General features: G+C 34.2%; 36 protein-coding genes and 1 riboswitch. All 36 genes read right to left on the bottom strand.

Annotated features, from left to right (window positions below; all coding sequences use genetic code 11):
* Positions 1-369 (bottom strand): hypothetical protein (locus V7056_RS03645; RefSeq protein WP_499699388.1); only part of this gene is annotated, 369 nt, incomplete at its 3' end.
* Between the two features lie 104 nt (positions 370-473).
* Positions 474-1,340, bottom strand: a complete 867-nt coding sequence (locus V7056_RS03650; protein WP_499699390.1) for a 2-oxoacid:ferredoxin oxidoreductase subunit beta — start codon at positions 1,338-1,340, stop codon at positions 474-476.
* The gene (locus tag V7056_RS03655; RefSeq protein ID WP_499699392.1) at positions 1,327-3,084 is read right to left on the bottom strand and encodes a 2-oxoacid:acceptor oxidoreductase subunit alpha; all 1,758 of its coding nucleotides are present in this window, start codon (positions 3,082-3,084) and stop codon (positions 1,327-1,329) included. Before V7056_RS03655 ends, V7056_RS03650 begins: the two co-directional genes overlap by 14 nt.
* A gap of 230 nt (positions 3,085-3,314) precedes the next feature.
* Complete coding sequence (locus tag V7056_RS03660) at positions 3,315-4,241, bottom strand: dipeptidase (protein ID WP_499699394.1); 927 nt, start codon at positions 4,239-4,241, stop codon at positions 3,315-3,317.
* Positions 4,242-4,368: 127 nt separating this feature from the next.
* Positions 4,369-4,629: a stage V sporulation protein SpoVS gene (gene spoVS, locus V7056_RS03665; protein WP_088041153.1), complete on the bottom strand. Its 261-nt coding sequence runs from the start codon at positions 4,627-4,629 to the stop codon at positions 4,369-4,371.
* A gap of 122 nt (positions 4,630-4,751) precedes the next feature.
* Positions 4,752-5,549 carry a TIGR00282 family metallophosphoesterase gene (locus V7056_RS03670; RefSeq protein WP_499699397.1) on the bottom strand — a complete coding sequence of 266 codons (798 nt, stop codon included), beginning with the start codon at positions 5,547-5,549 and terminating at the stop codon, positions 4,752-4,754.
* Positions 5,550-5,741: 192 nt separating this feature from the next.
* Positions 5,742-7,313 (bottom strand): ribonuclease Y, encoded by a 1,572-nt coding sequence (rny, locus tag V7056_RS03675; RefSeq protein ID WP_499699398.1) that lies wholly within the window; start codon positions 7,311-7,313, stop codon positions 5,742-5,744.
* 540 nt (positions 7,314-7,853) lie between these two features.
* Positions 7,854-8,894: a recombinase RecA gene (gene recA / locus V7056_RS03680; RefSeq protein ID WP_499699400.1), complete on the bottom strand. Its 1,041-nt coding sequence runs from the start codon at positions 8,892-8,894 to the stop codon at positions 7,854-7,856.
* 256 nt (positions 8,895-9,150) lie between these two features.
* Positions 9,151-10,401: a competence/damage-inducible protein A gene (locus V7056_RS03685; protein WP_499699402.1), complete on the bottom strand. Its 1,251-nt coding sequence runs from the start codon at positions 10,399-10,401 to the stop codon at positions 9,151-9,153.
* Positions 10,402-10,425: 24 nt separating this feature from the next.
* On the bottom strand, positions 10,426-11,004 hold the full coding sequence (gene pgsA, locus V7056_RS03690; protein WP_499699404.1) for a CDP-diacylglycerol--glycerol-3-phosphate 3-phosphatidyltransferase: 579 nt from the start codon (positions 11,002-11,004) through the stop codon (positions 10,426-10,428).
* A 74-nt stretch (positions 11,005-11,078) separates the two neighbouring features.
* Positions 11,079-11,993, bottom strand: a complete 915-nt coding sequence (locus V7056_RS03695) for a helix-turn-helix domain-containing protein (protein ID WP_499699406.1) — start codon at positions 11,991-11,993, stop codon at positions 11,079-11,081.
* 20 nt (positions 11,994-12,013) lie between these two features.
* Positions 12,014-12,802: a DUF3388 domain-containing protein gene (locus tag V7056_RS03700; protein ID WP_499699407.1), complete on the bottom strand. Its 789-nt coding sequence runs from the start codon at positions 12,800-12,802 to the stop codon at positions 12,014-12,016.
* 112 nt (positions 12,803-12,914) lie between these two features.
* Positions 12,915-13,649 carry an elongation factor P 5-aminopentanone reductase gene (ymfI, locus tag V7056_RS03705; RefSeq protein ID WP_499699409.1) on the bottom strand — a complete coding sequence of 245 codons (735 nt, stop codon included), beginning with the start codon at positions 13,647-13,649 and terminating at the stop codon, positions 12,915-12,917.
* A 174-nt stretch (positions 13,650-13,823) separates the two neighbouring features.
* Positions 13,824-15,107, bottom strand: coding sequence for an EF-P 5-aminopentanol modification-associated protein YfmH (gene yfmH, locus V7056_RS03710; protein ID WP_499699411.1), 1,284 nt, complete (start codon positions 15,105-15,107; stop codon positions 13,824-13,826).
* Positions 15,107-16,384 carry an EF-P 5-aminopentanol modification-associated protein YfmF gene (gene yfmF, locus V7056_RS03715; protein ID WP_499699413.1) on the bottom strand — a complete coding sequence of 426 codons (1,278 nt, stop codon included), beginning with the start codon at positions 16,382-16,384 and terminating at the stop codon, positions 15,107-15,109. The genes yfmH and yfmF overlap by 1 nt, the downstream gene beginning before the upstream one ends.
* 279 nt (positions 16,385-16,663) lie before the next feature.
* Positions 16,664-17,611: an ABC transporter permease gene (locus V7056_RS03720; RefSeq protein ID WP_499699415.1), complete on the bottom strand. Its 948-nt coding sequence runs from the start codon at positions 17,609-17,611 to the stop codon at positions 16,664-16,666.
* A 4-nt stretch (positions 17,612-17,615) separates the two neighbouring features.
* Positions 17,616-18,695 (bottom strand): ABC transporter permease, encoded by a 1,080-nt coding sequence (locus V7056_RS03725; RefSeq protein WP_499699417.1) that lies wholly within the window; start codon positions 18,693-18,695, stop codon positions 17,616-17,618.
* On the bottom strand, positions 18,692-20,215 hold the full coding sequence (locus V7056_RS03730) for an ABC transporter ATP-binding protein (RefSeq protein WP_499699419.1): 1,524 nt from the start codon (positions 20,213-20,215) through the stop codon (positions 18,692-18,694). Before V7056_RS03730 ends, V7056_RS03725 begins: the two co-directional genes overlap by 4 nt.
* 274 nt (positions 20,216-20,489) lie before the next feature.
* Positions 20,490-21,587, bottom strand: a complete 1,098-nt coding sequence (locus V7056_RS03735) for a BMP family lipoprotein (protein ID WP_499699421.1) — start codon at positions 21,585-21,587, stop codon at positions 20,490-20,492.
* A gap of 158 nt (positions 21,588-21,745) precedes the next feature.
* Positions 21,746-22,471 (bottom strand): GntR family transcriptional regulator, encoded by a 726-nt coding sequence (locus tag V7056_RS03740; RefSeq protein ID WP_087998492.1) that lies wholly within the window; start codon positions 22,469-22,471, stop codon positions 21,746-21,748.
* Positions 22,472-22,728: 257 nt separating this feature from the next.
* Positions 22,729-22,830, bottom strand: a riboswitch (purine riboswitch).
* A 59-nt stretch (positions 22,831-22,889) separates the two neighbouring features.
* Positions 22,890-25,268, bottom strand: coding sequence for a DNA translocase FtsK (locus tag V7056_RS03745; RefSeq protein ID WP_499699423.1), 2,379 nt, complete (start codon positions 25,266-25,268; stop codon positions 22,890-22,892).
* Positions 25,269-25,391: 123 nt separating this feature from the next.
* Positions 25,392-25,604, bottom strand: coding sequence for a YlzJ-like family protein (locus V7056_RS03750; protein WP_464958691.1), 213 nt, complete (start codon positions 25,602-25,604; stop codon positions 25,392-25,394).
* Positions 25,601-26,284, bottom strand: a complete 684-nt coding sequence (locus V7056_RS03755; protein WP_499699518.1) for a ClpP family protease — start codon at positions 26,282-26,284, stop codon at positions 25,601-25,603. The genes V7056_RS03750 and V7056_RS03755 overlap by 4 nt, the downstream gene beginning before the upstream one ends.
* Positions 26,285-26,470: 186 nt before the next feature.
* Positions 26,471-28,141, bottom strand: a complete 1,671-nt coding sequence (locus V7056_RS03760) for a ribonuclease J (RefSeq protein ID WP_499699425.1) — start codon at positions 28,139-28,141, stop codon at positions 26,471-26,473.
* A 240-nt stretch (positions 28,142-28,381) separates the two neighbouring features.
* Positions 28,382-29,272, bottom strand: a complete 891-nt coding sequence (gene dapA / locus V7056_RS03765; RefSeq protein ID WP_499699426.1) for a 4-hydroxy-tetrahydrodipicolinate synthase — start codon at positions 29,270-29,272, stop codon at positions 28,382-28,384.
* A 21-nt stretch (positions 29,273-29,293) separates the two neighbouring features.
* Positions 29,294-30,523, bottom strand: coding sequence for an aspartate kinase (gene dapG / locus V7056_RS03770; RefSeq protein ID WP_499699427.1), 1,230 nt, complete (start codon positions 30,521-30,523; stop codon positions 29,294-29,296).
* Between the two features lie 26 nt (positions 30,524-30,549).
* Positions 30,550-31,593 (bottom strand): aspartate-semialdehyde dehydrogenase, encoded by a 1,044-nt coding sequence (gene asd / locus V7056_RS03775; protein ID WP_499699429.1) that lies wholly within the window; start codon positions 31,591-31,593, stop codon positions 30,550-30,552.
* A 181-nt stretch (positions 31,594-31,774) separates the two neighbouring features.
* Positions 31,775-32,374, bottom strand: coding sequence for a dipicolinate synthase subunit B (gene dpaB / locus V7056_RS03780; protein ID WP_499699430.1), 600 nt, complete (start codon positions 32,372-32,374; stop codon positions 31,775-31,777).
* The gene (gene dpaA / locus V7056_RS03785; RefSeq protein WP_499699432.1) at positions 32,374-33,273 is read right to left on the bottom strand and encodes a dipicolinic acid synthetase subunit A; all 900 of its coding nucleotides are present in this window, start codon (positions 33,271-33,273) and stop codon (positions 32,374-32,376) included. The genes dpaB and dpaA overlap by 1 nt, the downstream gene beginning before the upstream one ends.
* Before the next feature lie 465 nt (positions 33,274-33,738).
* Positions 33,739-34,977 (bottom strand): M16 family metallopeptidase, encoded by a 1,239-nt coding sequence (locus V7056_RS03790; protein WP_499699434.1) that lies wholly within the window; start codon positions 34,975-34,977, stop codon positions 33,739-33,741.
* Between the two features lie 97 nt (positions 34,978-35,074).
* The gene (locus tag V7056_RS03795) at positions 35,075-36,055 is read right to left on the bottom strand and encodes a polysaccharide deacetylase family protein (RefSeq protein WP_499699436.1); all 981 of its coding nucleotides are present in this window, start codon (positions 36,053-36,055) and stop codon (positions 35,075-35,077) included.
* 331 nt (positions 36,056-36,386) lie between these two features.
* Positions 36,387-38,501 (bottom strand): polyribonucleotide nucleotidyltransferase, encoded by a 2,115-nt coding sequence (gene pnp, locus V7056_RS03800; protein WP_499699438.1) that lies wholly within the window; start codon positions 38,499-38,501, stop codon positions 36,387-36,389.
* Between the two features lie 212 nt (positions 38,502-38,713).
* Entirely contained in the window at positions 38,714-38,983 is a 270-nt protein-coding gene (rpsO, locus tag V7056_RS03805) for a 30S ribosomal protein S15 (protein WP_087998503.1), read from the bottom strand.
* A gap of 132 nt (positions 38,984-39,115) precedes the next feature.
* Complete coding sequence (gene ribF, locus V7056_RS03810) at positions 39,116-40,063, bottom strand: bifunctional riboflavin kinase/FAD synthetase (protein ID WP_499699440.1); 948 nt, start codon at positions 40,061-40,063, stop codon at positions 39,116-39,118.
* Positions 40,064-40,133: 70 nt separating this feature from the next.
* Complete coding sequence (truB, locus tag V7056_RS03815; protein ID WP_499699442.1) at positions 40,134-41,045, bottom strand: tRNA pseudouridine(55) synthase TruB; 912 nt, start codon at positions 41,043-41,045, stop codon at positions 40,134-40,136.
* A gap of 81 nt (positions 41,046-41,126) precedes the next feature.
* Complete coding sequence (gene rbfA, locus V7056_RS03820) at positions 41,127-41,474, bottom strand: 30S ribosome-binding factor RbfA (RefSeq protein WP_499699444.1); 348 nt, start codon at positions 41,472-41,474, stop codon at positions 41,127-41,129.
* Positions 41,475-41,629 lie beyond the last annotated feature (155 nt).

Here is a 41,629-nt window from a genome sequence, read left to right on the forward strand (position 1 = left end):
TTCTTGATTATTTAGCATTTGACATCCATAACATACTTTAGGTTTCATATGATATTTACCTTGACGATTTAGTGTAAATCTATAATGAACTCCTCCAAACTGATTATCTGATATAAATGTATGAAATCTTGATGAGGAGGTATGTAATGAATCAAAAGAACCTTTGTAAGTAATAAAAGTCTCCAAACTAATTTCAGTACCAATTACATATTCACGAAAATCTACAGACCAGAAAGTATTTTCTCCTTTAAATTGAATCGTTTTAGGACTAACAACTTGCTTACTATGATCTGCACTTGATGTCAAAGTAAAAGTTAAAAAGAAGAAATAGAAAAAGAGAAAAGCAAAACTGAATTGTTTAATTTTCATCTGAATAACTCCTGTTTTTCATACTATGTAACGAATCTTAAATCCGTATACAATACATTCTATATCAAAACAAAAAAACTCCTCAAAAATGAGGAGTTTTTTTATTACATAAATTCAGCAACTAATTTTTCGAATTGATCTTTTTCTAATTGAAGGTCAGATTCCACTAGTGGATTTTCACTGTACCCAGAAATTAATTCTTGGTAAGATTTTTGTTCCTTATTTTGGTAGATAAGACCAGTTACTAAACCTTTATTTTGCATTAATGTTTGCATTGCCATTTCTTTATTTGATGGATCATATCCTTCAATGTCAGAAAGTTTCACTAGGTTTTCTTTAAACCAATCATAAGTGTTTACTTTATTGTAAGTAACACATGGACTAAATACGTTGATTAATGAAAATCCTTTATGATTGATACCTTGCTCGATTAATGAAGTTAATTCTTTTAAGTCACTTGAGAAACTTTGTGCAACGAAAGTTCCACCAGCTGTTAGCGCCATTTCCATTACAGAAAGTGCTGATTCTACTGAACCTTGTGGCGTACTCTTCGTTTTGAAGCCTACATCACTACGAGGTGAAGTTTGACCTTTTGTTAATCCGTAAATTTGGTTATCCATTACGATATAAGTAATGTCGATGTTACGACGAATTGCATGGATAGTATGACCTAAACCGATAGCGAATCCATCTCCGTCACCACCAGAAGCGATAACAGTTAGATCACGGTTAGCCATTTTTACACCTTGTGCAATTGGAAGTGAACGACCATGGATACCATGTAAACCGTAAGAGTTGATATATCCAGAGATACGACCAGAACATCCGATACCAGAAATTACTGCAAGATTATCAGGTTCTAAACCAACATTAGCTGCTGCACGTTGAATTGATGCTTGAACTGAGAAATCTCCACATCCAGGACACCAGTTTGGTTTGATATTATTACGAAATTCTTTAAATGTTGCCATTTAGAACAACTCCTTCCTTGCAAGTGTTGTAAATTTCTTTTGGTAAGAAAGGATTTCCATCATATTTTAAGAAGCTTGAAATCTTTTCAGCATGACCACAATTCATTTTTATAATGCTTGCTAATTGACCAGTAGCATTATTCTCAACAACGATTACACGTTTAGCTTTTTTAAGCTCTGGTAAAAGCTCAGCAGTTGGGAATGGGTGAATTAAGCGAATGTGAGCATGATTTACTTTAATGCCTTCTTGCTCTAAACGAACCATTGCCTCTTCAATCGCACCACGAGTTGAGTTAAAACCAACTAATAATACATCTGCATCATCATATTTAGAATTAACTAACACTGAATTTGGGAAACGTAGGTTGTTTAACTTACGCATACGTTTATCCATTTGCTGGTTACGGTTAATCGGTGACTCAGATGGTTTACCCATTTCATCATGTTCAACACCAGTAACGTGGTGAATTCCACCTTTCATACCTGGTACTACACGTGGAGATACTCCGTCTTCAGTCACTTCATAACGCTTGAAGTACTCTTTATTTTCTGGAACAGGTAACTCTTGTTTATAATCAAACTTACCACGACGAATTTGAACATTCTCAAATTGAAGAGGTTCTACAGTTTGTTTACCAAGAGATAACTGTAAGTCTGTAATTAGGATAACAGGAACTTGATATTCTTCAGCTACGTTAAACGCTTCCACCATATCGTAGAATGCTTCTTCTACTGTACTTGGAGCGATTACTACTTTAGGAATCTCACCGTGAGTACCATAGATCATAGCCATTAAATCAGATTGTTCTTGTTTTGTAGGAAGACCAGTACTTGGACCACCACGTTGTGTATCAACGATTACTAGAGGAACTTCAGTAATACCTGACAGACCGATTGCTTCCATCATTAATGATAATCCAGGGCCAGCTGAAGCTGTTAATGTACGTACACCAGCGTAGTTTGCACCAATCGCCATTGTACATGCAGCAATCTCGTCCTCAGTTTGGATAACTGCTCCACCAAACTTAGGTAATTTTTGAATTAAGTATTCCATAATTTCAGATGCCGGAGTAATTGGATACGCTGCCATAAAACGAGAACCACCAGCTAGTGCACCCATTGCGATTGCATCATTACCGATTAAGAACATACGTTTTTTGCCATCAGCACCTGCTAATTGCATTTTATTTACATTCACGCCAAGCATTTCTCTCATTTCTTCTGCTCCACGTGCAATTGCTTCTATGTTTTTCTCAACAATTTGTTGACCTTTTTTACCAAATATTTCATCTACAACTTCTCTGAAAACTTCAATTGAAAGACCTAAAATTGCACTTGAAGCTCCAACTGCAACCATGTTTTTCATTAATGAAGTACCAAGCTCAGTTGCTAAATCTGTAAATGGAATTGAATAAAGCGTTACATCAGTTGAATCTGGAATTGTCGGATTAAATTTAGCATCAGCGATTACAATACCGCCTTTGCGTAATTCATAAAAGTTCACATCGATCGTTTCTTGGTCAAAGGCTACTAAAATATCTAAGTCATCTGAAATTGCGCGAACTTCAGTTGTACTTACACGAATTTTATTATTTGTGTGACCACCTTTAATACGTGAAGAGAAATGTCGGTAACCGTATAAATAATAACCTAAACGGTTTAACGCAATTGCAAATATTTCTCCTGTACTTTCGATACCTTCACCCTGTTGTCCTCCAACTTTCCATGAAAGTTGTTCTATCATTTCCTACACCCCTTTGAATGCCCTCATTCGTAGTAAATTAAAAATTAAAATATTGCATATTTGCATATCATTCATTTTTTTATAAAAAGAATGAAAGCGATTTAAAACATATCTTTTGATATGAGTTAATTCGCTTTCAATTCTAGACCTTATATTCAAAAAAATCAATGATTTTAGCACAAATTATTCCTATAATTTTTATATTTTTATTATTCTGAACAAATAACCTGTTATTTAAAATGTATATAGGATGAATAATTGTTGTACATAAAGCCTTTTACTTGTTCTTCAGTATAAAATTTAAGGAGTTCATTTGTAAGATTTTGATATTGTCCAACGTGATGTAAATTCGTTGGATGATTTTCGATTCCATCAAAATCAGAGCCCATCGCGATACATTTTTCGCCACCAAGAGCACACATATGATCAATATGTTTAATCAAATCAGAAATTGTTGCAGCACCTTCATCTACTACAAATGGAGGATAAAAATTAATACCTACTATTGCATTTCGACTAAACATTGCTTTTAATTGCTCGTCATTTAAGTTTCGCGGGTTTTTGCAAATTGATTTTGCATTTGAATGTGTAGCAGTAGGATATTTCGCTTGATGAAATGCGTCCCAAAAAGCTGCTTCACTACAATGAGAAAGATCACACCACATATTATGCTCATTTAAGTAATGAACTACACTTCTACCAAAATTCGTTAGACCACCATTTCGTTCCTCAAGAATACCATCAGCTGCCTCATTCGCAAAATTCCATACTAAACCGACGCTACGCACGCCTAGACGGTGAAGAATTTTTAAACGATTAATATCACCTAATAATGCGTCACAACCTTCAAGCGTTAAAATTGCACCCATTTCATGTGATTGTAATGTCGTCTCATCTTCTTTTCTCCGAATTACTTTAATATTATTCTCAGATGTAGCAATTTTTTCATAAAATAGAGTAACACATTGCAATGCCGCATCAAATTTGATTAATTTATGTATACTTTCAGGAATATAAATTGCATAGCATTGTACTTTGCTATTTCCTTGTTTTAATTTTTCTACTGAAACTTGCAGGGTCTCACCATTGTGAAAATTGATTGAAGGCTTTTCTAATAGTTTCATCAATACGTCACAATGTGCATCAAATATTTTCATATCGTAACTTCCTTCCGATTTATTAGACTATTTACATTATTCTATCATATTCTTCCTATCATGTATGTTTATTATAAAAGTGCAAAATAAAACAACCTGCTCGCATGTTGCTAACAGGTTGTTATTATTAACGAGGTTCAACGATTAATTTGATCGCTGTTCGCTCTTCCCCATCGATTTGAATGTCTGTAAATGCAGGGATACAAATTAAATCCACTCCGCTTGGTGCAACAAATCCTCTTGCAATTGCAACTGCTTTCACTGCTTGGTTTAATGCACCAGCGCCGATTGCTTGAATCTCTGCAGTGCCACGCTCTCTTAATACACCTGCAAGTGCTCCTGCTACAGAATTAGGGTTTGATTTTGCTGAAACTTTTAATATTTCCATTCCTAGATCCTCCTTGTTACTAAAAAAGCTATTATTGTGTACAATAAAAACTATTCTTGATAACAAGAAGATATTCCTGCTAAATTTTTAAAGTTTTTTAAAAATTTTTACTATTCTTTTAATTAAGATAGTAAGGCTTGATGATCGTCATTAATTTGGATACGTTTTATTGATTTCGCTCTTCCAGAATTCTTGTCTAATTCAATGATTACACCACTTAGCTGGCCTCTTCCTTCATCCACTTCAAAGCGTACTGGAAGATTCGTTAAGAATTTTTTTAAGACTGCTTCCTTTGTAACGCCAAGCACTCCATCATATGGACCAGTCATTCCAACATCAGTTATGAATGCAGTCCCCTCAGGTAACACTCTTTCATCTGCAGTTTGAACATGTGTATGCGTACCTACAACCGCTGTTACACGACCATCTAAATACCATCCCATTGCAATTTTCTCACTTGTAGCTTCCGCGTGGAAATCGACAAAAATGATATTTGTTCTTTTCTTAGCTAGTTTAATTAACTCATCTGCTTTTTTAAACGGACAATCAATCGCTGGTAGGAATGTTCTCCCTTGTAGATTAATCACGGCAATCTCTATATCATTGAAGTTTAAAAATACCAAACCATTTCCTGGCGTTCCTTCTGGGTAATTTGCTGGCCTTACCAGATACTTTGCGTGATCGATAAATTCAAATATTTCTTTTTTATCCCATGCATGGTTACCAAGTGTGACTGCCTGAGCACCTAACTCTAAAAATTCACGATAGATTTTCTCAGTAATCCCTTTACCATGTGCTGCATTTTCCCCATTTATAATCGTTACTGAAGGACTAAAATTTCTTTTTAAAGATTGTAAATGTGTCTTTACCATATCTCTACCATTTGAACCTACTACATCACCAATAAACAAAATTCTCATCTTCTTACATCCTTCCAAATTTGCATATTCTTCTTATAGAACATACAAATATCTTACCTACTATATTACCCAAAAATATGAAAAGCTCCTTTACTAGTACAATCAAAATCTTTCATCCATGAGAAAGATCAGATTGTTTAGTTGGAGCTCCAATTATTTCACATAAAAGAAAATAAAGTGGCAATTGCCACTTTATTTTGCATACTCAACAGCGCGAGTTTCACGAATAACCGTAACTTTGATATGCCCTGGATAATCCAGTTCATCTTCTATACGTTTTCTTATATCTCTTGCTAATCTATGAGCTTGTAAATCATCAATCGTATCTGGTTTCACCATGATTCGTACTTCTCGGCCTGCTTGAATAGCGAATGACTTTTCAACACCCTCATACGATTCAGAAATTTCTTCTAGTTTTTCTAATCGACGAATGTAGTTTTCTAATGTTTCGCTTCTTGCACCTGGTCTAGCTGCAGATAATGCATCAGCAGCTGCTACTAATACAGCAATAATTGATGTAGGAGCAGTATCACCGTGGTGTGACGCGATACTATTAATAACTACTGGATGTTCTTTATACTTAGTCGCTAGTTCAACACCGATTTCAACGTGGCTACCTTCAACTTCATGGTCAATTGCTTTACCAATATCATGAAGTAATCCTGCGCGTTTAGCTAACTTTACATCTTCGCCAAGCTCAGCTGCCATTAGACCCGCTAGATTTGCTACTTCCATTGAGTGTTTTAACACATTTTGACCATAACTAGTTCTAAATTTCAGACGACCTAATATTTTAATTAAGTCTGGGTGAATTCCATGAACGCCAACCTCAAAAGTAGTTTGTTCACCGACTTCACGTATGTACTCATCTACTTCACGTCTTGATTTTTCAACCATTTCTTCAATTCTAGCTGGATGGATTCGACCATCTTGTACTAACTTATCTAATGCAATTCTCGCAGTTTCACGACGAATTGGATCAAAACCTGATAAAATAACAGCTTCAGGCGTATCATCAATAATTAAATCAATACCTGTTAATGTTTCTAAAGTACGTATGTTTCGACCTTCTCGACCGATAATACGGCCTTTCATTTCATCATTTGGAAGATTTACAACAGATACTGTTGTCTCAGCAACATGATCTGCAGCACAACGCTGGATTGCTAATGATAAGATATCCTTAGCTTTCTTATCAGCCTCTTCTTTTGCACGAGCTTCTGTTTCTTTTACTAAAATTGCTGTTTCATGGGATAGCTCATTTTCGACTTTAGAAAGAATTAACTGTCTTGCTTCTTCACGATTTAAGCTAGAAATACGTTCTAACTCTTCTTGCTGAGCAGCAATTAATGCCTCTATCTTGCTTTCCAGTTCTTCTATCTGCTGTTGTTTTAAAACAAGAGAATCCTCTTTTCTTTCAAGTAAAGACTCACGTTTAGCAAGTCCATCATCTTTACGGTCAAGATTCTCTTCTTTTTGCATCAAACGATTTTCTTGCTTTTGTATTTCACTACGACGATCTCGAATTTCGTTTTCTGCATCTGTACGAATTGTGTAAATTTCGTCCTTTGCTTCTAACAAAGCTTCTTTTTTAATTGATTCTGAATCACGTTTAGCATCTTCAATAATTTGATTTGCATGATTAGTTGCGCCATTAATTTTAGCTTCTGCAATGGACTTACGAACAAAAAATCCAACAACGTAACCGACTCCGAAAGTGGCAAGCAATACGAAGATGATCCAAATTATATCTTGTGCACCCATGATTTCACCTCCTCTTGCTATTTAATTAGTTTCATTTTTGTCGGCTTGTATATTGTATTAATAAATTGCATCAACATACAGCACATTAAAATTCAATTTTCATTTCAAAGTAATATTTTTTTAGAATATACACTTAAATATTAAATCTCTTACCAAATGATGTCAAGCCTTGTAACCTGCTTACTTGCTTGATTTATCAATATTTATTACATTTTTACTAGATTTCATACATAGAATGTAAAATTTTATACTATAAAAGAAAAATATATTGAAAAATACTCGTCTTTATTTATTCAATTTTATTTATAAATCTATCCTAAAATTTGATAGTTTGAGTTCAATAAATTCTTTTATCGAGTCTTCTATTCTGAATTACGGACTTTAAAATCAAATGATCTACTTAGTTTCAATTCCAAATGCAATTATTCTTAACTATTAAAAAAAGCGAGTGCTGATTGGTAGCACCCGCTTTTTACTAAATAAAGCTATTAACTATTTAGATAAACAATTACTAAGTAGTTAATTCATCATTTCAAAAGCTTACTCCTCTAATAAAGAAAATTGATCTTCATCTTCATCAGGTACAGTTACAGTCTTATCTAAACTATAGTGCTCACGAATAGATGCTTTAACAGTATCACGTATATCTTTATTTTCTTTTAAGAATTGCTTAGCATTTTCACGACCTTGTCCAAGACGCTCTTCATTGTATGAATACCAAGCACCGCTCTTAAGAACGATATCTAAATCAGAACCAATATCTAGGATTTCTCCTTCTTTAGAGATTCCTTCTCCGTACATAATATCCACTTCTGCTTGTCTGAACGGAGGCGCTACTTTATTTTTAACAACTTTAATCTTCGTTTTATTACCAACAATATCATTACCTTGTTTTAATTGTTCAGCACGACGCACTTCTAAACGTACAGATGAATAGAATTTTAACGCACGTCCACCTGGTGTTGTTTCAGGGTTACCAAACATTACCCCTACTTTTTCACGAATTTGGTTAATAAAGATTGTAATTGTTTTTGATTTATTGATTGCACCAGAAAGCTTACGTAATGCTTGTGACATTAATCGAGCTTGTAAACCAACGTGAGCATCTCCCATATCTCCTTCAATTTCGGCTTTTGGAACTAAAGCTGCAACTGAATCGACAACAATAATATCAATTGCACCACTTCGAACTAATGCTTCTGCAATTTCAAGTGCTTGTTCCCCTGTATCCGGTTGAGATAATAATAATTCATCGATATTTACGCCTAACTTTTGAGCATAAATAGGATCTAATGCATGCTCAGCATCAATAAACGCTGCTTGTCCACCTTGAGCTTGAACCTCTGCAATAGCATGTAGTGCTACAGTTGTTTTACCTGAACTCTCAGGTCCATAAACTTCGACAATACGGCCTCTTGGATAACCACCTACACCTAATGCTATATCTAGCGCTAACGATCCACTAGAAATAGTTGAAATCTGGCGATCAGTTTGCTCACCAAGCTTCATAATTGAACCTTTACCAAATTGTTTTTCTATTTGTTTTAAAGCCATTTCTAAAGCAGCTTGACGATCACTCATTTATTTTCCTCCTCAAATTACAATCCATTTATATATCTTATATTTACATCATAACTGTTTTTTGTTCGTTTGCCAACAAAAAAATAGAACGTTTATTCGATATTTTTTGTATTCAAAGTAGAATTCCCCAGAATAGAAACGTTTGTTTCGTATTTTATCCTCTATAAAACTAAAAAACTATTAAATTAAGTATATGAAAATTAAAAAACTCGGTAATTTAACCGAGCTTTCTAATTATAAAATATGAAGTTATAATTTATAAGTCTTGACTTTCATTAATTAATTTCACTAATAGACTTGCTCCGTTTTTCACGCTAGAAAGCCTAATTTGTTCTCTACTTCCGCTAAATTGGAATTCTTTAACAACAGCTGGAGATTCACCAATTTTAATACCGATAAAAACCTTACCTACAGGTACTTCCTCAGTTGCAATTGGTCCAGCTTCTCCCGTAAAGCTAATTGAGACATCACTCCGTGTGATTCTTTGAATGTTTTCAACTAACGACTTAGCACACTCAATACTCACAGCGCCTTCTTTTTCAAGTAATTCTTTTGGAACATTTAATAGATTTTGTTTCACTTCATTTGAATAACAAACAATACTTCCTTTAAAGATCGACGAATTACCAGGAATATCTGTCACTCGTTTACTAAATAATCCACCTGTTAAGCTTTCAGCAGCTGATAATGATAGATTGTGTTCTTTTAAATTTTTTGAAAGTACGCTGAACAAATTATCGCCATTTGAGCCATATATATATTGTCCTACACGCTCTCGGATTTGATGTTCAGCTTGCGCAATTAATTTATTAGCAGTTACTTCATTCTCAGCACTTGCAGTAACTCTAAGCATAACCTCACCTTCACTCGCTAAGGGAGCAATGGTTGGGTTCGACTGATTTTCAAGTAAATCGATAATCTTCGTTTCTAAAATAGACTCGCCAATTCCAAAAAACTTAAGTTCCTTTGATACAATTGTGCTTGTTTCCTTACCTTTTAAGAAATAAGGAATTAATTCATTTTCTACCATTGGAATCATTTCTTTTGGGGGACCTGGTAACAATACAAATTGTTTATTTTCACCTTCGTAAACCATCCCTGGAGCCATTCCATTATGATTGATTAAAACATGTGCGTCATGAATAACTAAAGCTTGTTTTTTATTATTCTCAGTCATCGGTCGGTTAACTTTTAAGAAATATTGTTCGATAAATTGTAATGAAGGTTCATGAATGACCAATGTTTCATTTAAAAATTCAGCGACAACTTCTTTTGTTAAATCATCTTTAGTTGGTCCAAGCCCACCTGTTAATATGATTAGATCGCTGCGTGTTGTGGCAACCTCTAATACATGCTTCAATCGTTCTGCATTATCTCCTACAACAGTTTGGAAATGATGGTGATAACCAAGTGTAGACAAGTGTTTAGCTAAAAATTGAGCATTGGTATTCGCAATTTGACCTAATAGAAGTTCGGTTCCAACCGCAATAATTTCAGCCTTTTTCATATCATTTCCTCCCATTAATACAAGTTACATTGATTTAATAAGAACTTCTCTATTTTTATAGAAGTAATCCCAACCAGAATACACAGTATAGAAAAGTGCAACCCATAGAGATACGTCAGCAATTGAAAACGGTAAGAAGTTAAATGGGAAATCATGTAAGAAGTAAGCAGAAATTGCAACAATTTGAGCCCATGTCTTAATTTTCCCTAACATTGCTGCCGCATGAACTTCACCAGATCCAGCTAAAATCATTCTTAATCCAGTTACGGCAAATTCTCTACTAATTATCACAATTGTGATCCATGCTGGTACGTAATGAAAATCAGTTAAAATAATTAAAGCAGAAGAAACTAGTAACTTATCTGCAAGTGGGTCTAAAAACTTCCCAAAGTTTGTTACTAAGTTATACTTGCGTGCAAAATGACCATCTATAAAATCAGTAACGGATGCTATGATAAAGATAGCCGCCCCTACGAGATGATTAACGGGTATGGAGTCACCAAGTAATGTAACATTCCCCCATCCGAAGTCAATTAACACAACAATCATAAATAGTGGTATTAAGCATACCCTTGATACTGTAATCTTATTTGGTAAATTCATGGTAAAAACCTCCAAAACTTTCTAAAAAATGAAGCTAATTTATGAGAAATGAATAAAAGCCATCTTGAAGATGACTATTGATTCATTTTTAAATTTTTAATCGTAATATATTGGTGTACTGAATCCATTGGACTAACAGGGAACTCAAATACTTCATCATTGATTCTTAATTCAACAGCTTGTGTTGCACCAATATTTAATGTTACTTCTTCTTCATCAGTAAAATCAAAAGTCTGATTTTTAGATTCATTGATCATACCTGCAAACAGTGACGATCCAGCTTTATTTTTAATTCCAAGATACACATCACCAGTAGCGCCAATTACTTCTAGTTTAAATTCATCAGTCCCAGTTAATGACACAGTTGTATATTTGCCTTCAGCAGAATCTACAGTAATTTTTTGTGTTGTTTCTTCAGTTTGATTTTCTTCATCCTGAGTAACATCATCTTTCGTATCTTCGTTTGTTGCTTGATCATCTTTATTTGTTTCATCTAAAGCATTATTGTCAGGTTTTTCAATTTCTGAATTTGCATTAGATTGATTTGTATTTGCAGAATTATTATGATCTTTTGTTGGGAACATCACGTAAATTAGAATACAAATGCCAATAATGAGAATGGCAATTAATATTTTTGGTAAATAATCCATTACGCGTGATGACTTCACATTCACACCTAATGGTTCTTTAAGCTTTGAAGAACGTGTAGGCATTTCCTCATGTTTAACTTCTTCTACTTGAATTGAACCTTCTTCAGCGTCTTCTACTGTTGGCTTTTCAACTAAGAAATTCGAGACATCAACATTTACTGTTTCTGCATATTGACGTATAAAAGCACGCACATAAAACTGTCCAGGTAAAATTTCATAGTTACCTTCTTCAATCGCTTCTAAATAGCGTTTCTGTATCTTTGTTAATTCTTGCACATCATCGATCGATAAACCTTTAGCTTCTCTAGCTTCTCGTAATATTTTTCCTAATTCTGTCACAATTTACACCCCAACTAACTTTAAAAATCAAACATTGAGAACGAGTTGTGTCCATCTTTATTTTGGTCTACTAGTTCATATTTAATTTCTTCGTTTTCATCATTTCTTAGTTCTATTATGTAATCAAAATCTTCTAATGAGTATTCAGTCTGTTGTACAAATACGTCAGGATGCTCTACTACTTTTACAGAAGGCATTGCCATGATTTCACGAACCAGTTGCCAATGTTGCTCATTTGCTCTTCTATGAGATAGTATGCCATCTATAATAAATACATTTTCTGAATTATACTCATCTTCTATTAATTGACTTCTTAAAGTTTGCTTTATTAACGTTGAAGATACGAATAACCAACGCTTATTTGCACAAACGCTTGCCGCTACAATTGATTCTGTTTTCCCAACACGAGGCATTCCTCTAATTCCGATTAGCTTATGTCCTGGCATCTTAAATAACTCAGCCATAAAATCAACTAACATACCTAGGTCATCGCGAACGAATCTAAATGTTTTTTTATCATCTTCATCGCGTTGAATATATGAACCATGCCTAACAGCTAAACGATCTCTAAGTGTCGGTTTTCTTAGTTTAATTATTGTTATATTGTCCATTGTATTTAAAATTGATTCAAATCTAGTAATTTGATCATCATTATCACAACCAAGTAGCATTCCACGTTTCATCGTAGCAACACCGTTAATCGTTAATATATTAATCCCTAACATACCAATAAGTGAAGCAATATCTCCAAGTAGCCCAGGGCGATTTTTATGTATTTCATACTCAAAGTACCATTCAACTAACTGCATACTTATACCCCCTTAATATAACTACTTTTACTCTACCTTTTATAATAAACGATTTTACCCTAATAGAAAAGGTAAAATATGTGAATTAGCAAACTTTCAAGGCTTTAATTTACTAGGCAGTGTGCCATCCACCATTTACTCCTAGAATCTGACCAGTTATATAGGAAGATTGTTCGGAAATAAGAAATAGAGCGGAATTGGCTATTTCGTTTGGAGTAGCTAATCTATTTAATGGAATTTCGTCTGCAATACTTTGTAATTCTTCCTCACTAAATGTCTGTAACATATTCGTTTTTACAGCACCAGGTGCAACAGCGTTCACACGAATCCCACTTGGTCCTAGCTCTTTTGCTAATGCCATTACATAAGCATTTTGAGCACCTTTTGTAGTAGAATATAAAACTTCACACGATGCGCCAATTTGTCCCCAAATAGAAGAAATAACTACAATACTACCTGTTTTTTTTGAAACCATTTCTGGAATAAAATGATTAACTAGTTTAATCAAGCTTTTAATATGTAATTGCGTCATTTTATCAATTTCATCATCGCTAGCATCGGTTATTAACCCAAAAATAGATTGGCCGGACGCATAAATAATTGAATCTATTTTTGAGTGACTATCTATTTTTGATAGCAAATCACTAACACCTAGTTCACTTGATAAATCCGCTTGGACAATTTGACAATCAACTTCATTCTCTTTTGCTAGTTCTACTAACATTTTGACACTTTGATCATTCCGATTGTAATGTGCAATCAAATCGTAATTTTCTTCAATACATTTTTGAGATATCGCTAGTCCTATATCTCCACTTGCCCCAACAACCAAAATTCTTTTTCTCATTTTATATTCTCCAATTGTAAGACTTCTATAAATTGAATACCAATAGGGACATATGAACTTATTGTTTTACTACCAAAAGCTCATTGTAAATCAAACTCAAAGGCAAAAACCACCTTTTGAACAGTCGCCTCCGCTTTTCAAATAAAAGGCATCCTATAAAGGATGCCTTCTAGTTTAATGAGGAAGTACGAAGAATTCACTCATATAGTCTTCATTTATTAAATGACTAACACTTGATTTTAAGTCCTCTACTGTAATAGATTGTAGCACACTTACGATCTCAAATAAATTCATATCTAAGAATGCATATCTTGTAAATTGATTTGCGATATATTCTGGTGAATTGAGTGAACGTAAAAAGCCACCTATTTTCTTTTTCACAACTCGATCTACGATTTCTTTTTCCCATTGAAGTGTATTTGCGTCTAATAGGACTTCTTTAATTTTTGCTGATAGTTTTTCTGGTGAGGTTGAATCACCACCGATGATGGCAAATGCAAATCCATTCTCTGCAGAGTAATCATATGAGAACGTGTCATCTATTAGGCCTTCTTCATACATTTCTTGATACGTATTTGATCCTTTTCCGAATAAATAATCGAGTAATAGAGAAACAGTCAACTCATGTTTCAATAGTTCTGAACCTTTTTTCGGTGCATGAAAATCCTTTACCCCAACTAATACTTTAGAAGATTGAACATTCATATGTAACACTTTCTTCTTTTCTGCTGAACTTGCTGTTTCTTCTGGGAAGAACCTTTTTATTTCATTTGCATCTTTAAATGTTTTTTTGTTTTGGTTTTCTTTAATGAGTATCATTGTTTTTTCAGGATCAACAGGTCCTACGACGAAAAATAGCATATTACTTGGATGGTAGAACGTTTCATAGCAAGTGTATAATAATTCTTTTGTAATGTTAGAAATAGATTCTACAGTTCCGGCAATGTCTGTTCTAACCGGATGTTTTCCGTATAGAGAAGCAATCATTCCAAAGTATTGTCTCCAGTCTGGATTATCTTCGTACATTTTAATTTCCTGACCAATGATGCCTTTTTCTTTTTCAACGCTTTGATCGGAGAAATATGGATCTTGCACAAAGTCTAATAAAGTAATTAAATTTTGGTCAACATTATTCGTTGCTGAAAATAAATATGCAGTTCTTGTAAAGCTTGTAAATGCATTAGAAGATGCCCCTTGTTTACTAAAAACTTGGAAAACGTCTCCATCTTTTTTCTCGAAAAGCTTATGCTCTAAAAAATGAGCAATTCCGTCTGGAACAACTAACTTCTCATCTTTACCAAGTGGGATAAATTCAGAATCAATTGAACCATACTTGGTCGTAAAGGTAGCATAAGTTTTGTTATACCCTTCTTTAGGGAGAATATAGACTTTTAATCCATTGCCCATCTCCTCAAAATATAGAGTTTCATTTAGTTGTTCAAAATATTGCTTTTCCATTATGCTCCCTCCTGACCTTTTAAGAAATATGTTGTATGAAGTTTGATTTTATTTGCAACTTGAATGATTTCTTCTTTTGTAACTTTTTCAATAGCAGGTATCCATTCTTCTATTGCACGTTCATTACCGCCTGCGTGATCATTAAATAGTGTTTCGATAATTCCATAAGCAGTATCCATACCTTCTAATAGACTATTTTTTATGACTAATTTTGTTTGTGCAATTTCATCCTCTGTGAAATTACCTTTTCGCATTTCCTCTAGCTGCTCGGCAATAATCGTCGTTGCTTTTTCGTAATTTTCATTCGCAATACCTGACATCACCATTAAAATTGATTTATGGCTCTCAAATCGTGATGCTGCATAATAAGCTAAGCTATTTTTTTCACGAACATTAATAAATAACTTAGAATGCGAATATCCACCAAATAATCCGTTAAATACTTGCAGAGCAAAATACTCAGGATCTTGTATTGATACACCTGTTGTATATCCGATATGTAATTTTGCTTGATTTAATTTTTGCTCTTCGATAATTTCTTGTGGAGATTCAATTGCACTGGCTTTAACCGTATCGAAACCTTTTTGTTCAACACTCGTATTTTTGAAGTTTTCCTCTACAAGCGCTTGGCATTGTTCGAATGAAACATCCCCAACGATATATAAATCAATTAAATCCTGCTGTAATGAAGTTTGATAATATTGATAAAGCTCTTCTGCAGTAATTGATTTAACCGCTTCTGTTTTACCATTCGCTAGTAAAGCATACGGATCATTTTTAAACATTTCTTCTACTAGACGCTGATTTGCATATTTAAGTTTATCATCATTAATTGATTGAATGCGTTGGATTTGACTACGCTTTTGAGTTTCAAGATGCTTTGAAGAAAAGCTTCCATTTTCCAAATAAGGTTTTTGCCAGATTGATGATATAAGAGCAATTGCTTCATTTAATAATGCACTTTGATTTGAAAGGTATTTTTCATTTGCAATATCAATGGAAAAAGACATGACATGAGAGTCACCTTTTTTTGAGACATCTACAAAAAACGTTGCTCCATATAATTCTTCAAGCTTTCTACGAATTTCACCATTTGTAGGAAGTTCCTGAGTTCCACTTTGTAATACATAAGGTAAGATACCTCTGTAAGAAATTGTATCTTCTTCAAGCTTTCCTCGAACTTTTAATGTGATCGAATTTGTTTTAAATTTTTCTGTTGTGATGACATGTAGCTTAATCCCATTTATTTCACTGTTTTTATACTGTAGCAAATTCACTTAAAAACCCTCCTTAGTCAAAAAGTGTTTATTTATACATATTTCCAATATCTTCATTGTATCTCTAATTTTACCAAAAATAAAACCTACTGCTTAGTTTACCCAAATTTCTAAAATTAAAGTATTGGTTCCTGAAGAATGACGATCCCTTTTTGACTGAGTTAGAGTGAATTTATTCGGATTAACTTAGAAATGAAAACTACAAGTGTATCCTTCCAAAATTTACATTCAAAAAAAAGAAGCTTCCTACTGATAGGAAGCTTCTGAAAAGATATTGTATTAACGTTTCCCTTTTTCATAAGCAACACCAACAGATTTTGGTGCTTGAGATGATTTAGAGAAGATAACTAACGCAATAAGAGTTACTACGTATGGGAATAATTTTAATGCTAATGGTGGAATTTCTGCCAAGCTTGGAATTACTTGCGAAACGTTTGCTACTGTAGTTGCTATACCAAAGAATAATGTAGCTGCAAGAATACCTAATGGCTTCCATTGACCAAAGATTAAAGCGGCGATCGCAAGGAAACCTAATCCAGCAACGCTTCCAGTAAACTCACCAGAATATGTTACTAAAATGATTGCTCCCCCTAAGCCTGAAAATGCACCAGAAATGATAACGCCTAAATAACGAATGCGATAAACATTAATACCAGCTGCATCTGCTGCTTGAGGATATTCACCACATGCACGTAAACGTAAACCAAATCTTGTTTTATATATAACAAAAGTACTAACGATTAAAATAAGTAATACTAACCAAGTTGTTGCGTAAGCATTTTTAAAGAAAAGGTCACCGATTATTGGGATATCACTTAAGAAAGGAACATCTCCACGATCCATCCCGTTCACACGAATATTACCTGATCCAGTTAAATTTCTAGCTAAGAATACTGTTAATGCACCTGCAATCATATTGATTGCAATTCCACTAATAACTTGGTCTGCATTTAGATTAATACTAGCAAATGCATGTAATAATGAGAATAAGGCACCTGCAAGAACTGCTACTAATAGACCTACCCAGATGACCCAAGGTTCTCCCGGGTTTGTTTCTTGTAATTTTGAAATTGTTAATGCACTTGCAAAGCCACCAACAACCATTAGACCTTCTAATCCGATATTTACAACACCGCTTCGCTCAGAAAATAGTCCACCTAACGCTACGATTAATAAAGGAATCGTATAGGCAATCGCATATGGGAAAATTTGTATGATAGTATCCATTGCCTTATTTCACCTTCTCTCCAACATTGCTTTCAACTGCTTCTTTTTTATACTTACGTTTCTTTCCGAAGTAATCCGTTACTTTTTTAATTAAAACACTAGTCGCAGCGAAATAAATAATGATTGCAATAATAACATCAGCAATCTCTGGTGGAATTGCAGTCATTGCACTCATAAATCCTTTACCAGAATATAAAAGACCAAAGAAAATTGCTGAGAAGAAAACACCGATTGGTGTATTCATACCTAATAATGCAACAGCAATTCCATCAAAACCTACAGATGGTAAAATACCAATTTGAATTGTTGTAGCATTACCTGTAAATTGAACAACCCCTGCCAGTCCGGCTAATCCACCTGAAATCATCATTGATAAGATTACGTTACGATTTACAGAAATACCTGCATATTCTGCAGCACTGCGATTATAACCTACTGCTTTTAATTCATAACCTAGTACGGTACGATTAATGATAAATGCAATAACAATTACCATGATAACAGCAATAAATAAACCAAGGTTTATATATGATCCTCCGAATAGATCAGATAACCAGTTAATTTTTAGTGTAGCACTATCTGCAAGATTTTTTGATTCAGTTTCAGTATTACCTTTAAAATACTGAGGAACTAAATAGTAAATTGTCCAATAGGCAATCCAGTTCATCATGATTGTAGAAACTACTTCATGTACATTAAATTTTGCTTTTAACAGTCCTGGGATAAATGCCCATAATGCCCCTGCTAAAAATCCAACGATAACCATTAAAGGAATCATAAGGATTGATGGTAAATCAAATGTCAATCCAACAGCAGTTGCACAAAATCCACCAAATAACATTTGTCCAGCAGCACCGATATTAAATAGACCAGTTCTAAATGCGAATGCAACAGAAAGACCTGCTAAAATTAATGGTGTAGCTGTAGCTAATGTATTACCGATACGTTCAGAATTCTGTAACCCACCTTGGAATAAATACGTAAATCCTTCAATTGGATCATTACCAGTTACTGCAATTAATATTGCACCAGCAATTAATCCTAATAAAATGGCAATTAAAGAAATGATTCCGTCCTTTTTCATGCCCCTTCACCTCTCTTTATACCTGCCATCATAAGTCCTAATTCATCTTCATTCGTATTTTTCGCATCAACAATATCAATGATTTCCCCACCATTTACAATTGCAATACGGTCAGAAAGATTTAAGACTTCATCAAGCTCTAAAGAAATCAGTAGAACTGCTTTTCCACTATCTCTTTGTTCAATTAATCTTTTATGAATGTACTCGATTGAACCTACATCTAATCCACGAGTCGGTTGACATGCAATTAATAATTCTGGTTGAAGCTCAATTTCTCGTCCAATAATTGCTTTTTGCTGATTACCACCAGACATTGATTCTACAACTGTTTTAGCTCCTTCACCTGACCGAACGTCAAACTCTTCAATAATTTTCTTTGCATGCTTCGCGATTGCAGCTTTATCTAAAATACCAAATTTAGAATATGGCTCTTGATTATAAATTTCTAAAACAACATTTTCTTCAATCGTATATTCCAAAACAAGACCTCTTTTTTGTCTATCTTCTGGGATATGTGCAATTCCATTATGAATTCGTTCACGAATACTATTTTTTGTTATATCTTGTCCTTTTAGAAGAATCGATCCTTCTTCAATCGGTCTTAAACCTGTAATCGCTTCTACAAGTTCAGATTGACCATTGCCTTCTACACCAGCAATACCAACAATTTCACCTGCACGTACTTGAAGTGAAGCATTTTTGAGACCAAGTACTTTTTTGTTATTTTTAACACTTAAGTTATTTACATCAAGTACAACTTCACCAGGAGTTGCAGCTTGTTTATCAACTTTAAAAGATACCTGACGTCCGACCATCATAGATGCCATTTCAGACTCAGAAGTTTGTTTTACATCTACTGTACCGATATATTTACCGTGACGAATAACAGTACATTGATCAGCAACAGCTTTAATTTCTTTTAATTTATGTGTAATGATAATGATTGATTTGCCTTCATTAATTAAATTTTTAATAATGTTCATTAATTCTTGAATTTCTTGAGGCGTAAGTACAGCTGTTGGTTCATCTAAGATTAAAACTTCTGCATTACGATATAACGTTTTCAAAATTTCTACCCTTTGTTGCATACCAACAGAAATGTCTTCAATTTTCGCATATGGGTCTACGTTTAAACCATAAGTTTTAGATAATTCCTCAATACGTTTAGCTGCAGTTTTAATATCAATTACTAGACCTTTTTTTGGCTCAAGACCTAAAATAATATTTTCAGTAACTGTAAAGTTGGCTACAAGTTTAAAATGCTGATGAACCATTCCGATTCCAAGTTCATTTGCAACATTTGGGTTCGCGATTTTAACTTCTTTCCCTCTGACTTTGATCGTACCTTTTTCAGGAGTATACATACCAAAAAGGACGGACATTAAGGTTGATTTTCCAGCTCCATTTTCTCCTAATAGAGCGTGAACTTCACCTTTTTTTAATCGTAGTGTAATATTGTCATTCGCTATAATTCCAGGAAATTCTTTTGTTATATTTAACATTTCCACTACATATTCCATAATTTTCCTCCTTTTTTATATTACGAAATCATTTATTCACTAATACGTTTTTATTTGAGTTCGAAATATTTACCTATTTATATTTTTTAGGGAGGGTCTCTCACTCACCCACTACTCATGCCCTAATCAAAAGTAAGTTTTACCATATTAAGTGCTTACATTTGATTAAGGCATGATGTTCCTTGAAAGTTGTAGAAGAAGCATACAAAAAGGTATAATTCCTTTCCTTATGCTTCTTCTTTAAACTATTCAATGAATCGTATCATACTTAAAATTACTTGATTAAATCGCCTTTTTCACTTGCTACAACGATTTCACCAGACTTAATTTTTCCAAATACATCTTCAACTTTAGCTAAAGTATCTTCACTTAAGTTTGGATTTTCTTTTGGTAAACCAATACCATCGTTTTTAGCATCGAAAATTAAAGTTTGTCCACCAGGGAATTTTCCGTCTTTTTCAGCTTTCATCATATCAGAAGCTGCTTTAGAAACATCCTTCATAGCAGAAGTTAAGATTGTTGATTTGTCGCCTTCATAAATACCTTCAGAATATTGGTCAACGTCTACACCGATAACCCATGCTTCTTTACCAGCTTTTGCACGAGCTTTAGATTCTGTGATTGCACCAATACCTACACCACCAGCAGCAGTGAAGATCGCTTTAACGCCACGGTCATACATTTGAGCAGCAATTTGTTGCCCAGCAGCTACGTTATCAAAGCTTCCTTGATAAATTACGTTTTGAGCTTTTAAAGAGATACTAGTTCCAAGGTTTTCGTTTGCATATTTAACACCTTGTTGGAATCCCCAGTTGAATTTTTGAACTGCAGGAATTTCCATACCACCAATAAATCCTACATCACCAGTTTTTAATTGAACTGCAGTTGCAATACCAGCTAAGTAACCAGCTTCATGCTCAGCGAAGAAAATTGAAACTGTGTTATCTTTAACTACAGGTTTGAAATCACCAGCGTGTGGAGTTCCATCGATGATAACGAATTTGTCATCTTTATATTTATCTTGCGCTTTAAAAATTGCTGTTTCGAATTTGAAACCAGGTGTTACGATGAATTTGAAACCAGCATCGTTTAAGTTTCCAATTTCTTTTAAGTAGTCAGCTTCAGTACTTCCAGTTGGCTTTAAGTATTTTGTATCTTTTTTCGCATTGAAGTCTAAATCTTTTGCTCCAGCTTTAATACCTTCCCAAGTACCTTGGTTAAATGACTTATCGTCAATTGTACCTGAGTCTGTTACCATACCTACTTTAAATGCGCCTTCTACATCTTTTCCTCCATCTTTACCACAAGCGCCTAAAATAGTACCTGCAGCTAAAGCCATTGAAAGAATAAGACCAGCTTTTTTCAACTTCATAAATTTGCCCCCTTAAATTTATTTACATTTGTACTAGCTTGGTATATAATCGTTTACTTAACGATCCACCTCCCTAATAATTTTTTTATGAAATTTTCAGTTTTTTTTAGAAATACCAGCCTGTTTTATTTTCTCTAAAATTACTTTTGTATATGCAGTTAATTTCTTTTACGTAAGACGTTAAAACTAAACTGATCCGCTCTAAAATAATTGTAAGAATGTAGTACAGCTCGGTTTAAATCATCAAAATGTAGCTGTTCAATTAATAAAAGTGATACTTCTGGTTCACACTGTAGTAAAGGTGATACTTTATCGTGATAACCAATTGGTTCAATTCTTGCACTTGAGTATTCTATGTTTCGACCTGTCACTTTTTTGATATATGAAAAAAATGAATGATCTTCAAATGAAGGTACTTGTTTGAAATAATTTGTAGGTAATTTATCTATACAATAAACAACCGGTTCCTCATTAGCAGTACGTATACGTTCAACGACGTGAATACGATCATCTTCAGTAATATTGAAATTATTTAAATCTTCTTTAGTAGGAACTAATAGTTTAGAAGATAAAAAGATTGTACCCGGCTCCTTACCTGCATCAACAATCATTTCTGAAACACTATTCAATTGTTCGATGCCTGTCCTAAAGATTGGTTTTGGTTTTACAAAAGTACCTACTCCATGTCTTCGAACCAAAATATTTTCTTCTTCTAATACCCTTAATGCTTCTCGCAACGTAGCTCTACTTACTCCAAATATCTTAGATAACTCATACTCTGAAGGTAACTTATGATGTGGCAAATAAATTCCATTATCTATATCTTGTTTTATTCGATCCATCACTTGGAGATAGAGTAACCTGGAGTCTGTTTTAATTTTCATGTTCCATCCCCCAAACTTTGGATTTCAGACATCAGTTGTTAGACCTCTGTCGTGTAATCCTTCTTTACTATACTGTTATTTTTAAATCTTTTCAATACTTTCTGTATATTTTTTGTAAACGCTTTACTACATTTGTCGAAATGTAAAAATTCACCTTTATTACACATAAAAAAGACTCTTATAATCCTCCAGTTTCACACAGTGAAAAAGCTAGATTATAAGAGTCAATGATTCTAGTATACGATATCATTTTCTCCATAATAATGCTTTTTCCCCATAGTATTGCAAATACCGGTTGCAATGTAGAAACTTTCGACCCATAATGTCGAATTTATATGAGGACTTACATCTATCTGAAGAAAATAATAGCATTTCTTGTCTAAAACTGTCAATAAAGTTCGAGCAAATTTTCAAAAGATTATGATGACGCTTGTTCATCTTCTGCTGGTTTGCTAATTAATACCTCTCTTGGTTTACTGCCTTCATAAGGACCAACAATTCCATTATCTTCCATAGCATCAATTAATCTCGCTGCTCTTGTATAACCAATTCGAAATCTTCTTTGAAGTAAAGAAACTGATGCAGATTGCATATTTGTAACTAATTCAACTGCTTCATTATACAGTTCATCATCTACTTCAGTCTTTCCATCCTTCTCTTCTTTTACCATCATTTCCTCTTGGTATTGTGCTTTTTGCTGAGAAATTGTAAATTCTACAACACGCTCAACTTCATCATCTGATAAAAAAGCACCTTGTACACGAATCGGTTTGGAAGCTCCGATCGGTTGATAAAGCATATCCCCTCTACCTAAAAGCTTCTCCGCACCACCTGAATCTAAAATGGTTCTTGAATCGGTTTGTGAGGAGACACTAAAGGCAATTCGGGAAGGAATATTCGCTTTAATAATACCTGTAATGACATCAACTGATGGTCTTTGTGTTGCAATAATTAAATGAATTCCAGCCGCTCGGGCCATTTGTGCTAAACGAGTAATTGAATCTTCTACATCACTAGAAGCTACCATCATCAAATCTGCAAGCTCATCTACAATAACGACAATAAATGGTATTAGTGGTTGTTTCGCATCCACCATATTGTTATTTTGACGTATTAATTCATTATAAGCCTCAATGTTTCTTGTACCTGTATGAGAAAATAACTCATATCGTCTTTCCATTTCACTTACAACTTTTCGAAGCGCTTGAGATGCTTTTTTCGGATTTGTAACAACTGGTGTCAATAAATGTGGGATCCCATTATAAACATTTAGTTCAACCATCTTTGGATCGATTAACATCAATTTTACTTCTGAAGGTTTTGCATTCATTAAAATACTTACGATAATCCCGTTAATACATACACTTTTCCCACTACCTGTTGCACCAGCAACTAGTAAATGTGGCATTTTATTCAATTCTGCAAATACAGCTTCACCAGCAATATCTTTTCCAAGTGATACTGCTAGAGGATTTTGAAGTTTAGGGTTTTTCGCTTCAAGCACTTCACGGAGCAACACTGTTGTAATGTTTGTATTGGGAACTTCTATTCCGACAGCTGACTTCCCGGGAATTGGAGCTTCTATTCGAATATCTTTCGCTGCTAGGGCAAGTGCCAAATCATCACTTAAATTGACAATTCTACTTACCTTTACTCCAGCCTCAGGATATACTTCATATTTTGTAACTGCTGGACCATGATGAACTTTCGTTACATTGGCTTTTACACCAAAGCTCTGGAATGTTCGCTCTAGCTTGTCCGCATTTTCTTTTAGCTTAGATTCATTTTCTCTCTTTTTAACACCTTTAGGAAATGCAAGTAACTCCATTGATGGTAATACATAATCTACTTTCTCATCCATCCCGACTTCTGCAACCGGAATATCGATAGAATTGTCATCGTCTTCGGTACTAGTAGAAGAATTAACAGTTGCAATTACTTGTTCTTTTACATTAACATTCGGTTGATATGTAGGTGAGTATTCAATTTGAATTTTCTTTGGTTCCTCAAGTACTTCCTCCTCATAAATACCGGCAATTTCTATATCTCTATTGACCGTATTAGAGGGTTGAATCGTTTCATCTTCTATTTGTTCTTGATTAGCTTTCCTTTTTTGTTTTGCAGTTGCTCTTCTACCTGTTGTTTTAGGTTCACGCTCACGCTTCCAAAAATTACGGAAATCTTTGAAAATATCTGATATTACATTTCTAAGCTTTGGCACAATGTATTGATAAAGATACCCACCAAGTGGTTTCCCAGTAATAAATAAAATACCAGCTACTATTGCAATGACTCCAAATAATATAGCCCCAGTGCGATCAAATAGGAAATATAAAATAGCAAATAATATTGCACCAATCATTCCGCCACCAAGATCGACTGTACTAATTTGACCTTTTGCCTCAATCATAAATAAATCAAATGTACTCTTTAGAACAGATTGATCTTTAAATTGGTTACCTTTTGCTAGTAAATCAAATAGAGTAACATGACTAAACATCAGTATACTAAAGAAGATTAATAAGCCGCCCATCGTTATACTCGATATAAAAGGTGGCCTTTTTCGGTAAATTATACTATAAGCAGATAAGCCGATAATAAATAAAAAACTTAGCATATACCATTCACCGAAGAAGAATCGAAGGAATAGGACAAATGATTTCCCTACAATGCCTAATTTTAAAATTGTAATGATAGATAGTGCTATGAATAGTAGACCGCTAATTTCATACCATATTGATCCAGAACCACTAGTTACTTTTCGAGCTTTTGATTTTTGTTGTTTTTGTTTTGCCATGTATTTCACCCCCATCTAAGAATGCAGATTCGCCAAAGAAAGCAGCCATTTGGCTGCTTTCTTAAATTGAATTTATTATAACATATCAGAACATATGTTTACCATGTATTGTTAACATTTACCTTAAGTTGGTAGGATGAATATTCGTTGTCCTGGCTCATATTGCATATAATGTTCGGGATCTGTACTAACAATTCTTCTAATTTCAAACGAACTGCCACCAACACTATCCACTAGCATTGGTACTCCGTTGTATTCCATATATTGCTGCTGAGTATATTCTTGTTGATCAATAGGATAAATAGATTCAAGTGGCATAATTGTATAAAGAATCAAAAAGCATTCTCCTCTTTATTCGATTTTTCTTTTCTTTCATCTATTAATTCTTGAAGTTTTTGTAATGCTTGCCCAATGCCACCAACATCGTCAATTAAACCATATTTCACAGCGTCTATACCTACTACATTGGAACCTATATCTCGTGTAAGATTTCCTTTTGTAAACATTAATTCTTTAAAACGTTCATCGGTAATCTTTGAATGCTTTGTAACAAATCCAGTAACCCTTTCTTGCATTTTATCCAGATACTCGAATGTTTGAGGCACTCCGATCACAAGTCCAGTTAATCGAATAGGATGGATCGTCATCGTAGCTGTCTCAGCAATAAATGAATAGTCCGTACTAACAGCTATCGGAACCCCGATACTATGACCTCCACCTAAAACAATTGAAACTGATGGTTTCGTTAAAGAAGCTACCATTTCTGAAATAGCAAGTCCAGCTTCAACATCACCTCCAACTGTATTTAAAACAATTAATAATCCTTCGATTTTTGGATTTTGCTCAATAGCAACCAATTGTGGAATTAAATGCTCATATTTTGTTGTTTTATTTTGTGGTGGAAGTGCAACATGACCTTCAATTTGACCAATAATTGTTAAACAATGTATTTTTGAATCATTTGAAGTTGGTACATTTGTTTGACCAAGCTGCTGAATTTTCTCAACAATACTCATTTCTTTTTGATCATTTGGTTTTGAGGGTGATTCTTCGTTTGGGATTGGTGTTTCATTATTTGAATTTGACACAGGCGGTTCCCCCTATCATTTTTCATACATGTTAGTATGTGAAAATTTTAAGGAAAACATACCATGATTTGTAAAGAAGAGAAGCTAAGTTTTTATTTAGCTTCTCTTTGTCATTTATACTTCCATTAATATTGGAAGAATCATAGGCCTGCGCTTAGTTTCTTCATATAAATAAGCGCTTAGTCCATCTCTTATTGAATTCTTTAATAGTGTCCATTCTATTTGATCATTTTGTAACATTCTCTCGGTAATGTCCTTGACCATTTCAGTTGATCTATTAATCAGCTTTTCCGATTCTCTTACATACACAAAACCTCGTGTGATAATTTCTGGACCTGATAGAATTAATCGTTTCTGCTTATTAAATGTGACAACAACTACTAGAATTCCGTCTTGTGAAAGAAGCTTACGATCTCTCAACACGATATTACCTACATCTCCAACACCGATTCCATCAATTAGTACATTGCCAACTTCAACTCTTTCAGTCCGATTAGCTAGTCCAATTTTAAATGAAACTACATCACCTTTTTCAACGATAAATATATTTTCTTTTGGAATGCCAACTTCTTCAGCGATATGTCCATGCGCTTTTTGCATACGGAATTCACCATGAACCGGTATGAAATATTGTGGTTTCATTAATTCTAGCATTAGTTTTAATTCTTCCTCATAACCATGACCTGATACATGCACTTTCTTATACCCGTATATTACATTCGCACCAGCTCTAAATAGCAGATTGACTGATGAAGAGACAAGCATTTCATTACCTGGGATTGGCGTTGCTGCCATTAATACTGTATCCCCTTTTCGAATAGAAACTTGTTTATGTGTTCCTTTTGCAATTCGAGAAAGAGCTGACATCGGTTCACCTTGTGTACCAGTCGTTAAAATTACGACATCACTTTGTTTATAGTTATCTGTATCAACTACTGAAATAAATAAATCTTCAGGAATTGTTAAGTAATCTAATTCCTTCGCTAATTCGATTGATTTGACCATGCTACTACCTACAACTGCCAATTTACGGTCTGCAGCTATACACGCGTCAATTACTTGTTGAATGCGATAAATATTTGAAGAAAAACATGTGATGATTACTCTTCCTTTTGCATTCATAACTTCTTTTTTAATCTCTTCAGAAACTTTTTTCTCAGAACCAGAGAATCCTAGTCTTTCTGCATTTGTACTATCAGAAAGCAAGCATAGAACTCCTTTATTACCAATTAATGCAAGCTTCCCAATATCAGCGCCTTTGTATGGGCTTTTCGATTGATCAAATTTAAAATCTCCAGTATATACAACAGAACCCTGTAGTGTATCAATACAAATACCAAAAGAATCAGGAATACTATGGGTTGTACGGAAAAAGCGAATTGAACTTTGATCGAATTCAAATGAACTTTGCTCATCATAAAGTTCAAATTGATCCATATTTTTAATTCCTTTTTCACTTAACTTTTCTCGTATGTATAAATATGCTAGTTTATTTGTATAAAATTTTACATTCGGAAGCCTTTTCATAATATACGGAATTGCACCAATATGATCTTCATGTCCGTGTGTGATAAAAACACCCACTAGTCTTTGAGCGTTTTTCTCTAAATAACTCACATCAGGTATGACATGATCAATTCCGTACATTTCTTGTTCAGGAAATTTAAGACCCGCATCAAGTACATAAATCGCTTCCCCTACTTCAACAACATACATATTTTTTCCGATTTCACCAACCCCACCTAGGGCAAAAACTTTTACTTGTTCATTTATTTCTTTAGCCACTACCTGTTCCTCCTAGTACATTTTAAATTTACAGACCGTTCAAAATCTTACAAACATTATATCCTAGTAGGAACATTGAAAACAAGATACATTCTTCCTTAAAAAGGAAAATAGATGCGTAATAATGAATGGCCTAGCTGACTAGAGAATAAATAGGTTCATTAAATTTTTTTCATTTTTTGACAATAAAAAAACCATTATTGAACAGAATTACGTGCTCAAGAATGGTTTATCATTTTATTAATTTTGTAATGCTTCTTCTAATTGGTTCATAAGTGAACTTAATATTGTGCGCTCAGCTTCTGTTAATGGAACAAGTGGTAAACGTACTCCACCAACATCTAAGCCTTTCATTTGTAAAGCTGTTTTAATTGGACTTGGGCTAGGCGCCATAAAGAATCCATCAAATAAAGGTAAAAGTTTACGGTGTAAAAATTGTGCTTGCTCCATATTACCCGTAAAGAAGCTTTCAGCTAATAGTTGCATTTCATTCCCTAATACATGTGATGCTACTGAAACAGTTCCTTTTGAACCAATTGCAAATGCCGGTAGTGTTAATCCGTCATCTCCACAATAAAGTTCAAAGTCCTCAGGTGTACGGTCAATGATTTCAGTCATTACACCTAAATTACCTGTAGCATCTTTAATTGCAACAATATTTGGTACTTCTGCAAGTCTTACAACTGTATCAATTGCTAGATTTGCAACAGTTCTACCAGGCACATTGTATAACATCACAGGAAGTTCAGTACTTTCTGCTGCTGCTTTAAAATGTTGGTATAACCCTTCTTGATTTGGCTTATTGTAATATGGTACAACAACCATAATCGCATCTACACCAAGCTCTGTAACTTTTTTTGTTAAAGAAACAGTTGCTCTTGTATCATTGCTACCTGTTCCAGCAATTACTGGAATTCGGCCATCAACAACCGTAACAACGTGGCGAATTAATGCTAATTTTTCTTCTGATGTTAATGTTGGAGATTCTCCCGTTGTACCACAAACTACGATCGAATCTGTGCCATTTTCAATTAAGTAATTCACTAGTTTTGTTGTTTTTGCGAAATCAATATTACCCTTTGAATCAAAAGGTGTTACCATCGCAGTTGAAATCTTACCAAATCTGCTCATTTTCCCACTCCGATCAAATAATTAATCCATTTTTACCGAGCTAAGTTCAAACGCCTCATGTAAGGCAGTAACCGCATCAATCATATCTTCATTTTTAACAAGTACCCAAATAGTTGTATGACTGTCAGCAGATTGAAGGATTTGAATACCTTTTTCGGCAAGTGCTGTAACAATTTTTGATGTAACACCTGGCACTCCTGCAATTGCTGCACCAACGATTGATACTTTTGCACATCCTGTCGTATATGAAGGCTCATAGCCTATTCCCTTTAAGACATCAATTGCCTTCGAAGCAACCTCATCGCTAACAGTGTAAACAACACCATTTGGTGAAATATTGATAAAATCTACGCTAATACCTTTATTTGCCATTGCCTTAAATACTTGAGAATGCAAATCAAAAGTATGTTCTTTTGATGTTACACGAATTTGAGTAACATTAGGCACATGAGCAATCCCTGTAATTAATCGATCTTGAATATCTCCACCGATTAATTTTTGAGAAGGATTTGACGTTACAAGCGTACCTAGACTATTTGAATATGTTGAACGAATTCGAATTGGTACTTTACCTTGCATTGCTATTTCAACTGCTCGTGGATGAATGACCTTTGCCCCTTGATATGCCATATTGCATATTTCTGCATATGTTACGACAGATAATGGACGTGCTTCTTTTACAATTCTTGGGTCAGCAGTCATTACACCTTCAACGTCAGTGAAAATTTCAATTGTTTCTGCCCCAACAGCAACACCAAGAGCTGAAGCAGAAGTATCACTTCCACCTCTACCCAATGTTGTGATATCACCTTTTGTAGTAGCACCTTGGAAACCAGCAACAACTACTACATCGTAGTTTTCAAGTTCTTTAATCAAGCGGCCGCATTTCATATCTAATATTTTAGCATTTCCAAACTCATCATTTGTACGGAATCCCGCTGAAGCACCTGTCATTGCAGTAGCATGAATTCCATTTTCATTTAATAAATTAGAAAATACAATAGAAGATATTGTTTCACCACAAGACATTAATAAGTCAAGTTCTCTTTGAGAAACTTTACTTTTTTTTGCCCCTACTAAGTTTAATAATGTATCAGTAGCGTATGGTTCACCTTTTCTACCCATGGCTGACACAACTACTACTAACTTATATCCTTTTTCTAAAGCTTCTTTTATATGTTTAAGTGCGTGTGATCTACCATTCTCATCACGTACTGAAGTCCCACCAAATTTTTGGACTAAAATTTTCATCCTTGCACCTCTCTAGCTGTTTCTCACTAAATGATGCTTAATTCAATCAATTTTTCAGCAATTTGAACTGAATTCCAAGCAGCACCTTTTAATAAATTATCTGATACGATCCATAAATGGAACCCTAATGGATTGTCTAAATCTTTACGAATACGTCCAACAAATACATCATTACTTCCAATACTATAAAACGGCATTGGGTAAAGTTGTTGTTCTGGATCATCTTGAAGTACGATTCCAGGTGCATCGCTTAAGATCGTTCTAAGTTCTTCAACTGTAACCTCTTTATCTACTTCGATATATACTGACTCTGAATGTCCAGAAATAACTGGTAATCTTACACAAGTTGCGCTTATTTTTAATTCAGGTAAGTGCATGATTTTTTTTGTTTCATTAATCATTTTCATCTCTTCATAAGTATAACCATTCTCTGTAAAAACATCGATTTGAGGAATTGCATTAAATGCGATTTGATAATGCTTTTCTCCGCTTTTCACTGGTAATACAGAAGGAGTTGCTTCTTCTCCATTTAAAAACGCTTGAGCTTGCTCTTTTAATGCTTCAATTGCTGTTACACCTGCACCTGAAACTGCTTGGTATGTTGAAACAACAACTTTATTTAAACCGATTGTTTGACGAATTGGTTCAAGTGCAACTACCATTTGAATTGTAGAACAGTTCGGATTTGCAATAATCCCTTTATGGTTAAACAAATCTTTATCATTCACTTCAGGTACTACTAAAGGAACATCTTCAGCCATTCTAAATGCACTCGTGTTATCTACAACGACTGCTCCTCTTTTAACAGCTTCATGAGCAAGTTCTTTTGATACAGAACCACCTGCACTAAATAATGCAATATCAACACCTTCAAACGCGTCTGGAGTTGCTTCTTGTACAATCACTTCTTGACCTTTGTAATATAATGTCGTCCCAGCTGAACGTTTTGAAGATAAATATTTAATTTCTTTTATCGGAAAGTCTCTTTTTTCTAAAGTAGCAATCATTTGTTGACCTACTGCACCAGTAGCTCCGACTACAGCTACAACATAATTTTGTTTATTTCCCACAATTTGCACCTTCCCTATTTCTAACTTTTATTAAATAGTTTACGCGATTTTTAGTGATATTTCAAAGCTTTTAGTTCGGACATTTCTATTCATAGGAACGAGTATGTATCACTAGACACATACTCAATTTTCTTCATTCTAACATAGAAAAAATAAATCGGAGTTATTTTTTCCAAAATTATTATTGCAAATCGCGATATTTTTCTACTAAAACGGGTTGCAGCTGCTTTCCTTCAATCGAAGCCTTAACTGTTTCAAGTAAAGATTCCATTCTAGCTACTAAAGAATTCGGTTTTTTTTCCGGATCATCTTGCCCAAATGGTATAAAATATATATTTTTCGTACTCATTAAACGCATTAAATTCGTTCCATTTAAACCTAATGCATCATTTGTAGAAATACCTAATACAACAGGTTTACCATTTCTTAATGTTGCTTTAGCTGCCATAAGTACTGGAGAATCTGTTTGAGCGTTTGCGAATTTACTCATTGAGTTTCCAGTTAAAGGTGCAATTACCATACAGTCTAATTGAACTTTAGGTCCAAATGGTTCTGCTCCAACAATTGAATCCACTGTTTTACGACCAGTGATTTCTTCAATTTTTTCAATCCAGTCTTCTCCTACTCCAAATCTTGTTGTTGTACTTTTTACAGTAAATGTAACGACTGGATATACGTCAGCTCCATCATCAACAAGTTTTTGAATTTGTGGAACGACCTCTTCATACGTACAATGTGAACCAGTAATTCCGAAACCAACCTTTTTACCTTTAAGCGTCATTACGGTTGCTCCTTTCTTTTTTCAAGATCATCTCTTAAAAGCTGTGTTAATACATTTCCAATAATTTGACCAGCTGTTTTAGGAGCAACGATTCCTGGTAAGCCTGGTGCTAATAATGCTTTTATGCCTCTTTTTTCTGCATAACGAAAATCTGTGCCTCCAGGCTTTGATGCTAGGTCAATAATGAGTGCATGTGATTGTAATTTTGAAATCACACTTGCTGTTACGATTAAGGTTGGCACTGTATTAATAACAACATCAACATCTTTAAGGGATTCTTCGATATTTTTAAATTCAAATGCCTCTAATCCCATCTCTACAATTCTTGCAATATGTTCAGATCTACGAGCGCCAACTTTTACTTTCGCACCTAAACTATGAAACGTGCGAGCAACACTCATTCCAGTACGACCTAAACCTAAGACAGCAACTTTTGAATTATGAATCGTATATTCCGTATGTTGAATAACCATCATAATCGTTCCTTCAACAGTCGGTATACTGTTATAAATAGCAACATCATCTCTTTCAAACAATTTCACAAGTTTTCGATTTGAGGCTGCTATGATACTGTCTAAATAACTATTGCTAATTCCAGAGTAAATCGTACAATGTTCTGGTGTACTATCAAGAATCTCTTTTGTCAAAACAACTTTCTCACTAGAAAAAATTGTATCGACGACTCCTTCAATATTTGTTCCAGGTACAGGTAATAAGATTGCATCTAAATCTTCAAAATTTGCATCAGCGATTAACTCTTTTGATGCACTTGTAAAACCACTATCTAATTGTTCAAAACCAATTAATGTTACTTTTGCATCTAACTCTGTTAACTTCCGAATAACCTCCAGCTGTCTGGCATCACCGCCTAAAACAGCTATATGCAAGCCAGTTAACATGCAGCATTCACCTTCTTTACTTCACTATGGTAAATGGAAATGAATATATTTAAGGCAGGACTACTGCCTAACATCTTTCTCCTAAATATCTTATGAATTTCCTTTCTCATTGGTGAAAAGAAATATAAAAAGAGGACCCTCATAATTTGAAGGTCCTCTCAAACAATTGAGAAACGTTCAGTTGCTCATTACTATTTAGGATAACATTAGCTCCTTGCCAGGCTTCGCGCCTCGAAAGACAAGCGTTTTTAATCAATATGAATCTCTATTTTTTTATACTTTGCCTATGACACAGAGAGGACCTCATTCTTTATATGTCCTCTCAGACATCTCGCTAACGCTCCCTTTTGCTACGCCTGTCAGCGGTGCTCATTACCATTTAGGGTAACTAATGCTCCTCACTAGGCTCGTTATTTACATAAAAAAAGGACCTTCATTTTTAGAAGGTCCTCTTTTGTCAATATCTTATTTGATAATAGATGGCATGATTCCGTCAGGGCTAACTAATGAAACTGCATAGTTATCTGTAAAGACAAATCGCGCGATATCATTAACATTCGAAATTGTTACTCCGTCTATTAATTGAATAATTTCATCTAAAGAGCGATGTTCACCAAGCATTAATTCATTTTTACCATTTCGGCTCATTCTGCTATTTGTACTTTCTAAGCCCAACATTAAATTCCCTTTTAATTGTTCTTTACAATTCAAAAGCTCTTTTTCTGAAATTCCATCAACTGTTAAGATCTTTAATGTTTCTTGAATTGTTTCAAATAGCTGGTTTAGTTGACTTTTGCCAGTACCAGCATAAATAGCTACCATACCACTATCTTGATATGCTGAATGGTAAGAGAATACAGAATACGCAAGTCCTCTTTGTTCACGAACATCCTGGAATAAGCGACTACTCATACTGCCACCAAGAATATTGTTTAATGTGATTAATGGATATAATTCGTCATGACCAATTTCTAAGCCTCTGTAACCTACACATAAATGTGCTTGCTCTGTTTCCTTCTTACGGGCAATCTTGCCATAGTGTAAGGTTGGTACACCAAAACTAATTTCTTTCTTTTTGCCTTCGTAATGTCCAAATAAATTTTCTACTCGGCTAACGAACGAATTATCAATATTACCAGCTATTGAAACTACAACTTGATCTGGCGTATAAAAATCCTTCATGTATTGGCGTAATGTATCTCCATTAAATGATTTTAACGTTTCTTCAGTTCCAAGAATTGGAGATCCTAGTGGATGTTTCTCGTACATAATTTTACTTAATAGATCATGTACTAGATCATCTGGCGTATCATCATACATTTTTATTTCTTCTAAGACTACATTTTTTTCTTTTTCTAATTCACCTTCATCAAAGGTTGAATTGAAAAACATATCTCCTAAAACATCTAACGCATATTCAGCGTGAGTATCTAAAACCTTAGCATAATAACAAGTATATTCCTTAGATGTAAATGCATTTACTTGCCCACCAATTGAATCAAAGCTTTCTGCAATTTCTTTTGCGCTTTTTGTCGTCGTACCTTTAAAAAACATATGCTCAAGAAAATGTGATACACCATTTAATTCTGGGACTTCATTTGTAGAACCAGTTTTAATCCATATACCAATTGCAACTGAACGAACAGTTGGAATATTTTCTAAAACAACTCTAACACCATTTTTACAAGTATGTCGTACTATCATGTATTGCCTCCTATGTATGCACCGTCATTTACAATTGTAATAAATTGAAAAAATTTACTATATTTTACAATCATCTTAACAAAGCTGACATAAAAAGTCATTTTTTTTCAACATTTTTAATGGTGTCGTATCTTTTTTCATCTAATAATGTTGAAATATTGACAACTTTCCTACCTGATGCCTCTATTTTTGTTAATAGTTCATCAAGTGATTCGGCAGTTGGAGCAGTTGGATGCATTAGGACAATTGTACCGTTATCTACTTTTTTCATCACTCGATTAATTAATACTTCCTTTGGAGGTTTTTGCCAATCAATTGTATCAGCTGTCCACATGATTGTACCTAGCCCTAGTTTTGAAGCTATGTTTACAACTTCGTCTCGATAACTACCACTAGGTGGAGCAAACCATTCAACTTTTTGATCTGTAATTGCTAAAATGACTGAATTTGTTTTTTGTATTTCATTAGATATCGCAGTCGTACCTAACCTTGCCATATCAGGGTGGGTATAAGAATGATTCCCTACTTCTTGTTTTGCAGCAGTAATTAATTGTGCTACGGTTGGATTTTCCTTTACCCATCGTCCTTCTAAGAAAAATGTTGCTTCTGCATTATGCTTTTTTAAAACCTCAAGCATCCGTGGAATATATTCATTCCCCCATGCTACGTTTATTGCAAATGCAACCAAAGGTTTTTCAGGGTTTCCTCTATAAACAGGTGATGGAGGTAAATCTCTCAAATGAACTTTCGGGGAAGTCTCTTTAAATACTAATTGCTTCTCGTTAAACTCCCCTTTTTTCTTCATCTTCTGATAAGAGCTTTCAACATCCACTGATAAGCCATTATAACCTGGAATAGCCTTCCATACTCGATCGATGTATGCGTCTTTAGGTGCGATTTCATATGTAGGTGCTTTTGTTCTGATTTCTTCATATAAAGCATCAGAATGACCTGCTACATATGAAGAATTCTTTGTTAATATTGAAATATAACGATTAGTATATTGATTATTGACAGCAAAAAATGCAATAATCATAGCGATTGACAATGCAAATACTTTCAACTTACCTCTACTCATTTCCGGACACCCTCCTACTAGAAGGAATATGATTTTTTTAAAGAAAATAGAACAAGCTTTCTACTAAATTATGTAACACGATCAATCAACTTAAGCATGATACACGCTAATTGGATGAAGATGTTTCACTTTATACTTTAGTGTAACCAAAAAAAAGTCAGGCACTCATAGGAATTTTCCTATTTATACCTGACTTTTTTTTATATTTTTTATTTCGACTAGCGCTATACTTCTCGTAGTCATCAGTCATCACCATCTAAAGGTAAAATTAACCTTCCTGATGCATTACTTATTATGATCTAGCAGAAACAAACGCTACTACTTTTTGTTCTTATTGTTGTTCAGCTTTTTCTTTTTGTTCTTTTAATACTGCTTTGCGAGATAAGTTTACTCGTCCTTGCTTATCGATTTCAGTAACCTTAACAAGGAATTCATCGCCAAGTGCAATAACATCTTCAACTTTACCAACACGCTCTTCAGCAAGCTCAGAAATGTGAACTAGACCATCTTTACCAGCAAAGATTTCAACGAACGCTCCGAATTTCTCAATTCGTTTTACTTTACCCATATAAAGTTGTCCAACTTCAACCTCACGAACAAGGTCTTCAATAATTTGTTTAGCACGTTCGTTCATTGGTTGATCAACAGATGAGATAAAGACTGTTCCATCTTGTTCGATGTCAATTTTCACACCAGTTTCTTCAATAATTTTATTGATTTGCTTACCACCAGGTCCAATTACATCTTTAATTTTATCAGGTTTAATTGACATCATTAAAATTTTAGGTGCGAATTCTGATAAATCTTTTCTTGGTTCACTGATTGTTGCAATCATTGAAGCTAGAATTTGCATACGACCAATTTTTGCTTGATCTAATGCTTCTTTTAGAATTTGTCTAGATAAACCTTCAATTTTAATATCCATTTGAAGAGCAGTAACACCTTTAGAAGTACCGGCAACTTTAAAGTCCATATCTCCTAAATGATCTTCCATACCTTGAATGTCAGTTAATACTGAATAATATTCACCAGATTTAATTAGTCCCATCGCAATACCAGCTACAGGTGCTTTAATTGGTACACCAGCGTCCATCATTGCTAAAGTACTTGCACAAATACTTGCTTGTGAAGTAGAACCATTTGATTCAAGAACTTCTGAAACAAGTCGAATTGTATAAGGGAAATCTTTTTGATCAGGTAAACTTGGCTCAAGAGCTTTTTCACCTAATGCACCATGCCCAATTTCACGACGACCAGGACCACGGATTGGACCAGTTTCACCAACACTAAATAATGGGAAGTTATAATGATGCATAAAACGTTTAGATTCTTCAATTCCTAGGCCATCTAGAATTTGAACATCACCAAGCGCTCCTAAAGTACAGATACTTAGGGCTTGAGTTTGTCCACGTGTGAATAAACCAGAACCATGTGTACGAGGTAGAAGTCCTACTTGTGAAGATAATGGACGAATTTCGTCTAACTTTCTTCCATCTGGACGTACTTTTTCAACTGTAATTAAGCGACGAACTTCTTCTTTAACAAGTTTAGAAAGAATTTCTTTAACTTGTCCAATCGTTACTTCATCTGCTTCTTTTTCTTCAAACTCTGCAATTACTCGGTTTTTCACTTCTGTAATTGCTTCTTCACGTGCATGTTTTTCATGAACTTGAATTGCAGAATTTAATTCTGCTTCACAAAGGTCACGAACTTGTTTTTCTATTTCAGAATCTAATTGATGAAGTTTTACTTCAGATTTTTCTTTACCAACTTGAGCTACAATATCTTCTTGGAAAGCAATTAATTTCTTAATTTCTTCATGTCCAAACATAATAGCTTCTAACATTATATCTTCTGGCACTTCATTAGCACTAGCTTCAACCATGTTAATTGCATCTTTTGTTCCAGCTACAGTCAAGTTAATATCACTTTCTTCAGCTTGTTCAACAGATGGGTTAATCACTAATTCTCCATTAATTCGACCAACGACAGCACCTGCAATTGGGCCATTAAATGGAATATCTGAAACTGATAAAGCTAATGAACTACCGAACATTGCAGCCATTTCTGATGAACAGTTTTGATCAACACTCATTACCATGCTGATTACTTGAACCTCGTTACGGAAACCATCTGCAAATAGTGGTCGAATTGGACGGTCAATTAATCGACTTGCTAAGATTGCTTTTTCACTTGGTCTACCTTCACGTTTGATAAATCCACCAGGAATTTTACCTACTGCATATAAACGCTCTTCATAGTTTACAGTTAATGGGAAAAAGCTAAGATTTTTTGGTTCTTTTGACGCAGTTACAGTTGATAGAACGACTGTATCACCGTATCTAACTAATACTGCTCCATTCGCTTGTTTTGCTAGTTGGCCAACTTCTACTGTAAGTGGTTTACCAGCAAGCTCTGTGGAAAAAACGTGCTTTTGTTGTTCCATATGGTATAAATACCCCTCTCTTAATGACAATTCATTGTACTTACCTTGAATTATGTAAAAATCTTCATATTACCTATTATCTCCTATGTTTAGTAAAGAAATCAACTAACGATAAAGAGATAAAAATATTTCTTCTTAAAATTAACGATATGTATAAGAAAAAGCGGGAAGAAATCCCGCTTTTCCTAGAAGTATCTGATTAGTACTCGAAATTAACGACGTAAACCTAATTTAGTAATTAATTCACGGTAACGAGTAATATCTTTGTTACGTAAGTAGTTAAGTAAGTTACGACGCTTACCAACCATTTTTAATAAACCACGACGAGAGTGGTGATCTTTTTTGTGAGTACGTAAGTGCCCATTTAAAGAGTTGATGTTTTCTGTTAAAACTGCAATTTGAACTTCTGGAGAACCAGTATCGTTTGCATGAGTTTTGTAAGTGCTGATAATTTCGTTTTTACGTTCTTGAGTTAATGCCATGTTTTTTCACCTCATAAAATTATTGTTGAACACCTATTACCTAGCAGTCGTCGGTGAATATCGATTAGCCAAGCAACGGTTTTTCAAATACGTTGTTAAGTTTACTATGTTTTCATCCTAAAAGCAAGTATTCTAGTTAATCTCTTTAAAATAACTAATAACTGTTTCACGATCTCTATGAAGTTGTTCAATTAGTTCGTTTATTCCATTAAACTTCTTCTCATCACGAATTCTTGTAAACCAAAAAATCTCAACTTCTTTTCCATAAATATCTTCATTAAAATTAAAAATGTTTACTTCAATCGTTTGTTTTTGGAATTCATGATAGAAAGTCGGTTTGTAACCTATATTACACATACCCTCATATAATTCGCCGTTTACAATACATTTTACTGCGTAAACGCCAACTGATGGCAATGCATAGGGTACAGACACGGATATATTCGCTGTTGGGAATCCAATTGTTCTTCCCCTCTTATCACCATCAACGACAGTTCCAATAATTTGATACTGTCTTCCAAGTAATCGAGCAGCTTCATCCATCTCCCCATCTTTAATCGCTTGACGAATTCTTGATGAACTTACTTTCTCGTCATCTATATTAAATTTTGAAACTGTTGTTTGTAAGAACTCATTACGAGAATGAAATGGTAGTGATTCCATTGTACCCTTACCATATTTTCCGAATGAAAAATCGAATCCAGCGACAACATGTTTCGCATGTAATGCAATAATATATTGATCAACAAATTCCTGGGGTAAGAGATTTGCAAATTCCTCTGTAAATTGAACAATAAATAATTGGTCCACACCAAGTTTTTCCATCCACTTCACTTTTAGTTCCAAAGGCGTCAAATAAGAAATCGACTCATCTCGATTTCCAAGAATCGCTGAAGGATGTGGATCAAATGTCATAACTGATAATAATAATCCTTTTTCATCCGCAATTTCTTTGGCAGTTTTAATGACTTGTTGATGCCCTTTATGTACACCATCAAAAAAGCCAAGTGCTAAGACCGTTTCTTTGCAATCTACTTTTTTTATCGAATGAGGATGGGTGATTTTTATTAATTTCGTCATTTTTATCACCTTCTATATTCAAGTCTCTTTCCCCATTATAGAACAATGGCTAAAAATTATATAGTTTTTTCTATTGATTATGAAATACTCTTGTTGGTTTAATCATTTTTGGATTTTTTGGATTCGGACTATACATCGCAATCACACGTTTATTTTCATTGTATACTGCGATAAATTCTTCTTCCTTTACATTCATTTCATTTTTAAATTGACTACCATTAAATACTTTTGCTTCATCTTCTTGATTCACTTTTAATCGTGGGTAATCACTTAAAGCTTGTTCCATTGAAAGCATGACTTGGTCTAATGTACCTTCTGCTGCTTTTTCTTCAAGCTCTTCAAACGTAACACAATCATTAATAGTGAATGCACCAGCTTTTGTTCTAGTAAGATAAGACATATGTGCTGGATACCCTAACATTTCTCCCATTTGTACTGCTAATGTTCGAATATAAGTACCTTTACTACAAAACACTTCAAATTTAAAAGAAATTGTTTCGCCTTCAAATATCTCTCTGTCATCAAGTAAAGATAATTCATAAATTGTAATTGTTCTAGTTGGACGTTCAACTTCAATACCCGCTCGGGCGTATTCATATAGCTTTTTACCATTTACTTTAACTGCCGAGTACATTGGTGGTGTTTGCTGAATTTCACCTGTTAGCTTGTTAAAAACATCTAATATTTCTTTGCGAGTAATGACACGATCCACTTTCTTTTCTTCAATCACTTCACCATGTGCATCTTCTGTTGCAGTAGAAAATCCTAAAGTAATTTCACCAATATATTTTTTGCGATCATCCGTTAAATACGGAATTAATTTTGTGGCTTCACCGACACAGATTGGTAAAACGCCAGTAACTTCTGGATCAAGTGTACCAGTATGTCCAACTTTTTTTGTCTTTAATATTTTTCTTATTTTAAAAACACAATCATGAGACGTAAGTCCTGTAGGTTTGTTAAGTGCAATGACACCATTCATGTTTATCACCTTATTAATCATTTTATGTATTGCAGAAAAATGGATAGACGAAGTATCGCCTATCCATTTCATCTAGTGCTATTATTGATTTTCCTTGTTAATTTGAGTTAACAATGTTTCAATACGGTTACCATAATCGACTGATTCATCAAATTCAAAAATTAATTCAGGCGTCTTACGTAAACGAATACGCGAACCAATTTCAGAACGAATAAATCCTTTTGCTTTTGCTAATCCAATTAATGTATTTTGACGTTGTTCATCGTCACCTAATACTGAAATATAGACTTTAGCTTGTTGAAGATCTCCTGTTACTTGAACATCAGTAACTGTTACGAAACCGATTCTTGGATCTTTAATCTTTCTACCGATTATTTCACCAAGTTCTTTCTTCATTTGTTCTCCAACACGATGTGCTCTAACTTTCATACTTTCACCTCTATCTTACAAAGCAAAACATTTCTGGTTTACATACATTAGTTTAACTAAATGTATTCGATTTTATTTATTGTACTCAACCAATCCATCTTTTTACAGAACGGTTCGGTCTTTGTCTTAAAGTTGTGGGAGCTGAACAGTCGCCT

It is taken from the genome of Bacillus sp. JJ664, from assembly GCF_036962205.1.
In the GTDB taxonomy this organism is placed as follows: Bacteria; Bacillota; Bacilli; order Bacillales; family Bacillaceae_G; genus Gottfriedia.

Bases quoted from the DNA above. Each gene is read 5' to 3' on its own strand.
- V7056_RS03650 (WP_499699390.1), bottom strand. From the start codon at position 1,340: ATGGCAACATTTAAAGAATTTCGTAATAATATCAAACCAAACTGGTGT.
- V7056_RS03655 (WP_499699392.1), bottom strand. From the start codon at position 3,084: ATGATAGAACAACTTTCATGGAAAGTTGGAGGACAACAGGGTGAAGGT.
- V7056_RS03660 (WP_499699394.1), bottom strand. From the start codon at position 4,241: ATGAAAATATTTGATGCACATTGTGACGTATTGATGAAACTATTAGAA.
- spoVS (WP_088041153.1), bottom strand. From the start codon at position 4,629: ATGGAAATATTAAAAGTTTCAGCAAAATCAAACCCTAATTCTGTAGCA.
- V7056_RS03670 (WP_499699397.1), bottom strand. From the start codon at position 5,549: ATGAGAATTTTGTTTATTGGTGATGTAGTAGGTTCAAATGGTAGAGAT.
- rny (WP_499699398.1), bottom strand. From the start codon at position 7,313: ATGGGTGCACAAGATATAATTTGGATCATCTTCGTATTGCTTGCCACT.
- recA (WP_499699400.1), bottom strand. From the start codon at position 8,894: ATGAGTGATCGTCAAGCTGCTTTAGAAATGGCTTTAAAACAAATAGAA.
- V7056_RS03685 (WP_499699402.1), bottom strand. From the start codon at position 10,401: ATGAAAAAGGCTGAAATTATTGCGGTTGGAACCGAACTTCTATTAGGT.
- pgsA (WP_499699404.1), bottom strand. From the start codon at position 11,004: ATGAATTTACCAAATAAGATTACAGTATCAAGGGTATGCTTAATACCA.
- V7056_RS03700 (WP_499699407.1), bottom strand. From the start codon at position 12,802: ATGCAGTTAGTTGAATGGTACTTTGAGTATGAAATACATAAAAATCGC.
- ymfI (WP_499699409.1), bottom strand. From the start codon at position 13,649: ATGAGAAAAAGAATTTTGGTTGTTGGGGCAAGTGGAGATATAGGACTA.
- yfmH (WP_499699411.1), bottom strand. From the start codon at position 15,107: ATGGAAAAGCAATATTTTGAACAACTAAATGAAACTCTATATTTTGAG.
- V7056_RS03720 (WP_499699415.1), bottom strand. From the start codon at position 17,611: ATGGATACTATCATACAAATTTTCCCATATGCGATTGCCTATACGATT.
- V7056_RS03725 (WP_499699417.1), bottom strand. From the start codon at position 18,695: ATGAAAAAGGACGGAATCATTTCTTTAATTGCCATTTTATTAGGATTA.
- V7056_RS03730 (WP_499699419.1), bottom strand. From the start codon at position 20,215: ATGGAATATGTAGTGGAAATGTTAAATATAACAAAAGAATTTCCTGGA.
- V7056_RS03735 (WP_499699421.1), bottom strand. From the start codon at position 21,587: ATGAAGTTGAAAAAAGCTGGTCTTATTCTTTCAATGGCTTTAGCTGCA.
- V7056_RS03740 (WP_087998492.1), bottom strand. From the start codon at position 22,471: ATGAAAATTAAAACAGACTCCAGGTTACTCTATCTCCAAGTGATGGAT.
- V7056_RS03745 (WP_499699423.1), bottom strand. From the start codon at position 25,268: ATGGCAAAACAAAAACAACAAAAATCAAAAGCTCGAAAAGTAACTAGT.
- V7056_RS03755 (WP_499699518.1), bottom strand. From the start codon at position 26,284: ATGAGTATTGTTGAGAAAATTCAGCAGCTTGGTCAAACAAATGTACCA.
- dapA (WP_499699426.1), bottom strand. From the start codon at position 29,272: ATGAGCAGATTTGGTAAGATTTCAACTGCGATGGTAACACCTTTTGAT.
- dapG (WP_499699427.1), bottom strand. From the start codon at position 30,523: ATGAAAATTTTAGTCCAAAAATTTGGTGGGACTTCAGTACGTGATGAG.
- dpaB (WP_499699430.1), bottom strand. From the start codon at position 32,374: ATGACGCTTAAAGGTAAAAAGGTTGGTTTCGGAATTACTGGTTCACAT.
- dpaA (WP_499699432.1), bottom strand. From the start codon at position 33,273: ATGTTAACTGGCTTGCATATAGCTGTTTTAGGCGGTGATGCCAGACAG.
- V7056_RS03790 (WP_499699434.1), bottom strand. From the start codon at position 34,977: ATGATAGTACGACATACTTGTAAAAATGGTGTTAGAGTTGTTTTAGAA.
- V7056_RS03795 (WP_499699436.1), bottom strand. From the start codon at position 36,055: ATGAGTAGAGGTAAGTTGAAAGTATTTGCATTGTCAATCGCTATGATT.
- pnp (WP_499699438.1), bottom strand. From the start codon at position 38,501: ATGGAACAACAAAAGCACGTTTTTTCCACAGAGCTTGCTGGTAAACCA.
- rpsO (WP_087998503.1), bottom strand. From the start codon at position 38,983: ATGGCATTAACTCAAGAACGTAAAAACGAAATTATCAGCACTTACAAA.
- ribF (WP_499699440.1), bottom strand. From the start codon at position 40,063: ATGACGAAATTAATAAAAATCACCCATCCTCATTCGATAAAAAAAGTA.
- truB (WP_499699442.1), bottom strand. From the start codon at position 41,045: ATGAATGGTGTCATTGCACTTAACAAACCTACAGGACTTACGTCTCAT.
- rbfA (WP_499699444.1), bottom strand. From the start codon at position 41,474: ATGAAAGTTAGAGCACATCGTGTTGGAGAACAAATGAAGAAAGAACTT.